Origin of the sequence: Streptomyces sp. HNM0645, from assembly GCF_030056615.1 — a bacterium.
Classification (GTDB): domain Bacteria; phylum Actinomycetota; class Actinomycetes; order Streptomycetales; family Streptomycetaceae; genus Streptomyces; species Streptomyces marianii.
In genome coordinates this window covers 1-56485 of sequence record NZ_JASHLT010000046.1, presented here as the reverse complement: position 1 = coordinate 56485, position 56485 = coordinate 1, and the positions used below count along the sequence as shown (strand labels likewise).

General features: G+C 72.3%; 51 protein-coding genes. 23 read left to right on the top strand and 28 right to left on the bottom strand.

The window, feature by feature from the left end; translation table 11 throughout:
* Window positions 1-128: 128 nt before the first annotated feature.
* Window positions 129-1118, top strand: coding sequence for a small ribosomal subunit Rsm22 family protein (locus QMZ92_RS27580; RefSeq protein WP_283300215.1), 990 nt, complete (start codon window positions 129-131; stop codon window positions 1116-1118).
* An 81-nt stretch (window positions 1119-1199) separates the two neighbouring features.
* Here the strand turns inward: QMZ92_RS27580 and ddaH are convergent, their stop codons facing one another.
* Window positions 1200-2063, bottom strand: coding sequence for a dimethylargininase (gene ddaH / locus QMZ92_RS27575; RefSeq protein WP_349307769.1), 864 nt, complete (start codon window positions 2061-2063; stop codon window positions 1200-1202).
* Window positions 2064-2175: 112 nt separating this feature from the next.
* Here ddaH and QMZ92_RS27570 point away from each other — a divergent pair, with 112 nt between their 5' ends.
* On the top strand, window positions 2176-2781 hold the full coding sequence (locus QMZ92_RS27570) for a TetR/AcrR family transcriptional regulator (RefSeq protein ID WP_283300213.1): 606 nt from the start codon (window positions 2176-2178) through the stop codon (window positions 2779-2781).
* Window positions 2782-2910: 129 nt separating this feature from the next.
* The gene (locus QMZ92_RS27565) at window positions 2911-3684 is read left to right on the top strand and encodes a bifunctional DNA primase/polymerase (protein WP_283300212.1); all 774 of its coding nucleotides are present in this window, start codon (window positions 2911-2913) and stop codon (window positions 3682-3684) included.
* A gap of 471 nt (window positions 3685-4155) precedes the next feature.
* Here QMZ92_RS27565 and QMZ92_RS27560 read toward each other — a convergent pair whose 3' ends face one another.
* From QMZ92_RS27560 to efeO, 4 genes are read right to left on the bottom strand one after another with little or no spacing between them, the layout of a single operon-like run.
* Entirely contained in the window at window positions 4156-5136 is a 981-nt protein-coding gene (locus QMZ92_RS27560) for an SCO2278 family lipoprotein (RefSeq protein ID WP_283300221.1), read from the bottom strand.
* A complete protein-coding gene (gene efeU / locus QMZ92_RS27555; RefSeq protein WP_283300211.1) occupies window positions 5024-5992 on the bottom strand; it encodes an iron uptake transporter permease EfeU in 969 nt (322 codons plus the stop codon). Before efeU ends, QMZ92_RS27560 begins: the two co-directional genes overlap by 113 nt.
* A 16-nt stretch (window positions 5993-6008) precedes the next feature.
* Window positions 6009-7406 (bottom strand): iron uptake transporter deferrochelatase/peroxidase subunit, encoded by a 1398-nt coding sequence (gene efeB, locus QMZ92_RS27550; RefSeq protein WP_283300210.1) that lies wholly within the window; start codon window positions 7404-7406, stop codon window positions 6009-6011.
* A 14-nt stretch (window positions 7407-7420) separates the two neighbouring features.
* Window positions 7421-8569 carry an iron uptake system protein EfeO gene (efeO, locus tag QMZ92_RS27545; protein WP_283300209.1) on the bottom strand — a complete coding sequence of 383 codons (1149 nt, stop codon included), beginning with the start codon at window positions 8567-8569 and terminating at the stop codon, window positions 7421-7423.
* 558 nt (window positions 8570-9127) lie between these two features.
* Between efeO and QMZ92_RS27540 the strand changes: the two genes are divergently transcribed.
* Window positions 9128-9790, top strand: a complete 663-nt coding sequence (locus QMZ92_RS27540) for a PhzF family phenazine biosynthesis protein (RefSeq protein WP_283300208.1) — start codon at window positions 9128-9130, stop codon at window positions 9788-9790.
* A 208-nt stretch (window positions 9791-9998) separates the two neighbouring features.
* Here the strand turns inward: QMZ92_RS27540 and QMZ92_RS27535 are convergent, their stop codons facing one another.
* Both QMZ92_RS27535 and map read right to left on the bottom strand, forming a co-directional pair.
* Window positions 9999-10652, bottom strand: a complete 654-nt coding sequence (locus tag QMZ92_RS27535) for a biliverdin-producing heme oxygenase (RefSeq protein WP_283300220.1) — start codon at window positions 10650-10652, stop codon at window positions 9999-10001.
* A 124-nt stretch (window positions 10653-10776) separates the two neighbouring features.
* Window positions 10777-11634, bottom strand: coding sequence for a type I methionyl aminopeptidase (gene map / locus QMZ92_RS27530; protein WP_283300207.1), 858 nt, complete (start codon window positions 11632-11634; stop codon window positions 10777-10779).
* Window positions 11635-11744: 110 nt separating this feature from the next.
* On the opposite strand from map, the gene QMZ92_RS27525 reads away from it, so the two are divergent.
* Window positions 11745-11975, top strand: a complete 231-nt coding sequence (locus QMZ92_RS27525; RefSeq protein WP_171053127.1) for a hypothetical protein — start codon at window positions 11745-11747, stop codon at window positions 11973-11975.
* Window positions 11976-12213: 238 nt separating this feature from the next.
* Here the strand turns inward: QMZ92_RS27525 and QMZ92_RS27520 are convergent, their stop codons facing one another.
* Together QMZ92_RS27520 and QMZ92_RS27515 are read right to left on the bottom strand one after the other, a co-directional pair.
* Window positions 12214-13509, bottom strand: coding sequence for an MFS transporter (locus QMZ92_RS27520; RefSeq protein WP_283300206.1), 1296 nt, complete (start codon window positions 13507-13509; stop codon window positions 12214-12216).
* A gap of 45 nt (window positions 13510-13554) precedes the next feature.
* On the bottom strand, window positions 13555-14163 hold the full coding sequence (locus tag QMZ92_RS27515) for a hypothetical protein (protein ID WP_283300205.1): 609 nt from the start codon (window positions 14161-14163) through the stop codon (window positions 13555-13557).
* Between the two features lie 102 nt (window positions 14164-14265).
* Between QMZ92_RS27515 and npdG the strand changes: the two genes are divergently transcribed.
* Window positions 14266-14976 carry an NADPH-dependent F420 reductase gene (gene npdG / locus QMZ92_RS27510; protein WP_283300204.1) on the top strand — a complete coding sequence of 237 codons (711 nt, stop codon included), beginning with the start codon at window positions 14266-14268 and terminating at the stop codon, window positions 14974-14976.
* A gap of 122 nt (window positions 14977-15098) precedes the next feature.
* A complete protein-coding gene (locus QMZ92_RS27505; RefSeq protein ID WP_283300203.1) occupies window positions 15099-15278 on the top strand; it encodes a hypothetical protein in 180 nt (59 codons plus the stop codon).
* 376 nt (window positions 15279-15654) lie between these two features.
* On the opposite strand, the gene QMZ92_RS27500 is transcribed toward QMZ92_RS27505, so the two are convergent.
* Window positions 15655-16461 (bottom strand): site-2 protease family protein, encoded by an 807-nt coding sequence (locus QMZ92_RS27500; protein WP_283300202.1) that lies wholly within the window; start codon window positions 16459-16461, stop codon window positions 15655-15657.
* Window positions 16462-16874: 413 nt separating this feature from the next.
* On the opposite strand from QMZ92_RS27500, the gene QMZ92_RS27495 reads away from it, so the two are divergent.
* Window positions 16875-17129: a hypothetical protein gene (locus tag QMZ92_RS27495; RefSeq protein WP_283300201.1), complete on the top strand. Its 255-nt coding sequence runs from the start codon at window positions 16875-16877 to the stop codon at window positions 17127-17129.
* An 18-nt stretch (window positions 17130-17147) separates the two neighbouring features.
* On the opposite strand, the gene QMZ92_RS27490 is transcribed toward QMZ92_RS27495, so the two are convergent.
* The 3 genes from QMZ92_RS27490 to QMZ92_RS27480 form a co-directional block, all read right to left on the bottom strand.
* Window positions 17148-17963, bottom strand: a complete 816-nt coding sequence (locus tag QMZ92_RS27490; protein ID WP_283300200.1) for an ABC transporter permease — start codon at window positions 17961-17963, stop codon at window positions 17148-17150.
* Window positions 17960-18955: an ATP-binding cassette domain-containing protein gene (locus tag QMZ92_RS27485; protein WP_283300199.1), complete on the bottom strand. Its 996-nt coding sequence runs from the start codon at window positions 18953-18955 to the stop codon at window positions 17960-17962. The genes QMZ92_RS27490 and QMZ92_RS27485 overlap by 4 nt, the downstream gene beginning before the upstream one ends.
* Window positions 18956-19028: 73 nt before the next feature.
* Window positions 19029-19493: a YncE family protein gene (locus QMZ92_RS27480; protein WP_283300198.1), complete on the bottom strand. Its 465-nt coding sequence runs from the start codon at window positions 19491-19493 to the stop codon at window positions 19029-19031.
* A gap of 268 nt (window positions 19494-19761) precedes the next feature.
* Here QMZ92_RS27480 and leuE point away from each other — a divergent pair, with 268 nt between their 5' ends.
* Entirely contained in the window at window positions 19762-20415 is a 654-nt protein-coding gene (leuE, locus tag QMZ92_RS27475; protein ID WP_283300197.1) for a leucine efflux protein LeuE, read from the top strand.
* 196 nt (window positions 20416-20611) lie between these two features.
* Here the strand turns inward: leuE and panB are convergent, their stop codons facing one another.
* On the bottom strand, window positions 20612-21478 hold the full coding sequence (gene panB / locus QMZ92_RS27470) for a 3-methyl-2-oxobutanoate hydroxymethyltransferase (RefSeq protein ID WP_283300196.1): 867 nt from the start codon (window positions 21476-21478) through the stop codon (window positions 20612-20614).
* Between the two features lie 184 nt (window positions 21479-21662).
* Here panB and QMZ92_RS27465 point away from each other — a divergent pair, with 184 nt between their 5' ends.
* From QMZ92_RS27465 to QMZ92_RS27455, 3 genes are all read left to right on the top strand, one after another.
* Complete coding sequence (locus QMZ92_RS27465) at window positions 21663-23279, top strand: MFS transporter (RefSeq protein WP_283300195.1); 1617 nt, start codon at window positions 21663-21665, stop codon at window positions 23277-23279.
* A gap of 110 nt (window positions 23280-23389) precedes the next feature.
* Window positions 23390-24067 carry a TetR/AcrR family transcriptional regulator gene (locus tag QMZ92_RS27460; RefSeq protein WP_283300194.1) on the top strand — a complete coding sequence of 226 codons (678 nt, stop codon included), beginning with the start codon at window positions 23390-23392 and terminating at the stop codon, window positions 24065-24067.
* A gap of 278 nt (window positions 24068-24345) precedes the next feature.
* Entirely contained in the window at window positions 24346-25368 is a 1023-nt protein-coding gene (locus tag QMZ92_RS27455; RefSeq protein WP_283300193.1) for an endonuclease/exonuclease/phosphatase family protein, read from the top strand.
* Window positions 25369-25516: 148 nt separating this feature from the next.
* Here the strand turns inward: QMZ92_RS27455 and QMZ92_RS27450 are convergent, their stop codons facing one another.
* Both QMZ92_RS27450 and QMZ92_RS27445 read right to left on the bottom strand, forming a co-directional pair.
* Complete coding sequence (locus QMZ92_RS27450) at window positions 25517-27277, bottom strand: NAD+ synthase (protein ID WP_283300192.1); 1761 nt, start codon at window positions 27275-27277, stop codon at window positions 25517-25519.
* 117 nt (window positions 27278-27394) lie between these two features.
* A complete protein-coding gene (locus QMZ92_RS27445) occupies window positions 27395-29134 on the bottom strand; it encodes a multicopper oxidase family protein (RefSeq protein WP_283300191.1) in 1740 nt (579 codons plus the stop codon).
* Window positions 29135-29227: 93 nt separating this feature from the next.
* Between QMZ92_RS27445 and QMZ92_RS27440 the strand changes: the two genes are divergently transcribed.
* Window positions 29228-29941, top strand: coding sequence for a DUF998 domain-containing protein (locus QMZ92_RS27440; RefSeq protein ID WP_283300190.1), 714 nt, complete (start codon window positions 29228-29230; stop codon window positions 29939-29941).
* The gene (locus tag QMZ92_RS27435) at window positions 29938-30783 is read left to right on the top strand and encodes an alpha/beta fold hydrolase (protein ID WP_283300189.1); all 846 of its coding nucleotides are present in this window, start codon (window positions 29938-29940) and stop codon (window positions 30781-30783) included. The genes QMZ92_RS27440 and QMZ92_RS27435 overlap by 4 nt, the downstream gene beginning before the upstream one ends.
* 226 nt (window positions 30784-31009) lie before the next feature.
* Here QMZ92_RS27435 and QMZ92_RS27430 read toward each other — a convergent pair whose 3' ends face one another.
* The 4 genes from QMZ92_RS27430 to QMZ92_RS27415 all read right to left on the bottom strand — a co-directional run bounded on the left by QMZ92_RS27430 (window position 31010) and on the right by QMZ92_RS27415 (window position 33692).
* Complete coding sequence (locus QMZ92_RS27430) at window positions 31010-31429, bottom strand: CBS domain-containing protein (protein ID WP_138055715.1); 420 nt, start codon at window positions 31427-31429, stop codon at window positions 31010-31012.
* A 376-nt stretch (window positions 31430-31805) separates the two neighbouring features.
* A complete protein-coding gene (locus QMZ92_RS27425) occupies window positions 31806-32504 on the bottom strand; it encodes a DUF305 domain-containing protein (protein WP_283300188.1) in 699 nt (232 codons plus the stop codon).
* Window positions 32501-33151 carry a thioredoxin-like domain-containing protein gene (locus QMZ92_RS27420; protein ID WP_283300187.1) on the bottom strand — a complete coding sequence of 217 codons (651 nt, stop codon included), beginning with the start codon at window positions 33149-33151 and terminating at the stop codon, window positions 32501-32503. Before QMZ92_RS27420 ends, QMZ92_RS27425 begins: the two co-directional genes overlap by 4 nt.
* A gap of 94 nt (window positions 33152-33245) precedes the next feature.
* Window positions 33246-33692 carry a hypothetical protein gene (locus tag QMZ92_RS27415; RefSeq protein WP_283300186.1) on the bottom strand — a complete coding sequence of 149 codons (447 nt, stop codon included), beginning with the start codon at window positions 33690-33692 and terminating at the stop codon, window positions 33246-33248.
* 142 nt (window positions 33693-33834) lie between these two features.
* Here QMZ92_RS27415 and glnA2 point away from each other — a divergent pair, with 142 nt between their 5' ends.
* Window positions 33835-35196 carry a gamma-glutamylpolyamine synthetase GlnA2 gene (glnA2, locus tag QMZ92_RS27410; protein WP_269730800.1) on the top strand — a complete coding sequence of 454 codons (1362 nt, stop codon included), beginning with the start codon at window positions 33835-33837 and terminating at the stop codon, window positions 35194-35196.
* A gap of 128 nt (window positions 35197-35324) precedes the next feature.
* On the opposite strand, the gene QMZ92_RS27405 is transcribed toward glnA2, so the two are convergent.
* Window positions 35325-37346 (bottom strand): DUF8729 domain-containing protein, encoded by a 2022-nt coding sequence (locus tag QMZ92_RS27405; RefSeq protein ID WP_283300184.1) that lies wholly within the window; start codon window positions 37344-37346, stop codon window positions 35325-35327.
* Between the two features lie 144 nt (window positions 37347-37490).
* Here QMZ92_RS27405 and QMZ92_RS27400 point away from each other — a divergent pair, with 144 nt between their 5' ends.
* The 3 genes from QMZ92_RS27400 (at window position 37491) to QMZ92_RS27390 (ending at window position 39604) form a co-directional block, all read left to right on the top strand.
* Entirely contained in the window at window positions 37491-38033 is a 543-nt protein-coding gene (locus tag QMZ92_RS27400; protein WP_283300183.1) for a hypothetical protein, read from the top strand.
* Window positions 38034-38082: 49 nt separating this feature from the next.
* Complete coding sequence (locus QMZ92_RS27395; protein ID WP_283300182.1) at window positions 38083-38625, top strand: hypothetical protein; 543 nt, start codon at window positions 38083-38085, stop codon at window positions 38623-38625.
* Between the two features lie 91 nt (window positions 38626-38716).
* The gene (locus QMZ92_RS27390; protein WP_283300181.1) at window positions 38717-39604 is read left to right on the top strand and encodes a peptidase; all 888 of its coding nucleotides are present in this window, start codon (window positions 38717-38719) and stop codon (window positions 39602-39604) included.
* A gap of 72 nt (window positions 39605-39676) precedes the next feature.
* On the opposite strand, the gene QMZ92_RS27385 is transcribed toward QMZ92_RS27390, so the two are convergent.
* The 4 genes from QMZ92_RS27385 to QMZ92_RS27370 all read right to left on the bottom strand — a co-directional run bounded on the left by QMZ92_RS27385 (window position 39677) and on the right by QMZ92_RS27370 (window position 43837).
* Window positions 39677-40117 carry a VOC family protein gene (locus QMZ92_RS27385; protein WP_283300180.1) on the bottom strand — a complete coding sequence of 147 codons (441 nt, stop codon included), beginning with the start codon at window positions 40115-40117 and terminating at the stop codon, window positions 39677-39679.
* A 270-nt stretch (window positions 40118-40387) separates the two neighbouring features.
* Entirely contained in the window at window positions 40388-40822 is a 435-nt protein-coding gene (locus QMZ92_RS27380; RefSeq protein WP_283300178.1) for a VOC family protein, read from the bottom strand.
* A gap of 175 nt (window positions 40823-40997) precedes the next feature.
* Window positions 40998-41123 (bottom strand): hypothetical protein, encoded by a 126-nt coding sequence (locus tag QMZ92_RS36120; protein WP_349307770.1) that lies wholly within the window; start codon window positions 41121-41123, stop codon window positions 40998-41000.
* 461 nt (window positions 41124-41584) lie between these two features.
* Window positions 41585-43837: a PIG-L family deacetylase gene (locus tag QMZ92_RS27370; protein WP_283300177.1), complete on the bottom strand. Its 2253-nt coding sequence runs from the start codon at window positions 43835-43837 to the stop codon at window positions 41585-41587.
* A 619-nt stretch (window positions 43838-44456) separates the two neighbouring features.
* Here QMZ92_RS27370 and QMZ92_RS27365 point away from each other — a divergent pair.
* Entirely contained in the window at window positions 44457-47450 is a 2994-nt protein-coding gene (locus QMZ92_RS27365) for a bifunctional [glutamine synthetase] adenylyltransferase/[glutamine synthetase]-adenylyl-L-tyrosine phosphorylase (RefSeq protein ID WP_283300176.1), read from the top strand.
* A gap of 384 nt (window positions 47451-47834) precedes the next feature.
* On the opposite strand, the gene QMZ92_RS27360 is transcribed toward QMZ92_RS27365, so the two are convergent.
* From QMZ92_RS27360 to QMZ92_RS27350, 3 genes are all read right to left on the bottom strand, one after another.
* Window positions 47835-48698 carry a phosphatase PAP2 family protein gene (locus QMZ92_RS27360; RefSeq protein ID WP_283300175.1) on the bottom strand — a complete coding sequence of 288 codons (864 nt, stop codon included), beginning with the start codon at window positions 48696-48698 and terminating at the stop codon, window positions 47835-47837.
* Between the two features lie 165 nt (window positions 48699-48863).
* Window positions 48864-49895 (bottom strand): LacI family DNA-binding transcriptional regulator, encoded by a 1032-nt coding sequence (locus tag QMZ92_RS27355; protein WP_283300174.1) that lies wholly within the window; start codon window positions 49893-49895, stop codon window positions 48864-48866.
* Between the two features lie 25 nt (window positions 49896-49920).
* Entirely contained in the window at window positions 49921-51588 is a 1668-nt protein-coding gene (locus tag QMZ92_RS27350) for a glycoside hydrolase family 13 protein (RefSeq protein WP_283300173.1), read from the bottom strand.
* Between the two features lie 391 nt (window positions 51589-51979).
* On the opposite strand from QMZ92_RS27350, the gene QMZ92_RS27345 reads away from it, so the two are divergent.
* From QMZ92_RS27345 to QMZ92_RS27330, 4 genes are all read left to right on the top strand, one after another.
* On the top strand, window positions 51980-53251 hold the full coding sequence (locus QMZ92_RS27345) for an extracellular solute-binding protein (RefSeq protein ID WP_283300172.1): 1272 nt from the start codon (window positions 51980-51982) through the stop codon (window positions 53249-53251).
* A gap of 20 nt (window positions 53252-53271) precedes the next feature.
* Window positions 53272-54285 carry a carbohydrate ABC transporter permease gene (locus QMZ92_RS27340; RefSeq protein ID WP_283300171.1) on the top strand — a complete coding sequence of 338 codons (1014 nt, stop codon included), beginning with the start codon at window positions 53272-53274 and terminating at the stop codon, window positions 54283-54285.
* Complete coding sequence (locus tag QMZ92_RS27335; RefSeq protein ID WP_283300170.1) at window positions 54282-55142, top strand: sugar ABC transporter permease; 861 nt, start codon at window positions 54282-54284, stop codon at window positions 55140-55142. Before QMZ92_RS27340 ends, QMZ92_RS27335 begins: the two co-directional genes overlap by 4 nt.
* A 49-nt stretch (window positions 55143-55191) precedes the next feature.
* On the top strand, window positions 55192-56485 hold a 1294-nt coding region (locus QMZ92_RS27330), incomplete at its 3' end, for a glycoside hydrolase family 13 protein (RefSeq protein WP_283300169.1).

Here is a 56485-nt window from a genome sequence, read left to right as displayed (position 1 = left end):
CTCGCGGGCGTTGCCGGAGTCGCCCGAGTGCTCCCGGGTGCGAGGGCGCTCGTCCGGCGCGGGGCGCCGCGCCGGACGCCGGGGGCCTCACGGGGCAGCCCTTCCGGCCGCGGTACTAGAATTCGCCGGTGAACACGACCCTCCCCGACGCCCTCGCCGGTCTCCTCGACGGACTGCCGCAGGGCCGCGCCGCCCAGGCGGTGGAGCGCCTGATCGCCAGCTACCGGGGGGACACTCCGACCGACGCGCCGGTGCTGCGCGACCGCGCTGACGTGGCCGCCTACGCCGCGTACCGGATGCCCGCGACGTTCGAGGCGGTACGGTCCGCGCTCGACGCGTTCCGGGCGGCGGCGCCCGGGTGGACGCCCGCGACCCACACCGACATCGGCGGCGGCACGGGCGCGGCGAGCTGGGCGGTCGCCGACGCCTGGCCGGAGGGGGAGCACCGGACCACTGTCCTGGACTGGGCGGAGCCCGCGCTGGAGCTCGGCCGCGAGCTGGCGGCGTCCGCGGACTCGCCGGCGCTGCGGGGCGCGCGGTGGCGGCGGGCGCGGATCGGGGAGTCGATGGGGCTGGAGCCGACGGACCTGGTCACGGTCTCGTACGTGCTGAAGGAGCTCGACGAGCGGACCCGGGCGGCGGTCGTGCGCCAGGCCGCGGCGGCGGGGCGGACCGTCCTGGTCGTGGAACCCGGCACACCGGACGGCTACGAGCGGATCATCGCGGCGCGTGACCTGCTGGTGGACGCGGGGCTGCGGGTGGCGGCGCCGTGCCCGCACAGCGGGGAGTGCCCCATCGTGCCGGGGGCGGACTGGTGCCATTTCGCGGTGCGGGTGAGCCGGTCGTCGCTCCACCGGCGGGTGAAGGGCGGCTCGCTGTCCTACGAGGACGAGAAGTTCGCCTACGTCGCCGCGACCCGGGACCCGGCGACCCCGGCGCCCTCCCGGGTGACGCGGAAGCCGCAGATCCGCAAGGGCCAGGTCCTGCTGGACCTGTGCTCCGCCGACGGCGCCCTCCACCGCGAAACGGTCGCCAAACGCCACGGCTCCCTCTACCGTGCGGCGCGCGACACGTCCTGGGGCGCAGCCTGGCCGCCGCCGGACGCCGAGGACGCCTGAGCCTGCCGGTTCGGGCCCGCGGGCGGTGGGCGGCAGACGCGGGAGTCGGTGGGGGCGGCGGACCGCCCCCGCCTTCGGTACTCAGACGCGTAGCTCCTGAGTGCAGCACTTCACGCTGCCGCCGCCCTTCAGCAGCTCGCCCGTGTCCATCCCGATCGGTTCGAAGCCCCGCGCCCGCAGCGGGTCGAAGAGGCCCAGGGCCGCCTGCGGCAGCAGGACGTGGCGGCCGTCGCTGACCGCGTTGAGACCGAAGGCCGCCGCGTCCGCCTCGCCCGCGACGAGGGCGTCGGGGAAGAGTCGGGCGAGGACCGCGCGGCTGCCCGGCGAGAAGGCGCCGGGAAAGTACATGATCTCGTCCGTCTCGTCGTCGAGGACCGACAGCGCGGTGTCCAGGTGGTAGTAGCGCGGGTCCACCAGATCGAGCCCGATCACCGGCCGTCCGAAGAACTCCTGCGCCTCGTCGTGCGACAGCGGGCTCGACCGGAAGCCCCGGCCCGCCAGCACATAGGTCGAGGTCACCGCGAAGTCGCCCTCGCCCTCGTTGATGTGCGCCGGCTCGTGGATCTCGGTGAAGCCGTGGGCGCGGAACCACTCGACATGGGCGTCCGCCTCCGCGGCCCGCTCGGGGAAGGCGAAGCGCGCGCCGAGCACCCGGCCTTCGACCACGGTGGCGCCGTTGGCGGCGAAGACCATGTCCGGCAGGTCCTCACGGGGTTCCAGCAGTTCGACGGTGTGGCCGAGGGCGCGGTAGCGGTCGCGCAGGACCTCCCACTGGGTCATCGCCAGCGACAGGTCGACGGGCTTCCCGGGGTCCATCCAGGGGTTGATGGAGTACGTCACCTCGAAGTGCGTGGGTGGGCACATGAGGTAGCGGCGGGATCTGGCGTCACGAGGCAATGCGGGCTCCTCACGGACGACTGGGCGCACGGTTGTGCGTGAGGCCATGGTGCGGTCTCCGGCGCCTTCGCGCAGTGATCCGATCGGGTGGTTCATCGGACGTACGCCTGATATGGAACAAGACGATACGTCTCGTCGCGGATATTGCTAGATTGGGTCCATGCCAGAGAGCAGGAAGCCCGACTCCTCACGCCGCAGCGAGCGCTCCCGCCGCGCCATCTACGACGCCGCCCTCGCGCTCGTCGGCGAAGTCGGCTACACCCGGACGACGATCGAGGGTATCGCCGCCCGCGCGGGCGTCGGCAAGCAGACCATCTACCGCTGGTGGCCCTCCAAGGCCGCCGTCCTTCTGGAAGCCTTCCTCGACGTCGCCGAGCAGGCCGCCCAGGGCGAGCACGAACTCCCCGACACCGGGGACCTGGAGCAGGACCTGAAGCTCGTTCTGCGCGCCACCGTCGACGAACTCAACTCGCCCGTCTACGACGCCCCCGCACGCGCCCTCGCCGCCGAGAGCGTCGTGGACCCTGCCCTCGCCGCCCAGTTCGTGGAGAAGGTTCTCGAACCGCAGCTGGGGCTGTACGTGGACAGGCTGCGCGGGGCCCAGGACGCCGGGCAGGCGAGTCCCGGCATCGACCCCCGCATCGCCCTGGAGCTGCTCGTGGGACCGCTGGCCCACCGCTGGCTGCTGCGTACCCTGCCCCTCACGCACGAGTACGCCGACAGGGTCGTCGAGTACGCCCTCCACGGCCTCGCCCCCCGCCCCTGACCGGCGATTGGCCACTCGATCGGGGGGGTGCGGCCACCCGGCGCGCCCGATGGTGGGACGATGGCGGCAGTGCCGACGCGCGGCCGTGCCCGCGCGGGCCGGGGCGAGCAGGGAGATGTGAGGGGATAGATGGGCGACGGCAACGGCCGCTACCGCGGCACGGAGAGCAGGCTTTCCTGGGACAACCGGCTGCCGCAGTGGCTGCGCCGCCGTTCCCGGGAGGACGCCGCCGGCGCCGCGTCCGACCGCGCCCGGGACCGTCTCGGCCAGCTTCTGGCGGCGGCAGCCGCGGGACTCCCGCTCGCGCCCGCCGCGCACCCCTCGGGATACAGCTGTTCCTGTGAGCGCATCGGCTGTCCGACGCCGGCCCGGCACCCCGTCTCGTTCGCCTGGCAGACCCAGTCCACGCACGACCCCGCCTCCGTCGAGCGCTGGGCGGAGGACCAGCCCGAGGCGAACTTCATCACCGCCACCGGCATGGTCCACGACGTCCTCGACGTACCGCTGGAGGCCGGACGGGCGGCGCTGGAGCGGCTGCTCTCGGACGGTACCGAGGTCGGCCCGGTCACGGAGTCCGGAGAAGGGCGGATGCTGTTCTTCACCGCGACCCGCGGTACGCCCGAGGACGAGGACGAGTGGTGGCCCTGCGAACTCGACTGCCATCCCGGGACGATGGACGAGCATCCGGGCCTGCGCTGGCACAGCCGCGGCAGTTACGTCCTCGTACCGCCCTCGCGGCTCCCCGGTGATCTCGGTGTCGCCTGGGTGCGCGGCCCCGAGCATCCGCTGCCGGACCCGCTGACCCTGCTGGAGGCGCTGGCGGACGCCTGCACCAGGTACGCCGAGAAGACCGGCCAGCACGACCCGGACCACCACACGGTGGCCTGGCCGTCCAGCCGTTGAGCCGCCGGCCGTCGCGTCGCGCCTCCGCGCGCCGCTGAGCGGCTGAGGGTTGCGCCGTCGCGTCGCGCCTCCGCGCGCCGCTGAGCTGCTGAGGGTTGCGCCGTCGCGTCGCGCCTCCGCGCCCGCCGAGCCGCTGAGTCGTCGCGTCGCCTTCCCGCGACGCCGAGTCGTTCAGGTGCTCGGTCGTCGCGCGCCGGTGACACCCGCCGAGTCACCCGCCCCTTGCGCATGCCCCGGGCGCCCGTGGTGCCCCTGAGCGCCGCCCCCGCTTCTCCGCCTTCGCCGCACTGCCGCTCCCGCACCTGGACGCCTCGCTGGAAGAACTGGCCCGCGCCCTCGACCAGTTGGGGATGGCAGGCGCCGGGCTGACGACATCGGTACTCGGCCGGAGTCTCGGCGACCCGGTCTTCCGGCCGCTCTTCGAGGAGTTGGACCACCGGCACTCGGCCGCCCCGGAGAGGCCCGCGCGGTCTACGAGCCGCGCGCCGCCGTCACACCCTGCAGCCGGCTGATGATCCGCACCGGCGGGCCGGCCGCACCCTTCGGGGCCACCGTCACCGCCTGGCTCGACACCCACTCCTTGGTGAGCGTGCTCTTCACCTCACCGCTCATGAGCGCCTTCACGTCCGGGCTCACCTTGGGCCGGTAACCCTGCGCGGCGGTCTGCCGGTCGAAGTAGCGCAGCGCGAAGAACACCAGTGCCCCGCCGTCCTCCGTGGCCAGCCCGAGGGGCGCGAAGTCCCCGGTGTCCAGTGCCTGGTCGACGTACTGCGTGCTCAGCCCCGCCCGCCGGCCGTTCTGTTCGCGCACCTGCCGCCACCCGCTCGTGTGCGCGCCGTCGGCGAAGTGCCGCGGCTTGCCGGTCCGCAGGTACGAGGCGTACTCCTCGCTGAGATCGCGCGGGGCGACGGCCGTCGCGTCGGAGTCGGGGGCCACCGGCTCCGCCCAGCCCTCCTGGTCCGCGCGGAACTTCGGCACCTCGCCCGTCGAGACGATCGCCAGATACGCGGCCTCCCACAGCTGCTTGTTGCTGTTCTTGACGAACACGATCAGCCAGCGGCTGTCCTGGTCGCCCGAGTCGGTGTCCCGGTTGCTGTCGGCGTCCGCCACGAAGAAGCGCGGCCAGCCCGCCTTCTTGGGGATGTGGTACGTCGTGTCGCTGAGCTCCAGCGGGCGGTGCCGTGGGTTGCCGCCGGGCGTGGTGATGCTGCGGGCCTTCAGGCCCGCCTGGTTGATGGCGCCGAGCGCGCCCGTGACCCGGCCCGCGTCGAGGGCCGGGTCGTAGGCCTTGTCGGCCGCGTTGTAGGCGTCGGTGAAGTCCTGGAGGGCCTGCTCGGCCTCAGCGTTCGTCGCCGACGGTACGACCTCCAGCTCGCCGTGCACCGTCACGCACCCGCTCGCCGTCAGCGACAGCACCGTCACCGCCGCGAGCCCCGTCGCCGCCCGACCCAGCCTGCTCATCGGTTGCCTTCTGTTCCTCGCCGCCCCGCACTGACCGTCCGAACCCTACCGGGGCGAGGAACAGCGTGAGTGCCGGGACCAGATACAGCGCCCACACCGTGACCTGGAGGACGGTCGGGTTCGGCTGGAAGTTGAACACGCCCTTCAGCAGGGTGCCGTACCAACTGTCCGGCGGGACGGTGGCGCTGACGTCGAACGCCTTGTCGGCGAGGCCGCCCAGGAAACGGGCCTCCTGCAGATCGTGCACCCCGTACGCCAGCACACCGGCGGCCACGACCACCAGCATCCCGCCGGTCCAGGCGAAGAACTTCGCCAGGTTGATCCGCAGGGCGCCCCGGTAGAACAGCCAGCTGAGCAGCACGGCCGTCGCGATCCCGAGCAGGACCCCGGCGAGCGGCGCGGACGAGCCGGCGGTGTCCGCGGCCGCCCGGACAGACGCCCAGACGAACAGGGCCGTCTCCAGGCCCTCCCGGCCCACCGCCAGGAACGCCGTGGCGACCAGCGCGCCGGTGCCCATCCGCAGTGCGGCGTCCAGTCTGCCGTGCAGTTCGGCCCTCAGATGCCGTGCGGTGCGCCGCATCCAGAAGACCATCCAGGTGACCAGGCAGACCGCGACGATCGACAGGGTGCCGCCCAGCAGTTCCTGGGCCTCGAACGTCAGCTCCTGGGAACCGAATTCGAGCGCCGCGCCGAAGGCGAGGGACACCCCGCAGGCGACGCCGACGCCGGCCCACACCGGCTTCAGCGCGTCCCTGCGGTCCGTCTTGACCAGATAGGCGACGAGGATGCAGACGACCAGCCCGGCCTCCAGACCCTCGCGCAGCCCGATCAGATAGTTGCCGAACACGGGAGGTCCCTTCCGCTCACGAGAACAGCGCCCGGCCCCACCAGTCGTCCTTGTCCCGGACTCCCGGCGGGATCGCGTACAGCGCCGAACCCACGTGCTGGATGTACTCGTTGAGGTCGTCGGAGGCCAGACTCCGTTGTACCGGGACGAAGCCGTGGGCGACGTCCCGCTGGTAGGCGAGGAAGAACAGGCCCGCGTCGAGCCGGCCGAGCCCGTCCGTGCCGTCGGTGAAGGAGAAGCCGCGGCGCAGCATCCTCGCCCCGCCGTTGGAGTCGGGGTGCGCGAGGCGTACGTGCGCCGTGGGCAGCATCGCGGGCAGGAACGGCTCGTCCCGTTCCCTCGCCCTGCCGACCGGGGCGCCCTCGCCCTTGTCGCGGCCGAAGATGTCCTCCTGCTCCTTCAGCGACGTCCGGTCCCAGGTCTCGATGTTCATCCGGATCCGGCGTGCCACGAGGTAGGAGCCGCCGACGAGCCAGGCCGGGCCGTCCTTCCGCGAGACCCAGACGTGCTTGCCGAGGGCGTCGGTGTCGGTGCCGGCGATGTTGCGGGTGCCGTCCTTGAAGCCCATCAGATTGCGCGGCGTCTGCGCCTCGGGCGTCGTCGAGGACGTCTTGCCGAAGCCGAGCTGCGACCAGCGGACGGCGACCTTGCCGAAGCCGATCCGGGCGAGCTGGCGGATGGCGTGCACCGCCACCTGGGGGTCGTCGGCGCATGCCTGGACGCACAGGTCGCCTCCGCTGCGCGCCGGGTCGAGGTTGTCCCCGGCGAACTTCGGCAGCTCGACCAGTGCCGCGGGGCGGCGGTCCCTCAGGCCGAAACGGGCGTCGAAGAGCGACGGGCCGAAGCCGACGGTGAGGGTGAGCCGGGACGGTTTCAGCCCGAGCGCCTCGCCGGTGTCGTCCGGCGGGGCCTCGGCGAGACCGCCGTACGCGCCCTCGCCGACCGTGTTGCCGGCGGTCATGCTCTCGGCGGCCCGGGTCCAGTCCTGCAGCAACCGGACCAGTTCGGCCCGGTCCCGGGTCCTCACGTCGAAGGACGCGAAGTGCAGCCGGTCCTGCACGGCGGTGGCGATGCCGGCCTGGTGCGTGCCGTGGAACGGCACCGCGGCGCCGCTCGCGGCCGCCTGCGATGTCCGGTCGCCGCCGGCCGTCGCGACGGCCGCGGCGCCCCCGGCCGCGGCGGCGCCGAGCGCGAGCCCGGCACCTCCCCAGCCGAGCAGCGCACGCCGCGAGGGCGCGGCCGTCGCCCCGGCGACGCCCGTGCCGGTGCCCGTGCGCTCGCCCGTCCGCTCCTGGGTGCCGGTGTGCGTGGACTCGGCGGTCCGTTCGTTCCCGCCGGTCCCCGTGCCGGTGTCCCCGCGCTCGTCCCTGCCGGGCTCCGCCGTCCCGGCCGGGGGTGTGGTCTCCTCGGACATGTCTGCCGGTCCCCCTACTCGACCACGGCCGCGGCCAGCTTCGACAGCGGCTCGGCCAGCGCGTTGACCCCGTCGGACAGCTCCTTGCGCTGGGCTCCGGAGACCTTGTCGTACGAGGTGAAGACGTAGGTGCTCGTGTCCGCACGGTACTTGTCGAGCAGCGTGTTCAGCGCGGCGAACTGCTTGTCGAGCTCGGCGACGAGCTCCGCGTCGTTCTTCGACGCGACCGGCTTCAGCAGCTCGTACGACTTCTGCGCGCCCTCGACGTTGGCCTTGAAGTCGACCAGGTCGGTGTGGGAGTAGCGCTCCTCCTCGCCGGTGACCTTGCCCGTGGCCACCTCGTCCAGGAGTTCCTTGGCGCCGTTGGCCATCGACGTCGGGGTGATCTCGGCGGTACCGACCTTCTTCACCCAGACCGCGAGGTCCTTGTCGAGGGTGTCGGCGAGCGCCTTCTCCTCGGCGCCCAGCTTCCCGTCCTGCCACAGCGCCTTCTCCAGGCGGTGCCAGCCGGTCCACTTCTCGCCCGGCTTCAGGTCGGCCACACCGTCCTCGCGGAGGTCGACCTTCGGGTCGATGTCGCCGAACGACTCGGCGACCGGCTCCGTGCGCTCCCAGCCGATCCGGGAGTCCGCGTACGCCTTCTTCGCCGCCTCTATGTCGCCGGCGCGGACGGCGTCGGTGAACACCTTCGTCTTCGGGAGCGTCTCGTCGGCCTGCTGCTGCACGTACGTGCGGTACGCGGCGACCGCCGCGTCCATCTCCGGGGAGCGCTTCGCCGCGGTGCCGCCGGTCGCCTTGACCGGGCGGCGGATGCCCTCGCCCCGCATCCCCGGCTTGCAGGCGATCTCGTAGTCGCCGGCCTTCACCTCTGCGGTCAGACTCGCCTTGGTGCCGGGGCCGATGTTCTCGCGCTCGGTGACGATGCGGTCGTCGGGGAAGAGGATGTAGACCTCGGTGACCTTGGAGCCCTTGTTCTCGATGTCCAGCCGGACATGACCGGCCGGGAACTCCTTCGCGGACACCTCGCAGGAGTCGTCCTTCGCGGTCACGGCGATGGCACCGCTGCCGTCCCCGGCATCGCTCTTCTCGGCGCAGCCCGTGACGGCGGTGAGCGCGGAGAGCGCGGCGACGGCGGTGACGACGGACAGGCGGGTGGGTTGCATACGGGCTCCACGGGACGGGTTCGGGGACGGGGTGCGGACGGTGCGGTCAGCCGGTGAGGCGGGCCTAACTTAACTGAGCCTTACCTGAGTGACACCGGTCCGTCCAGTGATTCGGATCTCATCCCCGCACATCGGAAACGGGGAGGTCACGGCACCGCCACGACCGCCCCACGAGTGGGTCAAGTGCGAGTCAAGGTTCCCGTTTCGCCACGATGGGCGGGGTGCCGGTGCGCGGGTGCGGCAGCACCCGCGCACCGGCCNGATCTCATCCCCGCACATCGGAAACGGGGAGGTCACGGCACCGCCACGACCGCCCCACGAGTGGGTCAAGTGCGAGTCAAGGTTCCCGTTTCGCCACGATGGGCGGGGTGCCGGTGGACGTCGCCGAGCAGTTCGTCGCGGAACGCCCTCGCCGGGCGCGCCCTCGACGGCGATCCGCCGCCGCGCCACCTCCCGGGGGCTGACGCCCTCCCCGGCCCCGGCAGGGTCGCGTCCGCCGCCGAGCCGGTGGACGCGACCCTGCCGGTCCGTGTCGTACGGGGATGCTTCAATGCCCGGGTGACACACGAACGACCCCGCGGCCTCGACGTCCTGCGCGTCTTCTGCTCCGGCGACGGCCGCCACGGCAACGCCCTCGGAGTCGTGCGCGACGGGCGGCCGTACCCCGACGAGACGTCCCGCCGGGCGCTCGCCGCCGAACTGGGCTTCAGCGAGACCGTGTTCGTCGACGACCCCGAACGCGGCGTCGTCGACATCCACACCCCGGGGGCACGTCTGCCGTTCGCCGGCCATCCTCTCGTCGGGGTGGCCTGGCTGCTGGACCTGGAGACGGTGAACCCCCCGGCGGGGGAGGTGTGGGTGCGCTCCGACGGCGAGTTCACCTGGATCGCCGCACCCGCCGAGTGGGCCCCGCCGCGCGCCTTGCGCCGGTACGGCTCGGCGGCCGAGGTCGAGGCGCTGGAGGTGCCGCCGCCCGGCGAATGGACGTACGCATGGGCGTGGGAGGACGAGGCCGCGGGCCGGATCCGGGCCCGCGCCTTCCCCGGCCGGGGCGACGGCGTCGACGAGGACGAGGCCACCGGCGCGGCGGCGCTGCTGCTGACCGAACAGCTCGGCCGCGCACTGAACATCACCCAGGGGCGCGGCTCCCAGCTCCTGACGGCCCCCGCACCCGGCGGACTGATCGAACTCGGCGGCCGCGTAAGGCTCGCGGGCCCCTGACGCGTCGTGGCAGAGGCGCCGACCCGGGAGGGCCGGGCCCGGGGCGCGCGATGCCGTGCCCGAGGTCGCACCGTTCGGTCGTCCGCGGTCACGGCAGTCCCGCGATGGCCAGCGGTCGCGGGACGCCTTCGCGACGCCTGCGGTCAACGCGGCGTCCGCGGGCGTGGGAAGAGCACGGGCACGGGAAACGCGCTGTCCCGCCGCCGCGTCACGCCGCGCTGAGCGGGAACTCCCGGCCCAGCTCGCGGAACACCGCGCCGTTGAAGTCGAAGGCGCGCCTGCACTCGTCGATGATGCGCTGCTTCTCGAGGTCGTCCGCGTTCACCGCGTCCAGCAGTTCCCGGTAACCCCGCTTGAACGCCGCCGGGTTGGAGATCTGCTCGAAGACGTAGAAGCGGACCCCGTCGCCCTTGCGGTCGAAGCCCCAGGTGCGCTCGGCCTTGTCGCGGATGATCTGGCCGCCGGAGAGGTCCCCGAGGTACCGGGTGTAGTGGTGGGCCACATAGCCCGCCGGCCACGTCCGGGCGCACTCCTCGACCCGGGCCGCGTACGAGGCCGTGGCGGGCAGCGGGCGCAGACCGGTACGCCAGTCCGGGCCGCGCAGATGCGCCAGGTCCCGCTCCAGCTCGGCCGCGCGGAACAGCTCCGGCCGGATGAACGGCCCCGCGACCGGGTCGGCCTCGAGGGCCCCGGCCGACTCCTCCAGCGCCCGGTACACGAACCACAACTGCTCCGTGTAGCGGGCGTACGCGTCGACCGCCAGCCGGCCGCCGAGCAGATCGCTCATGAACGTCGACGTCTCCGCCTCGGTGTGCCGTTCGTGCGACGCGACACGGATCAGGGTCGAGAAGGGCGTGTCCAGGGTGTCCAAGGCGGGCCTCCGGGGACCGATGGGGACGGGAACCAGCAGGATCCTCTTACTTAGGCTTACCTAAGTCAATTGGTTCCCGACGACCTGTCGGTAAGGACGCTACCCAGGATTCGCGTCAGGGCAACGTCAGGATGTCGGCTCCGGTCTCCGTCACCACCAGCGTGTGCTCGAACTGCGCGGTCCGCTTGCGGTCCTTCGTCACCACGGTCCAGCCGTCGTCCCACATGTCGTACTCGTGCGTCCCGAGCGTCAGCATCGGCTCGATGGTGAACGTCATGCCGGGCTGCATCACGGTCGTCGCGTGCGGGCTGTCGTAGTGCGGGATGATCAGGCCGGAGTGGAACGAGGAGTTGATGCCGTGGCCGGTGAAGTCGCGTACGACGCCGTAGCCGAACCGCTTCGCGTACGACTCGATGACTCGCCCGATGACGTTGATCTGGCGGCCGGGCCGGACCGCCTTGATCGCGCGGTTGAGTGACTCCCGCGTCCGCTCGACCAGCAGCGCGGACTGCTCGTCCACGTCGCCGCAGAGGTAGGTGGCGTTGTTGTCGCCGTGCACACCGCCGATGTACGCGGTGACGTCCAGGTTCACGATGTCGCCGTCCCGCAGCACCGTGGAGTCCGGGATGCCGTGGCAGATGACCTCGTTGACCGAGGAGCACAGCGACTTCGGGAAGCCCCGGTAGCCGAGCGTCGACGGGTACGCCCCGTGGTCGCACATGAACTCGTGCGCGACCCGGTCGAGTTCGTCCGTGGTCACCCCGGGGGCGATGAGCTTCGCGGCCTCCTCCATCGCCTGGGCGGCGATACGGCCCGCGACGCGCATCCTCTCGATCGTCTCGGTGTCCTGGATCTCCGGCCCGGTGTACGGCTTGGGCGCGGGCTTCCCGACGTACTCGGGGCGCCGGATGTTTCCGGGTACGGAACGGGTGGGAGAGAGCTTCCCTGGTACGAGCAGCGACTGGCCAGACATGCCAGCGAGTCTAACCGGGGGTTCCCGGCGCTCCGGGCGCCGGGAACGGCGTCGTCCTCGGGCGAAGGGGAAGACGTCGGGGCAGCATGGGTCAGAGGAAGGAGCCGACGATGGCCCTGTTCAAGAAGCGCACGGTGGGCAAGCCGGGCGAGTGGTACTACTGCCTGGAGCACAAGAAGGTCGAGGAGGGGCCCGAGTGCCCGGCGAAGGACCGCTTCGGTCCGTACGCCACGCGCGAGGAGGCCACGCACGCGATGGAGCTGGCGCGGGAGCGGAACCTCGAGTGGGAGAACGACCCGCGGTGGCACGACGCGCCGCGCGGCGGCGACACCGCCGACTGAGCGCGGGGCGGACCTGGGGGGCGGACCGGCGCCCGGCCGTGCGCCGCAGGGGGCGTACCCGACCGGCGCCGGCTGCGGATGCCGGACCGTCTGGCGTCCGCCGCACCCGGGCGGCGGGGATGCCGGATGGGCCTGCCGCACCCGGGCCGTGCGGGCCGGGGTGTCTGCCGCGGGGAGCCGTCCCACCGGACCGCTGCCTGGGGAAGGCGGCTCCGCACCGCGACGCGGCTCCCTCCCGTCAGCCCACCGTTCCTGCCGCCGCCGTCCCCTCCTTCTGGGCACGGCGGCGCAGGGCGTCCTCGTCCGTCGCCGCGTCGTACGTGGCGAGCTTCGGCAGCGCCGCCGTGAGCAGGCCCACCGAGGCCACGCAGAGCAGCCCGCCGCTCCAGAACGCCGCCCGGGTGCCGGTCCAGCCCGCCACCGCACCCGCGCGCACCTGGCCCAGCTGCGGTCCCACGCTGTAGGAGAGCACCTCGATGCCCGCGAGGCGGCCGCGCAGGGACTCCGGGACCGTCTGGTTCCAGATGGTGGAGCGGCCCAGTCCGCTGAGCATGTCGCCGGCGCCCGCGAAGGCGAGGCAGAGCAGCACCAGCCAGATGTTCGTGAACCAGCCGGCCGCGGCGATCGAGAGCCCCCATCCGGCGGCGCCGAACACCACGAACAGGCCGTGCCGGCGCACCCGTGAGGTCCAGCCGCTGGTCAGGCTGAGCAGCAGTGAGCCGACCGACCCCGACGCGTACATCAGTCCCAGCGACCACTCCGCGTCGAGCTCGTCGGCGAGGAACGGGAAGATCGTGTTGGGGAAGGCGAAGAACATCGCGGCCAGGTCCACCGCGTACGTGCCCAGCAGCACCGGCCGGCTCCACGCGTACCGGGCGCCCTCCGCGATGCCCCGCAGCGACGGCTTCTCCGCGTCGTGCGCGGGCGGGGCGGGGGAGAGCCGGCTGCACAGCACTACGGAGACCAGGAACCCGGCGGCCGTCGTGGTGTACGCCGTCGCGTGTCCCGCGTACGCCACGACCAGCCCGGCCAGCGCCGGCCCGGCGATGGCGCCGAGCTGCCAGCGCAGCGCGTTGAGCGCTGCCGCGGCGGTCTGCTGGTCGTGCGGCACGATCCGGGCCATCAGGGAGTCCAGCGCGGGGCGTTGCAGACCGGCGAGAGCGGAGACACCCGCCGCGACGACATAGAGCGGCCACAGCGCGGGCGTCGGCAGCAACGCGTTGACCAGCAGGATCGTGGCCATCACGGCCATGCCGCCCTCGGTGAGGACCAGTACCCCGCGCCGGTCCACCGCATCGGCGAGCGCGCCCCCGTACAGCCCGAACACCACCAGCGGCACGAGCTCCACGGCGCCCATGATCCCGACCGCGAGCGGCGAGCCCGTCAGGTCCTTGATCTGCAGCGGCAGCGCCACCATCGCCATGAAGCTGCTGAGGAACGTGATGAGCCCCTGCACCCACAGCAGGCGGAAGTCCCGTGAGGAGCGCCAGGGGGAGAGGTCGGGGAGAAGCGTGCCGCCGAGTCGTGAAGCCACGACCGGCCATGCTCGGCGGGGCGGGGCGGGCGCGGCAAACGAATTTCACCACCGCGCCGGTGGGGGCGCCGTGAGGTGGTCGGCCAGCCGGGCGAGGCGGTCGCGCAAGGGCCTGCGGCCACGCGGGCCCTGCGACGGCAGGACGTTCTCGCCGGCCGCCGCGCTCATGAGGTGCTGCACCGTGTCCAGGTCGACCTCCGCCGTCCCCGGGACCGTCAGCGCCTCGTGCGCCAGTCCGACGACCTCCGGGTCGCCGGCGTCCAGCGAGAGCACCGTCGCCCCGGAGCGCCGGGCGTCGTGGACACGCTCCAGCAGCCCTCCGTCCGGCCGCTGCGGCGCCACCACCAGTAGTGTCTCCCCGCGCCCGGCCGCCGCCACCCGGCCCAGACCGACGGCGAGGTGCGCCGGGTCCCCCGGCCGCACCCGGTGGCGTACGAGGGTGGGCGCCAGCTCGGGCTGCCCCGACCAGGCCGCCTCGTCCACGAGGTGCGCGGCGAGGTGCCACGGCTCGTACTGGGCCGTTCCCACCAGCAGCAGTCCGCCGCCCTGGGGGACGACCGAGGAGCGCAGGGTGCCCGCGAACCTGCGGGCCGCCGCGGGCCACTCGGTCCCGGCGAGGACTTCCCTGAAGAGCGCGACGCGTACGGCATCCATGGGCGGGCATCCTGCCCCACGGGCCCGCCCGCCGCCCGCGGTTCCGCTGCGGTCCATCCGTACGGGGCGGGCCGCCCTGCTACCTGCGAGTAAGGTCGGGTCATGACTTCTCAAGACAACGCCAGCGCACCGAAGCCCGCCGCCAGGGACCCGTGGGACCTCCCCGACGTCTCGGGTCTCGTCGTCGGCGTCCTCGGCGGCACGGGGGACCAGGGCCGCGGCCTCGCCTACCGGCTCGCCCGCGCCGGGCAGAAGGTGATCATCGGTTCCCGGGCCGCCGAGCGTGCCGAGACCGCGGCCCGCGAGCTGGGCCTCGGCATCGAGGGCGCGGAGAACGCCGAGTGCGCCCGGCGGAGCGATGTCGTGATCGTGGCCGTGCCGTGGGACGGGCACGCCAAGACCCTGGAGGCGCTGCGTTCCGAGCTCGCCGGGAAGCTGGTCGTCGACTGCGTGAACCCGCTCGGCTTCGACAAGAAGGGTGCCTACGCGCTCAAGCCGGCCGAGGGCAGCGCCGCCGAGCAGGCCGCGGCCCTGCTGCCGGAGTCCCGGGTGACCGCCGCGTTCCACCACCTCTCCGCGGTGCTCCTCCAGGACGAGTCGATCGAGGAGATCGACACGGACGTGATGGTGCTGGGCGAGGACCGCGCCGACACGGACCTGGTGCAGGCCCTCGCGGGCCGTATCCCCGGTATGCGCGGTGTCTTCTCCGGCCGGCTGCGCAACGCCCACCAGGTCGAGTCGCTGGTCGCCAACCTGATCTCCGTGAACCGGCGCTACAAGGCGCACGCGGGTCTGCGCGTGACCGACGTCTGAGAACGCGTGACCGACGTCCGAGAAGTGGTACCGGCCCCGGACGTGGTGCCGCGTCACCGGCGCCGTGGGGGTATGGGGGACACTGGTCCGGAACACCCGTGACCGGACAGGAGCCGACCCCCATGCCCCGCCTCGCCCTCTATGCCCTCATCATCTGCGTTCTCGCCGTCGCCGCGGCGGTCGTCTCGTTCGTCGAGGGCAGCTGGCTGGGGATCGTGTGGGTGCTGCTGGCCGGTGTGTCGTCGAACATGGCGATCTACTACATCCGCCGCGGCAGGGCGCGGACGACGCCGACCTCCTGACCCGCCCGCAGCCGGCGTACGGGGAACTGCACCACGGGCACCTGCCCGGGTGATGCTCCTGACCCGCCCGCAGCCGGCGTACGGCATCCCGCGGCAGACCGTGTGCCCGCCTGCAGCGGGCGACGGCGAGCCGCTGCCGGCCGGTCGCGACGGGGCAGATCCTGCCCGATGCGGCACCCCGGCGTGTTGCGAGGAGTCCCTCCTGGCCCGCGACGTCCGGCACGCACTCCCCCGTGGCCCATCGGGCACGGGAGGTGCCCCACGCCCCGTTGCCGGAGTCGTCCGAGTACGTCCGGTACGAGGGACGACCCTCCGCCTTGCGATCGCACGCACCGGACGCCGCGCGCCGGTCCCCCGGGGAATGCTGAACGGCCCTTCAGCGGCCGAGCAGCGCCGTGCACTCCGGGTACTGCTCGGTCCAGAAGCGGTACAGGTCCTGGCCGCAGGCGACCTCCGCCCGTGACACCCCGAGCCCGTCCATCAGGGCGAAGATCGCGTCGAAGAACGCGTGGTTCACCTCGGGGATGAAGAGGACGGCGAACACCGCCAGCAGCCCGAACGGCGCGAAGGGCTCCACCTGACGGCGGAAGCCGTACGACAGCCAGGGCTCGATCACCCCGTACCCGTCCAGACCCGGAACCGGCAGGAAGTTCAGGATCGCGGCGGTGACCTGCAGCAGCGCCAGGAAGGCCAGGGCGAAACGGAAGCCGAGGGGCACGCCTTCGAGCGCACCGAGCCAGAACGGGGCCGTGCAGACGACCGCGAACAGGACGTTCGTCAGCGGGCCCGCAGCGGAGATGAGGCTGTGCTTCCAGCGCCCCTTGATCCGGTGCCGCTCGATGAAGACCGCACCGCCGGGCAGGCCGATACCGCCCATGATCACGAAGAGGACGGGCAGCACGATGCTCAGCACCGCGTGCGTGTACTTCAGCGGGTTGAGCGTCAGATAGCCCTTGGCGCCGACCGTGAGGTCCCCGCCGTGCAGGGCCGTGCGGGCGTGCGCGTACTCGTGCAGACAGAGCGACACGATCCACGCGGCCGTCACGAACAGGAACACCGCGACGCCCGGGCTGTCCGCGAAGTCCGTCCAGACCGCCCAGCCCGTCACCGCCGTGATCGCGGCGATGCCGAGGAAGACGGGCGAGACCGTCCGGTCGCTGGAGCGGGTGGTGGCCGAGGTCATCGAGGGTGCTCCCGGGGCGTGATCGGCGGGTACGTGCACGGCTGGTTCCTGGTCGGCCGTGATCGGCGGATCCGCAGGCCGAATGCCGACCGTACAGGCGGCACGGCCAGAACGTCCCGGGCGGGGCGGGAGTTCCGCCGCGCTGCCGGAACCCGGCGGGGAGCGGCGCGGGTGTCGCGGAGAACGGGCGGGTGGGCTCCGGCGACGGTGGCGCCGTGCATGTCCGCGGTCCGACTGCTCACCGCGGCCGAGGCACGGGCGGGACCCGGTCCGGAGCAGGTGCGGGGACGCCGCACCGCCGACGGTGGCGCCGTGCATGTCCGCGGTCCGACTGCTCACCGCGGCCGAGGCACGGGCGGGACCCGGTCCGGAGCAGGTGCGGGGACGCCGCACCGCCGACGGTGGCGCCGTGCATGTCCGCGGTCCGACTGCTCACCGCGGCCGAGGCACGGGCGGGACCCGGTCCGGAGCAGGTGCGGGGACGCCGCACCGCTGCCCGGCGGGTAGAGCAGGTGAAGCCGGCCGGACGTGCCGTGGTCAGCGCCCTGGAGCGGGAGAGCCACGACCGTACGGAGCGGACCGTCCGCGCCCTGCTCGGCGACGCGGAGTTCACGGCCCGGCGCGCCGAGGGCGGCGTCCTCACCCGGGAGGAGGCCGCCGCCCCGTGAACGGTCGGAGCCGGGAGTTCAGGACTTCGTCCGGAACTTCCTGATCGCCACCGGGGCCATCACCGCGGTGATCACCGCCGACCAGATCAGCGTCACCCACACGTCCTGGGCCACCGGGCCGCCGTTCATCAGCCCGCGGGCCGCGTCGGCCAGCGACGACAGCGGGTTGTGGTCGGTGAAGGCCCGCAGCCAGCCGGGCATGGAGTCGGTCGGGGCGAAGATCGAGGAACCGAACTGCAGCGGCATCAGCACCAGGAACCCCATTCCCTGGATGGTCTGGGCGTTCTTCATGGTCACGCCCATGGTGAGGAAGATCCACATGATCGAGGAGCCGAAGACCAGCGACAGTCCGACCGCCGCCAGGAGACCCGGGACGTCGTCCACGGACAGACCGAGCAGGAAGCCGACCGTCAACAGGATCGCGGTGGCGACCAGCATCCGGCCGATCTCGACGACGATCTTGGCGATCAGCACGGAGGAGCGGGCGATCGGCAGGGACCGGAAGCGGTCCATCACACCGCTTCGGAAGTCCTGGTTGAAGCCGGTGCCGACACCCATCGCGATGTTCATGCCCATCATCGCCATCAGTCCGGGGACGACGTAGTCGACGTAGGCGTCGTGGTTGCCCTTGCCGGCGATCGCGCCGCCGAAGACGAACACGAACAGCAGGGTGAGGACGATCGGCATCAGCACCGCGTCCATCATGGACTCCGGGTCCTGCCGGATCCACAGCAGATTGCGGCGGACCAGCGCACCGATGTGCCGGAGACTCCCGCGCAGACCGATCCGCCCGTCGTCGGCGGCTGCGGGAACGGTTGCCATGGCGACGCTCATGCCGCGACCTCCTGGGGGAGCGTGTCGGTGACGGAGGCGGTCCGCCGGCCGGTGATGGCCAGGAAGACCTCGTCCAGGCTGGGCAGTTCGGTCCCGATGTCGGAGACGGCGAAGCCCTGGGCGCCCAGCAGGCCCACGACGGCGGTCAGTTGCTCGTCGCTGAGGATCGGGATGTGGAGCACGCCCTCGTCCGGGACGGCCTGGACGCCGGCGACACCGTCGAGGCCCGCCTCGCGCACGGCCGACGCCATCGCGGCCAGCTGCGCCGCGTCGGCCGGCCGGATCCGCAGGGTGCGTCCGCCGACCTTCGCCTTCAGCTCGGCGACCCCGCCCTCGGCGATGACCCGGCCCCGGTCGACGACCGTCAGCGCGTGCGCCAGCTGCTCGGCCTCCTCCATGTACTGGGTGGTGAGCAGGACGGTGACGCCCTCGGCGACCATCCGCTGCACCTCGTCCCACACCTCGTTGCGGGTCCGCGGGTCCAGCCCCGTCGTGGGCTCGTCCAGGAACAGCACGGCGGGCCGGCCGATCATCGAGGCGGCCAGGTCGAGCCGGCGGCGCATACCGCCGGAGTAGGTGGCGGCCGGGCGCTTCGCGGCGTCCGTGAGCGAGAACCGTTCCAGCAGTTCGTCCGACCGGCGCCGGGCGTCCTTGCGGGACAGATCGAGCAGCCGCCCGATCAGGTACAGGTTCTCACGGCCGGACAGCTTCTCGTCCACGGAGGCGTACTGGCCGGTCAGGCCGATCGTGCGGCGGAGCTGCCGGGGCCGGCGCACCACGTCGTGGCCGGCGACCGTGGCGCGTCCGGCGTCGGGGGTGATCAGAGTGGAGAGGCAGCGGACCAGCGTGGTCTTGCCGGCGCCGTTGGGCCCGAGGACACCGAGGACGGTGCCCTCCCGGACATCGAGGTCCACCCCGTCCAGCGCCTTCGTCGCGCCATAGTGTTTGACGAGGCCCCGTACCTCGACGGCGTTGTTGTCGGTTCGCGTCATGAGGCCATCGTCCCGACCGCCGCCGACGGACCGCCGACATATCGCCGACGGGCCGCCGACACACGGCCGGAAGTCAGGACCGGCGGCCCTCGTCGTGGCCGAAGAGCCATGAACGTCGCGGCTTGCAGTGCTTCGCGCGAACCCTGACCCCGCCGTCGGTGAGGCCGTGCGGTTCGTTGCCGATGCCGTCGGTGATGACGGTGCGGACCCTGTCGCTCCTCGTGCTGATCACCGACAGGCTGTTGCTCCCGGCGTTGGCGAGGTACACCTGGCGGCCGTCGGCGGTGAAGGTGATGTTCTCGGGGTCCGGGCCGACGCCCTCGGTGACGACGTCGGTGACCTTCTGCCGCTTGGTGTCGACCACCGCGACGCTGCCCGGCTGGTCGGGGTCGTCCGCGTCCAGGCTGACGTAGAGGCGCTTGCCGTACGGGCTGAGGGCCAGGTCGTCCCGGGCGCCCGAGCCGTCCGCCGAGTGCCCACCGCCGTGTGCTCCGGGAGAACGAGCTCCGCACCGCGTCATCGCCGGGAAACGGCACATGCCGGGAGGGGTGGAGCTCCCCCTGGCCCGGTTCTCGCGGCTTAATCCGTTGCCGAACGGTCCGGCATGGGGTCTGCTGGTCGACCACGAGCGGCTGGACTTCTTCAACAGCAGCTCAGAGGCCGACAGCCGTCCGGCGGCTCCCGGGATCACCGTGACACGGGAGCACCGGCGGGAGGTGTTCGCCGGCTTCGGTGGTCGGGACGGACAGCCGTCTCCCGGGGCCAGGCCGGCCGCCGGGCCGCGGCGGACGAGGAGAAGGTGCGAAATGCCGGGAGTGGAGAATCCGCTGACCTACGCCCTGGGCGCGCTGCTGATCATTCTGCTGCCGGGGCCGAGCTCGCTGTTCACGCTGTCGGCCGCCGCACGGCTGGGGGTGAGGGCCGGCTACCGCGCCGCGGCGGGAGTGTTCCTCGGCGAGACCCTGCTCATGGTGGCGACGGCCGCCGGGCTCGCTTCGCTGCTCCAGGCCAACCAGCTTCTGTTCGCCGTCGTGAAGTACGCCGGCGCCGGCTACCTGACGTGGATCGCGGTGGGCATGATCCGGGCGGCATGGGCACTGTGGCGCCGCCGTGACGAGAAGACGGAGGACGCCGAGGGCGCCCCGGACCCGTCGGCGGGCGGAAGGCTGTTCCGGCGCTCGTTGGTGATCACCGTCCTGAACCCGAAGGCGATCTTGTTCTTCATCTCGTTCTTCGTGCAGTTCGTCGATCCCCGGTACGCGCACCCGGGGCTGTCCTTCGCCCTGCTCGCACTCGTCTACCAGGTCATCAGTGTCGCGTACGTGACCGCGTTGATCCTCGGCGGTACGTACCTCGCCACGCAGTTCCGCCGCCGCCGGAAGCTGTCGGCGGGCCTCACGACGGGGGCGGGGGCGCTGTTCCTCGGTTTCGCGGCGAAGCTGGCCACCACGAGCGGCTGAGCATCGCCCGGCGTCCGCCGGGGCTCGTGGCGGATCTCTTCGAGCTGTCGTTGCTCTCGGCAGACCGCCCGGGCCGGCCCCGGCCGCATCAGGAAAGGAGGCAGCCCGCCGACGGGGGAAGATCGGCGGGCTGCCGTGGTGCCGCAGTGGATCGTGAGGCACGGGTGGTGCCGGTACGGGCGCCGGCGCCCGGCGGTCAGTGGAAGGTGTGCTCCTCGGCAGGGAACGCACCGCCGACGACGTCCTCGGCGAACGCCTTCGCCGCGTCGCCCAGCGTCTGCCGCAGATTCGCGTACTGCCTGGTGAAGCGCGGCACCTTGCCGCCCGTCAGCCCGGCCATGTCCGTCCAGACGAGGACCTGCGCGTCCGTGTCCGGGCCGGCGCCGATACCGATGGTCGGGATGTGCAGCGAACGGGTGACCTCGGCCGCGAGCTCCGCGGGTACGAGTTCGAGGACGACGGCGAACGCTCCCGCGTCCTGGGCCGCCTTGGCGTCGCTCAGCAGCCGGTGGGCCGCCTCGTCCCCGCGGCCCTGCACCCGGTAGCCCATCGTGTTGACCGACTGCGGGGTCAGACCCAGGTGGGACATGACCGGGATGCCAGCCTGCACCAGCATCTCGGTCTGCGGCAGGGAGCGCTCCCCGCCCTCCAGCTTGACGGCGCCGACCCCGGCCTCCTTGACCAGCCGGGTAGCCGAGCGCAGCGCCTGGACGGGGCCCTCCTGGTACGAGCCGAAGGGGAGGTCGCCGACGATCAGGGCTCGCCTGGTACCCCGTACGACGGCCGCGGACAGCAGCGTCATCTCGTCCATCGTGACGGGCACGGTGGAGTCGTAGCCGAGGTGGCAGTTGCCCATCGAGTCGCCGACCAGCATCACCGGGATGCCGGCCTCGTCGAAGACGGACGCCGTCATGGCGTCGTAGGCGGTGAGCATGGGCCACTTCTCGCCGCGCTCCTTGGCGGCGGCGATGTCGTGAACGGAGATGCGGCGAGTGCCCTTGCCGCCGTACAGCGCCTTGCCGCTGCTGTCGGCGGGCTGCGTCTGGGCAGCCTGAAGCGTCATGGTGAACGGCTCCTTCGTCATCTCGAGGCGCCCTGACGGCGTCCCCGGACCGCGTCCATGGTGGCATCCCCGCGCCCGCCGCGTGAAGTGGCCCCGTTCACACTGCCGCAAAGTTGGCCGGTCCCGACACCAACGGCGCAGCATTTCTATACGAGACGGTGCCGTATAGAAATACGCTGCGGTCATGTCCACACCGCCGGGCGCACCCCCCGCCCCACCCCGGGTTCCGGAAGCCGTTCACCGACGCCGCTGGCTCATTCTGGCCGTCCTGATGTTCACCGTGCTCATCATGGTGCTGGACCACTCGGTCCTCAACGTGGCGGTCAAGACCATCGCCTCCCCGGCGCCCGTGGGTATCGGCGCCACACAGGGGGAGCTGGAATGGGCCATCAACTCCTACACCCTCGTCTTCGCCGCCCTGCTGTTCACGGCCGGTCTGATCGGCGACCGCGCGGGCCGCAGGAGGACCCTGCTGTTCGGCATGGCCGTGTTCGGCGTCGGCTCGGCGCTGGCCGCGTTCTCCGGCTCGTCCGGCGAGCTCATCGCGTACCGCGCGGTGATGGGCCTCGGTGCCGCGTTCGTGATGCCGGCGACCCTCGCCGTTCTCATGAACGTCTTCGAACGGGACGAGCAGCCCAAGGCCATCGGCATCTGGGCGGGCGGAGTGGGTATCGCCATCGCCCTCGGTCCGCTCACGGGCGGCCTGCTGCTCGAACACTTCTGGTGGGGTTCGATCTTCCTGGTGAACGTGCCGGTGGTGGTCGTCGGCTTCGCCGCGATGGCCCTGCTCGTCCCCGACTCCCGGGACCCCGAACCCGGCCGGATCGACCCCGTCGGCGTGCTGCTGTCCATCGTCGGGCTCGTCCTGCTCGTCTACGGGATCATCCACGGCGGTGAGCTCGCCTCGCTCTCCGACCGGTCCGTGCTGCTGCCCCTGGTCGGCGGGCTCGCCGTGCTGGCGGTATTCGTGGTGTACGAGCACCGCATCGACCACCCGGCGCTGGACTTCTCGCACTTCAGGAATCCCGCGTTCTCCGCCGCGATCACCGCGACCGCCCTCGCCTTCCTCTCGATGATGGGCGTCGCGTTCTTCTCGGTGTTCTACCTCCAGAGCGTGCTCGGCCACAGCCCGCTGCAGGCCGGTCTGCTGGTGCTGCCCCTCGCGGTGGCGCAGTCGCTGTTCGCGCCGCGTGCCCGGCTGGCCGTCGCCCGGTTCGGTGCCAAGGCGACCTGCACGGCCGGAATGATGATGATCGCGACCGGGCTCGCCTGCTTCGCCTTCTTCGACGCCTCGACCCCGCTGTGGGCGCTGGAGCTGGCCTTCTTCGTGCAGGGCGCCGGCATGGGCCACGTCATGTCGCCCGTCACCGTCACGGTCATGCAGGCGCTGCCGAGGGAGAAGGCGGGCGTGGCCTCCGCGATCAACAACACCTTCCGGCAGATCGGCGGGGCGCTGGGCGTGGCCGTTCTCGGCTCGCTGCTGTCGGCCGCGTACCGGGGCGGGATCGAGAGCACCCTGGAGCGCGCCCCCGGCGTCCCGGACGAGGCGAAGCACGCGGCGGGCGAGTCTCTGGAGGCGACACTGGCCGTGGCCGAACGGCTCGGCCCGGCCGGACAGCTCCTGATCGCGCCCGCGCACCAGGCGTTCCTCGTCGCCATGCACCTGGCGGCACTGTGCGCGGCGACGGTGACGCTCATCGGCGCGGTCGTCGTGGCCATGTATCTCCCCGGCCGACGGAAGCCCACGGACGCACCGGCCCTGCCGGACGAGCGCCCGGCGGCGGGGGTGGCGCGGGGATGACCGGGGTCCGCGAGAATCGAGGGACCCGCCGAGGGGCGGACCGGGAGTCGCGACGAGGCGCACATCACGGAAGGGCGCCACGGGGAGGGCGGGGCGGAGTGGAGGCGGCTGTGGCGAGCGGGACCGGAGCGACACGGGGCACGGGTACGGGAACGGGCGGGCCCCCGGGTGCCGCGAGCGCCGCCGGGGCGGGCGCGAGCGCTCCGCGGCGCGGCCGGCCCCGCAGTGAGGCGGCGGAGCGCTCGATCCGCGAGGCGGTGGTGACCCTGCTGGAGGAGGGGCTGCCGCTGGGCGACATCTCCATCGAGCGCATCGCCCGTACCGCCGGGGTCGGCAAGGCCACCATCTACCGGCGCTGGGCCGACAAGGAGGAGTTGTTCGTCGACGTCCTGCGGGACATCGAGCCGCCGGATCCCGAGATGCCCGGCACCTCCGCCCGTGACGACCTCGTCGTCATGCTGGAGTCGGTCCGCCTCCGCGGCCTCGCCCAGCGCTCGTCCGCGCTGCTGCACAACGTGCGCGCCCAGATGAAGAGCCACCCCAGGTTGTGGGACGCGTATGTCGCGACCGTCATCGACCCGCGCCGGGCGACCGTGCTGGAGATCCTGCGCCGCGGCGTCGCCCGCGGCGAGATCCGCGACGACCTGGACATCGACCTGCTCAACGACCTCCTGGTCGGCCCGATGCTCGTGCGCGCCGTGATGCGCCCCGACGCCCCGCTGCCCGGTGACCTCGCGGAACGCATGGTCACGGCGGTGCTGGAGGGCCTCGGGCCGTCGTCGTCCTGACCGTCCGGCAGGAGGGGGCCGCGACCGTGCGGCGGTGGCCGTAGCTCGTCCGGACCGTCGCGCCGCCATCCCGGCCGTTCCGCCTTCGCCGGGCCTGTCCGGCCTCCCCGCCGCACGGCCAATATGCGCGTTCTGTCACAGCCGCGCGGTCGCGAACCTTGATCGGAACCCGTCGCGGCGCCCGGCCGTCCTCGAACCCGTACGGCAGAAACACACCCGGTATCGCCTAGGGTCGTGGCGGGCGAGGTGTGCAGGGCAAGGCAGTGAGGACTATGCACATGCGGCAGGCATACATGACGGAATCGGGACACGGCAGCGCGGAGGACCCCCGCCCCGGTTCCCGGATCCGGGCCCTGCTCGACCGTCTGCGGAGCGATCGGGGGATCTGGCGGCGCGGTGTCGTCCTCGCGATCGTCGCGGTGGCCACCGGCCTGCTGATGGTCCTCCACGCGCAGATCCCCAACAAGATCGGCAACGTGGGCAGTCTCACCGAGACGTTCCTGCCCTGGCTGGGGCTCCTGGTGCCGGTGCTGCTGGTCCTCGCGTTCCTGCGGCGGTCGGCGACGGCGCTGGTCGCGCTGCTCGTCCCGGCGATCGTGTGGCTGAACCTCTTCGGCGGACTGCTCACGGACAAGTCGGGCGGCGGGGAGGTCCTCACCGTCGCCACCCACAACGTGAACGCCGAGAACACCGACCCGGAGGGCACCGCCCGCGAGGTCGCCGCCTCGGGCGCCGACGTCGTGGCTCTGGAGGAACTGACGGGCGACGCGGTCCCGGCGTACGAGAAGGCGCTGGCGTCCCGGTACCGCTACCACTCCGTCCAGGGCACGGTCGGGCTGTGGAGCAAGTACCCGATGAACGACACCCGGCCCGTCGACATCCAGCTGGGCTGGGTCCGCGCGATGCGCTCCACCGTGGCCACCCCGTCCGGCGACCTCTCGGTGTACGTGGCACACCTGCCGTCGGTGCGGGTCAAGATGAACGCCGGTTTCACCGCCAGCCAGCGGGACACCAGTGCCGACGCGCTCGGCGAGGCGATAGCACATGACCCGGTGGGCAGGGTCGTCCTCCTGGGAGACCTCAACGGCACGATGAACGACCGCGCCCTGAACGCGGTCACCTCGCAGATGCGCTCCACACAGGGCGCCGCGGGCGACGGTTTCGGCTTCAGCTGGCCGGCGTCGTTCCCGATGGCCCGGATCGACCAGATCATGGTGAAGGGCGTCGAGCCGGTCTCGTCCTGGACGCTGCCCCGCACGGCCAGCGACCATCTGCCCATAGCGGCCGGTATCCGTTTCTGACCCGGTTCGCCCCGTCTTCCCGGCTCCCGTCTTCCCGGGTCTCGCCTTCCCGGCGATCGCGCGGTGACCGCCGGGCTGCTCGACCGTACGGCGAAGGGGGCTTCCCCGACGACGCGGGAAGCCCCCTTCGTCACGGACGGGCCGCGCGTCAGCGCGCCGTCGTCTCGCGCCAGCGATTCGTGATCGGCAGCCGGCGGTCCTTGCCGAAGCCCTTCGCGGAGATCTTCGTGCCCGGCGGGTACTGCCGCCGCTTGTACTCGGCGGTGTCGACGAGCCGCAGCACCCTCGTCACCAGCTCCTCGTCGTAGCCCGCCGCCACGATCGCGTCCTTGCCCTGGTCGCGGTCGACGTACAGCTCCAGGATCCCGTCGAGCACGTCGTAGTCGGGAAGCGAGTCGGTGTCGACCTGCCCCGGCCGCAGTTCGGCGCTCGGCGGCTTGACGATCGAGTTCTCGGGGATCGGCGCGGTCCTGCCGCGCTCCTCGGCCGCCCGGTTGCGCCACTTCGCCAGCCTGAAGACGGAGGACTTGTACACGTCCTTGATCGGCCCGTACGCGCCGACCGAGTCGCCGTACAGCGTCGAGTAGCCCACCGCCAGCTCGGACTTGTTGCCCGGTGCGAGCACGATGTGGCCCTCCTGGTTGGAGACGGCCATCAGCGTCGTCCCGCGCAGCCGTGACTGGAGGTTCTCCTCCGCCAGACCGGTCAGCGAGAGCGAGCCCATGAAGGCGTCGAACATCGGCTCGATCGACACGGTGCGGAAGTTCAGCCCCGTGCGCCGGGCGAGTTCGGCCGCGTCGTCCCGGGAGTGGTCCGAGGAGTACTTGGACGGCATGGAGAGGCCGTAGACGTTCTCCGCCCCCAACGCGTCGCAGGCGATCGCGGCGACCAGTGCGGAATCGATGCCTCCGGAGAGGCCGACGACGACCGAGCGGAAGCCGTTCTTGGCGACGTACGCGCGCAGTCCGACGACCAGGGCCGAGTACACCTCCTCCTCGTCGTCGAGCCGCTGCGCGTAGCCGCCCGTCAGCTCCGGCTCCCACGACGGGAGCGGGTCCTCGGAGAGGACGATCCGGTCGACGGTCAGCCCGTCGTCCACCAGGCCCGTAGGGGCGTCGGCGTCCGCGGCCGGGAGGTCGAGGTCCAGGATCACACTGCCCTCGGCGAACTGCGGTGCGCGTGCGATCACCTCCCCGTCCCGGTCGACGACGATCGAGTCGCCGTCGAAGACGAGCTCGTCCTGGCCGCCGATCATCGCGAGGTACGCGGTGGTGCAGCCGGCCTCCTGGGCGCGCTTGCGGACCAGTTCCAGTCGGGTGTCGTCCTTGTTCCGCTCGTACGGCGAGGCGTTGATCGAGACCAGCAGCCCGGCCCCGGCGGACCGGGCGGCGGGGACCCGGCCGCCGTCCTGCCAGAGGTCCTCGCAGATGGCGAGCGCGACGTCGACGCCGTGGACGCGGACGACGGGCATGGTGTCGCCCGGCACGAAGTACCGGAACTCGTCGAAGACGCCGTAGTTGGGCAGGTGGTGCTTGGCGAACGTCAGCGCCACCCGGCCGCCGTGCAGTACGGCCGCGGCGTTCCGCGGGGCGCCGGCTGGCTGGCCGTACCGCGGCTGGGCCTTCTCGGAGCGGTCGAGATAGCCGACGATCACGGGGATCTCCCCGAAGCCCTCGTCGGCGAGACGCACGGCGAGCGCGCGCAGGGCGGCCCGTGACGCCTCGACGAAGGACGACCGGAGGGCCAGGTCCTCGACGGGATAGCCGGTCAGCGCCATCTCGGGGAACGCGATGAGATGCGCCCCCTGCGCGGCGGCGTGCCGGGTCCAGTGCACGATCGACTCGGTGTTGCCGGCGAGGTCGCCGACGGTCGAGTCGATCTGATTCAGGGCGAGGCGAAGTTGAGGCACGGGCCCAGTGTAATCGTCTTTCTGACGCGATGTCCCGGCGGTGTGGTGCGCGCCACCCCGGGGCGCCCGGGGCGCGGGTCCCGGTGGAGGGAGGCGTCCTCCGCCGGGGCGTGGTGATCAGTCCTCGTACGCCAGCGTCGTCATCATCCCGGACTCCGAGTGGTAGATGTTGTGGCAGTGGAACATCCACAGCCCCGGATTGTCGGCGTCGAAGTCCGCCACCAGTTTGCGGTGCGGCAACAGGATCGCCGTGTCCTTGCGGGCGCCCAGTGCGTCGATGCCGGCCAGGGCGAAGGTGTGGCCGTGCAGGTGCATGGGGTGCCACATGTCCGTGGCGTTGATGACCACCAGCCGCACCCGCTCGCCGTACTCGATCCTGTGGAGCACCTCAGGGTCGTACGGCTGCCGGTCGAAGGCCCAGTCGTACCGCTTCATGCCGCCGGTCAGCGTGAACCGGATGAGACGGTCGGGGCGGCGCCGGTCCAGTGCCACCGACTCCTCGGGCCGCAGGTGCGCGGACGACTGCAGCACCCTGCGGTCCAGCTCCGACGGGCGGGTGGACGGCTTGGGCGTGTCCCCGCGGCCCGTCCGCAGCACGGCCATCGCCGAGCCCCTCTTGCCCTCCGCCAGCGCCGTGAACGGGAACACCCCGTCCTTCGCGGTGACCATCACGTCGTACCGCTCGGCCATGCCCAGCAGCACCGCGTCTGTCTTGTACGGGTGGACGGGGAAGCCGTCCGAGTGGACGACGGTCATCTCGTGTCCGCCGAGCGCCACCCGGAAGGCCGTCTCGCCGCCCGCGTTGATGATCCGCAGCCGGATCCGGTCGCCCGGCTTCGCCTTGAACTCGGTCGGGTCGTCCGCCGTGCGCCCGTTGATCAGGTAGTACGGGTATGCGACATCGCCGGCGTGGCCGCCGAGCAGCTTGCTCACGGCGTCGCTCATCAGCCGGCGCGGGCCCCTGCCGCCGGCCGGCCCGGGCGCATCGCGTCCGGCGTCCGGGTCCTCGGCCCGGGCCGGCCCGTACCCGGCGTCGACCCCGCCGGTCGGCCGGGACCGCGGACGCCCGTCGCGCTCCTCGTCGGCTCCGTCCTCGCGGTCCCGGCCGCGCCGGTCGTCCCCGTCGCCGTCGTGGCCGCCGTCGTGCGCGTTGCCGTGGCCCATGGCGGGCTTGCCCTTGCGGAGCTGCGACAGCACGTCGTCCGGTGTGGACCCGCCCACGCCGTCGATCCAGTCGTCCAGGACGATGACCCACTCGTGGTCGTAGGAGAGCGGCTCCTTCGGGTCTTCCACGATCAGGGGCGCGTACATGCCGCTGTCGATCTGCACGCCGTAGTGGGGGTGGAACCAGTACGTGCCGGCGTGCGGCACGGTGAAGCGGTACGCGAAGGTCCCGCCCGGCTTGACCGCCGGCTGCGTCACGTCCGGCACGCCGTCCATCTTGTTCTCGAGGGCGATGCCGTGCCAGTGCACGGTGGTGGGCACCGGCAGGTGGTTGGCCAGGGTGAGCTCGAGCGTGTCCCCGGCGTTGATCCGCACCTCCTTGCCCGGCAGCCGGTCGTTGTACGTCCACGTCCTGAACGCGCGTCCGCGGCCGATGTCGACCGTGCTGGGCGTGGCCGTGAACGTACGTGTGCGGAGCGGGCCCACGCTGCGCACCGCCGCCGGGCCGCCGACCTTCTTTCCGTCGGCAGGTAGGGACCCCTCGGCCGGGGCACCCGCCGCGCCACGGCCGCCGTCGTCCGACCCGCCGCCGGAGCAGGCGGCGAGCAGCCCCGATCCGGCGGCGGCGATCCCTGCACCGAGTACGGCGCGACGGGTGCGAGAGGTCTGACGAGTGTGCTCCTGACTGGACATGGCCCTCCGGTCGGTCGAACATGCGCGCACCACCCCCGCAGGGGGACGGGCCCCGGGCGGGGCTGAACGCGGCACGACCTAGCATGGGGCACGATGCCCGAAACATCCGGTACATCCAGAACTGTCGCGCTGCTTATCGCACTCGGCGCCCTGCTCTACACGGCATGGGTGCTCGAACTGCTCCTGGCCACCGGCCTCGACCCGGTCCGGGCGTACGTCAGCGAACTCTCGGCGGCGGACCAGCCCTTCGGCGGCCTGTTCCGCGCCACGGACCTCGCCGCCGGGCTGCTCGTCCTCGCCGGGGCGGCCGTCGCCCTGCCGACGCGTCCGAGACGGCCGTGGTCCGTCGCGGGCTGGACCGCCCTCGCCGTGTTCGGCCTGGCGACCGCCCTCGACTCACGGCTGCCGCTCAGCTGCGCGCCCACCGACGACCCGGAGTGCGCCGCCCTGGAGACGGCGGGCCTCGTTCCGGCCACGCACACCGCGCACGCCGTCAGTTCCGGTCTCGCCATGACGGGCGCGCTCACCGGCATGGTCGCGCTCACGATCGCGGCCCGCCGCTACCACCGGTGGCCCGCGCTGGGCCGGTTCGGGCCGGGTCTCGTGGCCGTCGAACTCGGCGCCACCGCCTGGACGCTGACCGCCGTCGCCGCCTTCGAGGCGGGCCGCGGCATCTGGTGGCTCGGCGCCGGGCAGCGACTCCAGGTGCTGGTCGTGGCAGGGTGGCTGGCGGTACTCGCGCTGTCCATGGCGCGGGACGGCAGCAGCCGGCCGGGTGCGCGGCCGGGGGCGAGGGGGACGGCGTGACGTTCGTGCGGATCGGAGGAGTGCCCCACCACGTGGTGGTCGAGGGCAGCGGACCCGTCTGCGTCCTCAGTGCGGGCCTCGCCATGAGCTGGTTCGACTGGGACCCCGTCGTGCCCCTGCTTGCCCCGTACCGCACGGTCGTCCGCTTCGACCGGCCGGGGCACGGGCTGAGCGGCGCCGCCGTGGTGCCTCCGTCCGCCGCCGGGGAGGCCCACCGCATCGCCGGGATCCTCGACGCCCTCGGGCTCGGCGGACCGCCCGCCACCGTCGTCGGACATTCCATCGCCGGCTTTCACGTGGAGGCCTTCGCCCGGCTCCACCCCTCCCGTACGGCCGGACTCGTCCTGGTCGACGCCAGCATCGAGGAGGACGCCGGAGCACCCCGCGCGCCCGCCGTCCGTACGGCCGCGGCACACGGCCTCGGCACGGCGCTGACGGCGGTCGGAGCGCCCGCCGCGGTCGGCCCGGCCCTCCGCCGGGCCGTGGTCCGGCTGTTCCGCGAAGGCGGGGGTGACCCGGCTCCCGCCACGCTCGTGCGCCGCTGCTACGGCACCTCGCGCGTGCTCCAGGGCGCGTTGCTGGAGAACACCCACTACCGCGCGGTCGCCGCCGAACTGCTCGCCCTGCGCACCCGGTTCCCGCTTCCGCACGGTGTGCCCGTGACCGTGCTGGCCGCGTCGGACGGCCGCGGCCGCCGCTCGACGGGGCGCTGGCTGGCACGGCAGCGCGCACTCGCCGCGGAACTCGGCGACGCGCACTTCGAGGCCGTCGAGCCCTCAGGGCACATGGTCATGCTGGACCGCCCGGACGCGGTGGCCCGGGCGGTCCTGAAGCCGGGGTGAGGGGCAACGTCAGGCCGCCCGGTACCGGTCACCGGCCCGTCGGCGAGCCGGCGGTGGCCGCCGACGTGGCGGCGGCGGTGTGGCCCGCTGGGTCTGCCGCGTACCCGCGTACCCCTGAACCAGGGGGGAGGGGCCGCGGCGGTGCGGCCCGCTGGGTTTCCGCTGGTCCGCCCCGTACCCGTGCACCAGGGTGGCGCCCCTGCGGCGTACGCCGACCGACGCCGGATCAGGCCCGTGCGTACACCTGCTCGACCCACTGGGCGAGTTGGTCCTCCGACAGGTGCTGCGCCAGGTCCGCCTCGCTGATCATGCCGACGAGGCGCTTGTTCTCGATCACGGGGAGCCGGCGGATCTGGTGCTCCTGCATCTCGTGGAGTACGTCGCCGACGTCCGCGCCCGAGTCGATCCAGCGCGGGGTGCCGCGGGCCATGTCGCCCGCCGTGATCTTCGACGGGTCGTGGCCCATGGCCACGCAGCCGACCACGATGTCGCGGTCGGTCAGGATGCCGCACAGCCGCTCGTCGGCGTCGGCGATGGGCAGCGCGCCCACGTTCAGCTCGCGCATCAACTGCGCGGCACGGTCGAGAGTTTCGTGCGCCGGGATCCACTGGGCCCCGGGATGCATGATGTCCTTGGCGGTCGTCATGGGGTTCGTACCTCCTGGGCGCGGCCCACGCCCGTCGTCCACCCGATGTCTCACCCGTTCGTCCCACGCGGGTGGAGAGCAGTCGTCTGACGACAACCCTGCCGACGTCGCGCGCCACGGGCCGGGCCTCCCCGGCCGGGACTGCGGGGACTTCTTCGACGTGCACGCCGGCACCCGGGGCGGCGGGTAGCCGGGCGAATGGTCCCGGCGGACGCCGAGGAAGCCGTCTTCGACCTTACCGCCGACGCCGTGGCGGCGCCCGACGGGACGACCGGCCTCCGCGGCCCCCTGGCGCCGGGGCCCGCGAGGGGTGCGCTTCGGGAGTGCGCGCCCGCCTGGGCGGGGTGTCCGCCCGGCCCACGCGGGCGCGCCGGTCTCAGGAGCGGGGCGCCGCGCCCCGCTTCTCCAGGAGATCCGCCATCAGGTCCATCTCGGACTGCTGGGCGTCGACCATCCCCTGGGCCAGGGCCTTCTCCTGAGGCACGGTGCACAGGTCCGCGCAGCCCTCCGCCATCGCGACACCGCCCTTGTGGTGGTCGGTCATCAGCTGCAGGAAGAGGACCTCGGCCTGTTTGCCGCTCGCCTTGGCCAGCTGGTCCAGCTCGGCCTGCGTGGCCATCCCCGGCATCACCGCCCCGGCGCCGGCCCGCTGCCCGCCGTGGCCGCTTCCGTGCCCGTCCTCGCCGTGGGCCTGCTCCATCCAGGCCATCGGTTCGGTCCCGGACTCCACCTTCGGCAGCTTCCACAGATCCAGCCAGCCCAGCAGCATGCCGCGCTGGTTCGCCTGGGTGTTGGCGATGTCGTAGGCGAGCCGCCGTACCTCCTCGTCCTGCGTACGGTCCCGGACGATGAAGGACATCTCCACCGCCTGCTGGTGGTGGACGGCCATGTCGCGGGCGAAACCCGCGTCGGCCGAGCCCGCCGCGGGGGCGGCCGAGGCCCCCGCGCCGTCCCCGCGCCCGCCGGGGTGCCCGTCGCCGCCCGCGGACGCGACCGCGGCCGCGCCCGCGAACAGCAGCGCCAGCACCACCGCGGCGATCGAGACCCAGTGCGTACGCGTCAGGGTGAGGGTCACGCGCTCAGTCCGCCCGTGCACGCGGCGCCCGGCTCGGGCGTCTGCGGACCCTGCACGTACTTGGTGAAGAACTGGTCCACGCGCGGGTCGTCCGCGCCCTCGACCGTCACCTGCTTGCCCCAGGCGCTGAGCATGATGGCCCCGGCCTGGTCCTTCACCGGGCTCATCATCGAGTACGAGGTCCTGCCGACCTTGTCCTTGAGCTTCTGCACCTCCGCGGCCGGGGCCTTGTCGCTGTACGTGACCCACACGGCGCCGTGCTCCAGCGAGTGGACGGCGTTCACCTCGGGGATCGGCTTGTCGTAGACGTTGCGGTCGCAGTTCATCCACGCCTGGTGGTGGTCACCGCCGACCGGCGGCTTCATCGGGTACTTCACGGCCGTGGTGACGTGGTTGCGCCCGAGCTTCTTGGCGTCCCAGGACTTCTCGTCCTTGATCGGCGCCTTGGCGGCGGCCTCGGCCTGCTCCTTCTTCTCGGACTCCTTGTTCAGCACGTACGCGCCGAAGCCGACGAGCCCCGCCACCAGGACCGCGCTGAGCGAGATCGTGATGACGCGGTTGCGGCGCTCACGGGCCTGTTCGGCGCGGCGCATCTCCTCTATGCGGGCCCGGCGGTCGTTCGTCTTGTTGTTCGTCCTGCTCGACACTCTGCTTCGTCCTTCTGCGTCGGGGGGTGGGGTGTGCGCGTGATCGCACGGCCGCGGGCCGTGGCCTGCGCGGACTGGCGGTGGAACGGTCCTGCTAGGTCCGCAGCACCTGAAGGACGTGGAGATCCGGGGCGCGGGGGAGCGCACCGGTGCGCGGTGGGCCGCCCGCGACGCGGTCGGGCACGGCGCCGGGCGGAAGCCCGGCCGGTGCCGGCGGCGCGTCCTGGGGCGGGGCGGTGAGGACACCGGGCGCCAGGTGCGGGAAGAGCCCGCAGTCGCCGCGGTCGTACGGACAGGTGTACGCGGCGGCGGAGCCGGCCCGGGCGTCGCCCGGCACGGCACGGGTGATCCCGCCGGCCGGACCGGCGGCCCGGGTCTCCCCGGTCTCCCGGTGGGTGCCGTGCTCGCGTGCCGCCCCGGCGCTGCCCGTGTCGGCCTGTCCCAGGCAGAGGAAGAGCGCGGCGAGGAGCGTCGCCACGGCACTCCCCAGCGCCATGGGACGCGCGGTGTGCGCGGTGCGGGCGTTCCGTATGCCCCCCATGGGCGCAGATGGTAACGGCGGGTACGTGCTCCACGTCATACGGGGTGCGTAATCTGGGCGAAACCCCGGGTCGTGATACTGAAGCTCCTCCTCTACGCCCTGGCGGTGGTGCACAGGCCGTCTGAACTGCAAGGATGTGGCTATGGACAAGCAGCAGGAATTCGTGCTCCGCACGCTCGAGGAGCGCGACATCCGGTTCGTACGCCTGTGGTTCACCGATGTGCTCGGCTTCCTGAAGTCGGTCGCGGTGGCCCCCGCCGAGCTCGAGCAGGCCTTCGACGAGGGGATCGGCTTCGACGGCTCCGCGATCGAGGGCTTCGCCCGCGTGTACGAGTCGGACATGATCGCCAAGCCGGACCCGGGCACCTTCCAGATCCTGCCGTGGCGCGCGGAGGCCCCCGGTACGGCGCGCATGTTCTGCGACATCCTCATGCCCGACGGCTCGCCGTCCTTCGCCGACCCCCGCTTCGTCCTGAAGCGGATCCTGGCGAAGACCTCGGACCTGGGCTTCACGTTCTACACACACCCCGAGATCGAGTTCTTCCTGCTGAAGGACCGGCCGCTGGACGGCTCGCGCCCCACCCCCGCGGACAACTCCGGATACTTCGACCACACCCCGCAGAACGTCGGCATGGACTTCCGCCGCCAGGCCATCACCATGCTGGAGTCCATGGGCATCTCGGTGGAGTTCAGCCACCACGAGGGCGCGCCGGGCCAGCAGGAGATCGACCTCCGGTACGCGGACGCGCTCTCCACCGCGGACAACATCATGACGTTCCGGCTGGTCATGAAGCAGGTCGCGCTGGAGCAGGGGGTCCAGGCGACCTTCATGCCGAAGCCGTTCTCCGAGCACCCCGGCTCCGGCATGCACACGCACCTGTCCCTCTTCGAGGGCGACCGCAACGCGTTCTACGAGTCGGGTGCCGAGTACCAGCTCTCCAAGGTGGGACGTTCCTTCATCGCCGGCCTGCTCAGGCACGCAGCGGAGATCTCGGCCGTCACCAACCAGTGGGTCAACTCCTACAAGCGCATCTGGGGCGGTTCGGCCCGCACCGCCGGCTCCGGCGGCGAGGCCCCCTCGTACATCTGCTGGGGCCACAACAACCGCTCGGCCCTGATCCGCGTCCCGATGTACAAGCCGGGCAAGACCGGCTCCGCGCGCATCGAGGTCCGCTCACTCGACGCCGGCGCCAACCCCTATCTCGCCTACGCGGTCCTGCTCGCCGCGGGCCTCAAGGGCATCGAGGAGGGCTACGAGCTCCCGGCCGGCGCCGACGACGACGTCTGGGCGCTCTCGGACTCCGAGCGCCGCGCCATGGGCATCGAGCCGCTCCCGCAGAACCTCGGTGAGGCGATCATGCTGATGGAGCGCAGCGAACTGGTCGCGGAGACGCTCGGCGAGCACGTGTTCGACTTCTTCCTCCGCAACAAGAAGCAGGAGTGGGAGGAGTACCGCTCCGAGGTGACCGCCTTCGAGCTGCGGAAGAACCTGCCGGTGCTGTAGGGGCAGGGCAAGGCGGTTTCCCGGTGATTCGGCGAGCGGGGCCGACGGTCCGTGGCCGTCGGCCCCGCGTCGTCATGGCCGTCCCCGGGTCGTCGGTGAGGCTTGCACGGCGCCGCCTCGTCGCCGAGTCAGCTCGTGACCCCTCCGGTGACGACCAGTGCGAAGTCCGCGTCGGTCGCGGAGGTCTCGACGTGTCCGTCCGCGTTGACCTGGTCGGCGACGACCTCGATCGTCCAGGTGCCGGCGGCGGGGGTTTGGACGAACACGTTCTCTACGGTGTCGATCGTGTTCGCCGAGCCGCCCGGAGTCGACCAGTTGTCCGCCGCGAGTCCGTTGTTCCCCCAGTACACGGTGCCGTTCGGGGCGGTGAGCTTCAGAGTCAGATCGTTGACGCGCGCCTGGGCCGCCGACGGTGAGCCCATCGGATCGGTGTAGGCCATCGTCGCCTTCAGCGGCCGGCTGCCGTCGGTGGTCAGCGTGTACGTCGCGGTCTGGCCCACCGTGAGCACGTCCGTCTCGTCGACCAGGATCGGCAGCCGCCAGCCGTTGTCCTGCGCCTGCTGGTACAGGTTGCCGACGCCGGCCGTACCCCAGCCCTGCTTCATGCGGGCCAGGTCGTGGGACGCGCCCGTGAAGGGGTACTGGTCGGCCGAGTTGATCAGCAGTGCCTTCGCGGTGGCGGCGTGCGGCCGGGACGCGAAGACGTCGCGGTCCAGACCGGGGCCGCCGTCGAAGACCCCGTCCGCCCACATCTGGAAGACGAGACCCGCATAGCCGCAGGTGATCGGGGTGGAGGCGCTGGTGCCGCTGAACGTGCCGGTGTACGCGGCGTCGCCGCCGCCCGCGGTGGTGTGGACCGCGTCGTAGTAGTTCGACAGGTCGGGTTTGATCCGCCCGTCCGCGGCCGGGCCGATGCTTGCGCCGCCGTTCCACGCGTCGTCGGTGCGGGAGGCGGTGTCGTAGTGGAAGGCGCCGCCGACGGACAGCACGTTCTTCGCCCACGCCTGTGGCCGGGCGGAGCGGTTGCCGGTGTTGCCCTGGGACTGGCAGATCAGGATGTCGTGGTCGAAGACGATGTCGTCCATCGCCGCCGACGTGGAGTTGTAGCCGAACGTCAGCGCGCTGCCCCAGCTGTTGGACTGGAACACTGCCCGGTACGGGCCCGCCGGGTCGACGAGTTGCGCGGTGTGGGCCCACCGGTCGGACACCAGGCTGTGGGCGGCGAAGATCGGCTGCGCCTGGGGGAGCAGGCCGCGGGCGGTGGCGTTGACGCCCGAGGCGAAGACCTGCCCGTACGTCGAGGTGCCGTGGTTCGTGCTGGCGGTGTTGGCGGTGTGCAGGATCGGCGGGAACGCCGCGAACTCCTGGTGCGTGGTGCGCAGTCCGGTGTCCATCACCTCACCGCGCACGCCTTGGCCGAGATACCCGGACGCGCTCTCGACCGCGTCGGCGCCGCCCGCGGCGCGGGCGTTGTCCATGTCCACTTCGGGCGCCGTCCAGACGTCGAGCGCGAGCACCGCGTCCAGGTGTGCCACGGCAAGCGCCTGCGCCGGCTTGAGGGTTGCCTCGATCAGCTGCAGGCCCGCCGATGCGCCGTCGACCCTCCCGCCGATCGCGGTGATCCGCTGGGCCACCGCCCGCTGGTCGGCGGCGTCCGGTTCCACGAGCGTGACGACATAGCGGCGGCTGCCCGGCCGCACGGCGCCGCCTTCCAGTTTGTCGCCGGCGTCGTACGGTCCCACCCACCGCACGTACGGCAGCGCGGCGACCCGCCCTCGGGCCGCCTTGTCCATCCGCACCACGTACGTAGCGTCGGGAATGTAGGCGCCGATCCGGGCACCGAGGGCCGCCAGTTCGGCGCGATGGCCGTCGAGCGGTGTAGTCGTGAACTGGACCAGGTACGTTCGGCCGTCCTTCGTCCGCAGGTTCCCCCGCGGCCGGCTGCGCTCTCCCTCCGGCGTCGTCGGATCGAAGGTGCGTGTGCGCAGCCGGACGTGCGTGGGCTGCCGGTCCAGGCGGTCGTGGGCGGCGGCGGGACGGGTGGGTCCGGCGCGGTCGGGGTCCGCCGGGACGGACAGGGCGGGGCTGGCGGATGCGGCCAGGGCCAGGGCGAGGACGGTGTAGGCCGCTGTGCGTGCGGGGTTACGCATGGGGGCTCCTGGACGGAAATCCACCGCGTGGGTGCGGGCGGGCGAAACCGATCGAGGAACGCTAACCGGTCACATACGGTCAGAAACCCACTGAACGGGTGATGGCGGCTCAAAGAATCCCGCAGTTGGCCCTATAGTCGCGGCGTGCAAATGCTGTGGACCCTCGTGGGAGTCGGGTCGGCGGTCGTGGCGGCGGTGTTGCCCGGCGCGGCAGCGCCGGTGGCGAGCCAGGACGCGGGGCGCGTCGCGCGCCAGCCCGGCACCCTGTCGATCACCGTGCCGGCCGCGGTGAACTTCGGCTCGACCTTTCCTGGTTCCTCGATCAGCCGGCAGCTCGGTGACGTCCGGGTGTCGGACAGGCGCGCCGGTCAGAACACCGTTTGGACCGCGACGGTGTCCGCGACCGACTTCACCACGCCGGGCGGCGGTACCGCCCGGCAGATCTCCAGGAGCCAGTTCTCCTACTGGTCGGGCCAGGCCACCGCGACCACCGGCAGCGGCACCCGCGTACCGGGGCAGGCCACGAGCGGGCAGGCGCAGGGCCTGGGCGCCCCGCGTACGACATTCAGAAAGGCGTCGGGCAACGGGGCCAACACCACCCGCTGGCGTCCGACGCTGATCGTCGCGGTGCCGGAGACCGCCGTGAGCGGCACCTATACCGGGACGATCACTCATTCAGTGGCATGATCCACCGCGAATGCCCTGCCTTCTTCGCATACCGACCTATGGTGGCCCTGTGCGCAGAAGACTCTTGATCCCGTGTGTCGCCCTCGCCTTGGCGGGTGTGTCCTCCCTGCCCGCGTCCGCCCAGCCCTCGGGGGACACGACCGTGACGTTCAGCGTGTCGACGTCGAACCTCACGATCGAGGTGCCCGCCTCACGCAACCTCGGGTCCGGGTTCCCGGGGCAGACCATCAGCGGTCAGCTCGGCACCGTGACGGTGAACGACGGGCGGGCCGCGGCGAGCGCCACGTGGACGGCGTCGGTGGTCTCGACGCAGTTCGACACCGGAATCGACGACCCCGCCGAGATCATCCTGCCCAACCTGGTGCAGTACTGGTCCGGCCCGGCGACCGACACCACCGGCACCGGCACCTTCGTGCCCGGCCAGCCCACGAGGAGCGACCGGGTCACGATGGACCAGCCCCGTACCGCGTTCTCCAAGACCTCGGGCAGCGGGAACAACACCGCGAGCTGGAACCCCACCCTGGAGATCACCATTCCGCCGGACGCCGTCGGCGGGCTCTACAGCGGGACGGTGACCCATTCGGTGGCATGACCCCGTAGGCGGACTTCTCCTCGCGGTGTCACTGCTCGTCGCATCGGTCGCGCCCGCGACCGCGGAAACGCCACGACGGTCCTCCGACGACGTGAGCGTCGGCATCCGGCTCGTCGACGCGCCCGTCAGCCGCCGCGACGACGAGCGAGCCCACCGGTACGTCATCGACCACGTCGGACCGGGCGAGAGGATCCGCAGGCGGATCGCGGTCACCAACCTGTCGGACCGTCGGTACCGCGTGCTGCTCTACCCCGCGGCCGCCGCCGTCCACCGAAAGGACGGCTTCGTCTTCGCCCCCGGCCGTACCGGCAACGAGCTCACCGACTGGGTGACGCTCGAGCCCGGCGAACTCGTCCTCGCGCCCGAGGAGACGGCGAAGGTGTGGACCGAGATCACCGTGGCGGACGACGCGACCCGCGGCGAGCACTACGGCGTCGTCTGGGCGGAGATCAGTCCCGAGCACGAACCCGCGGAGCAGGTACGCAACGTGGTCCGCGCGGGGGTGCGCATGTACCTGTCCGTCGGGCCGGACGGGGAACCGCGATCGGACTTCCGTGTCGACGACCTCACCGGGGCCCGCACCGCGGCCGGCGTCCCCGTGGTCACGGCCCGGGTGAGGAACACCGGTGGGCGGGCCCTCGATCTCACGGGGAAGCTCACCCTGTCGGACGGGCCGGGCGGGCTGTCTGCAGGCCCGTTCAACGTCAGGGCGGGCACCGTCGGCCCGGGCCACTCGACGACGGCGAAGGCCACACTCGACCGGCGGCTGCCGGACGGTGCGTGGACCGCACGACTGACCCTCGTGAGCGGCCGTGTCGAACGGGAGACCACCGGCCGTATCACCATCGGCACGAAGCCGGCCACCCAGCGCGGCGGGGACACCGCGATGTCCGTGCTCACGGTCGGCAGCCTGGTTTCGGTCGCCGCGACGGCGCTGCTCGCCGCCTACGCGTACCACCGCCGCAACCGCGTCCGCTGACCCGGAGGCACGAAGACGGGCCGACAGACCGTGCGTCAGCCGTTCGACGTCGACGACCGTCGTTGACAAGGGTCAGACGGTGTGCCGCTGCGACAGCGGGGCCGGGGCCTCCTGGACGATCCAGCCGTTGCCGTCCGGGTCCTGGAAGAACATGAAGGAGTTCCAGGGTTCGCCCTTGCCCGGTGCCCAGCCCGACGGGGCGACGTGCTGCACCGCGCTGACCTCGACGCCGCGGGCGAGCAGTTCGTCGTGGGCCGACCCGATGTCGGGGACGCAGAGCTGGAGGCCCTGGATCACTCCGGGAGCCATCGTCGTCTGGCCCGGTGCCGGTGGCATGCCCTCGCCGATGACGATCGAGCAGGTGGAGCCCGGTGGGGTCAGCTGGAGGATGCGGACGCCGTCCGAGATGTGTGTGTCGTGGTCGACGGTGAAGCCGCACCTGTCGGCGTAGAAGGCCCTCGCCCGCTCCACGTCGGAGACGGGGACGACGACCACTTCCAGGGTCCATTCCATGGGCACCGCCCCGGGTGGCTCGTGCGGACCGCGCGGGGGTGGTTCCCCCAGAACAGTGTGCGCCGGGACGGAGGGCGCCCGCGACGCGGCGGTGCGGCTGCACGTGGGGCGGCCTCCCGGCCCGGTGGTGTCCGGACCTCGGGCCGCCGGCGCGGCGTGGGCCCTCCTGATGCCGCCGGCGACGAGCCGGGTTCGGTGCACGTCGCCGGTCGGCGGACACGTCCGGCCCGGGGCAGGCCGGTGAGCCGTGACGCGGTCAGCGGCCAGTGGTCAGCGGTCCGCCAGCGGGGCCGGGGCCTCCTGGACGATCCAGCCGTTGCCGTCCGGGTCCTGGAAGAACATGAACGAGTTCCAGGGCTCCTCGCCCCTGCCGTCCGCCCAGCCCGACGGTCCCACGTGGCGCACCGGACCGACCACGACACCGCGGTTCACGAGCTCCTTCCGGGCAGCCTCGATGTCGGTGACGCAGATCTGCAGGCCCTGCAGTGAACCCGGTGCCATCCGGGGCTGTCCCGGGGACTCCGGCATCCCGGACTCCAGGACGATCGAGCAGCGTGAACCGGGCGGGGTGATCTGCACGAGCCGGGCGCCCTCGAACGGCGACATGTCGAGATCGGCGGTGAACCCGCACCGGTCCACGTAGAAGTCCTTGGCCCGGTCGACGTCGGTGACCGGGATGGCGACCACTTCGAGGGTCCATTCCATGGGGTGGCCTCTCTCCTCTTCCATGACGGGCCGGGGCTTGCGTGACGGGTTGGGCCGGCCGCGGTGAGGGTCTCGTCAGCGGGTCGTTCCGTCGGGTCGGGCCGGCTCGGTGCTCCCGACGTCCGTCCGGCGGACGGCCCGGCCGGTGTCCGGTGGGCGACCGGGCGCGGGTGGCTCAGCGGGTGCAGCGCCGGCGGGTCCGGCTGTACGTCTCGGGGTTTCGGCCGAAGCCGAAGGTCGTGACGGGTGCCACCTCGAAGACCAGGGCGCGGTCGCCCCCGCCCTTGTGCCGGAAGACCATGTCCCGGACCTCGAAGTGCCACTCCGGACCGTACTTCTCCCGCCGGGCCGGGGCCAGCCGGGCGAGCCCGAGGGCTGTGCGCCGTCCGGCCGGACCGCGAGCAGCGGTGTGACGTGCGGGCGGCCCTCGGGGCGCACGGTCGACAGCCGGAAGGTCTCGGACTTCGCAGGCTGGGCCACCGCCTTCGGCCAGGAGGCCGGGGTGGCGCCGGGGGAGCTGTGGCGCGGGTCCAGATCGGTGCTCGGTTCCGTGACCGGCCCCGGGGCGGCTCCCGTCCCGTTGGTCCTGCCGGCATGCGCGGGTCCTTCCGTCTCGGTCCGTGGACATCGTCCCTTCGACGTGGTGACCCCGCGGGCCGGCGGAACTCGTCGCCGGAGCGGCGGACGCCTCTGCCAGGGGTGCCGCTCCCGTGGAAGCCCTCCCTCGGCGAGGTCCCCTGCGGGATCTTGCCGCCGAGGCCTCTACGGGAGCACAGCCGTCCGCGGACGGCTCGACGGCGTCCAGTGCAGCGTGCCGTCCAGGCCCATCGCGGCGATGCCGCCGGGGAGTCCGGCGGGCGCCCCGGCAAGGAGGAAGCCGCCTTCGGTCCAGCCGGCCCCGGCCCCGGCCCCGGCCCCGGCCGCGGGTCCGGTCACCGTTGCCGGGCGGGGCAGCGTCTCCGTGCGCGTCGTCGCCAGTACGCCGGTGCGGGACCGGACGCCCAGCAGATCACCGCCCGAGCCGACCGGGCCGAAGCCCGCCACACCGGTCGAGGCCACGAACGAGACGACGGGGACCAACATCCCCGCCGCGCCCGTGGCCGTCGCCGGGCCCGCTGCCGTACCCGAGCCCGCTGCCGTACCCGTCGCCGCGCCCGTGTCCGGGACGCCCTTCGCCTTCCCCGCGGTGCCCGCTCGCCGGGCGCCGGCCGCTCCCGTGGCGATCGCTCCGCCCCTGTCACCGGTGCCGGGCACACCGGAGTCTCCGCCGAAGCGGGCCGCGCGGAGCTGGCCCGTGACCGGGACGCGGTACCAGAGCCGGATGCCGTCGCCCCGGGTGTCGGCCGTCGCGTTCAGCGCCAGCGTCGTCGCCGGAAGGCCGGTCCGCATCGGGCCGGTCAGCGGCCCGCCGGGCCCGGACTGCGTCCAGGCCAGCACCGACGACGGAGTGGGGACGAGGACGGTGTGCCGGCCGGACGCTGCCGTGACGGCCACCGGATCGCCTCGCAGACCCGTGCCCCCCAGCGGCGCCCAGGGCTCCCAGCCGCCTCCCGGCAGCCCGGTCCGGCCGCTCAGCCGGTGGGCGGAGTCCCGGACGAACACCCTGAGCCGGCCCGTCGGGTCCACGACCGCCGCCGGAGCGCTGATGGCCGACGTACCGCTCTCGTCGTCGCGTTCCGGCGTGCCGAGCGAGGTCCACGGCCCGAAGTCGCCGCCCCGGGCGCGCTGCACGCCGACCACCACGTCCCGGCGGTAGTCGGCGGCGTGTACGCCGAGGGTCGTACGGGTGCCGAGCACGGCGATCCGGCCGTCGGGCAGGCGCACCGAGGTCACCCCGGCGTCGATGCCGCCGCCGCCGGTCAGCCGGGGGCCGGTCCAGCGCGCCGTGGGTCCCGCGCGGTGCCAGACGGCGAGCCTCCCGTCGAGCACGGAGAACGCCCACGCGGTCCCGTCCGGACCGGGCTGCGCCCAGGTCGTCGACTCGCCGCGCGTGTGGCGGACCGTCTGCGCCCAGCCGTGTCCGGCGGGCCGTGCCGCCACCTTGCGGTCTCCGCAGCCGGCCGGGTCGCCGCAGCGGTCGGCGCCGTCCGTCCACGCGTACGTCTTGAGGGTGCGCAGCTTCGCCGCGGCGTCCGCGGGGCCGAGGGTGCGGGGCAGCCGACCGGTGGCGTAGCCGAGGTAGGTCTGGACGCCGAAGGCGGGGTGCCCGGGCAGGGCCGCGTACCGGGCGAGCGCCGCCTGCGCGAACCGCGCCCCGTACAGATGGTCCTGGTGGTCGGCGTAGGCGCCCTTCGCGGTGCGTCCCGGGGTCGGGTCCTGAATGCGGACGTGGGTCGGGCGGAACCGCTCCAGCAGCCCGGCGACGGTCTCCACGACCTGCCCCTTCGTGTACGCGAAGTCCTCCCGTACCGGCGTCCCGGAGGACAGTTGGGACGCGACGGAGTCCACCCGGCCGTCCCACAGCCCGTGGAGGCTGTGGGGTCGGTCGCCGTTGATGCTGCCGGCCTCGCGGAGCTGGACCCAGACGAGACTGATCCAGGGCTTGGCACGGAGGGTGTCGAACTCGGCCGTCCCGCCGCCCGCGGTGCGTACGGCCGAGCGCGACCAGGGGCTGGTCCGGTCTCCGGTGGCCATCTCGGCGTAGGCGGCGCGTATGCCGTTCTGGCGGGCCTCGGCGTACGCGGCCTTGTCGGGGGCCGGAGGATCCGGGTCGTCCCGCCGGGCGTTGACGCCGTCGGCTTCGCCCGCCGTCAGGTACACCGACGTCAGACTGCGGCCCGTGGCCAGGGACTGGGCGGTGTCCGGGTTCATGAAGAACAGGTCGTCGTCGGGATGGGCCACGATCTGCACCACCCGCTCGCCCGCGGTGGTGCGGACCGGCAGCACGGCCGGCCCCGCCGGGGGAACGGCCCGCGTGCCCCGGCGGTCCGCAGTCGCGTCGGGCACGGCCACCAGCGTGCCCAGGACGCCCAGCAGCAGCGCGGCGGCCAGCCCTCGCCGGGCGGGGCCGGCCATGGGACCGGAGCGGGCCGCGAGGCCGGTACCGTCCGGTGATCCGGAACCGCCCGGAGCCCCGGGGCCGCCCGCCGAACCGGGACCGGGAGGGGTGCCGGGGCGGGCCGCTGAGGGGCGGGCGTGCGAAGAACCGGAGCCGGGACGGGCCGCGGCGGCGCGACGGAACGCGGAGCCGAAGCGGGGCGCGGAAGCGCGGGGCGCCGCCGAAGGGCGGCTGCTGCGGCGGGGCCGGCTGGGCATGGTGGTCGGTGCTTTCGTGATCGGCGGGTGCCGGTGACCGCCCGGGCGCACGTGCCCGCGGGGGCACCGGTTGTCCCGCGGGCGAACGCGCGCCCGCCGGTCACCGGGCGGCCGGCGGGCGATTCGGAGCCCGACCGCGCACCGGCGACCCGCGGGCGCGGGTGGTCCTCGGCGAACGTGTTCGTGCGTGTCCGGGCACGCGGTGCCCGGACACGACGGAAGACGGAGTTTCCAGGAATACGGGTTGTTCCGCATGAACCACGAAGAACATGGCGAACATCACGGAACCGCACCGCCGGCGACGCCCTCCGTGGCGCGGCTCCCGCGCCCCTGCGACTACGCTCGGAGCCGGATCCGGACCTTGATCGGAGGCGGCGGGATGACATCGGTGCCGGGGCGCAGAAGCAGTACCTTCACCCGTCTGCTGCGACACGGCTTCACCCACCCCGCCGCGGCCGAGCGGCTGCTGGACCTGCCCGAGATGGCGCCCGTGCGCACCGACTCCGTCCTCCTCGACGCCCTCGGCGCCACCGCCGACCCCGACCTGGCCCTGCGCGGACTCGTACGCCTGGTCGAGGCGCAGCAGCCGGACGAGCGGCAGGTACTGCTGGACACGCTGCTCTCCGCGAAGCCGCTGCGCGACCGGCTGCTCGGGGTACTGGGCGCGTCGGAGGCGCTCGGCGACCATCTGGCCCGGCACCCGCACGACTGGCAGGCGCTGGTGATGTACGAGGCGTCCGATCTGCATCCCGGGGTGGACGACTTCGAGCGGGGCCTCGCCGAGGCGACCGACCCGGTGGCGCTGCGCGTCGCCTACCGCCGCTGCCTGCTGTCGATCGCCGCCCGCGACGTGTGCGGCACCACCGACGTGGCGCAGACCGCGGCGGAGCTGGCCGACCTCGCGACGGCGACGCTGCGCGCGGCTCTCGCCATCGCCCGCACCGACGCCCCCGAGGACTCCGCCGCCTGCCGGCTCGCGGTGATCGCCATGGGAAAGTGCGGCGGCCACGAGCTCAACTACGTCTCCGACGTGGACGTGATCTTCGTCGGGGAGCAGGTCTCCGAGTCCGTGGACGAGTCCACGGCGGTGAAGGCCGCGACCCGGCTCGCCTCGCACCTGATGCGGATCTGCTCGGAGACCACGGTCGAGGGCGCGATCTGGCCCGTCGACGCCAATCTGCGGCCGGAGGGCCGCAACGGCCCGCTGGTGCGCACCCTCTCCAGTCATCTCGCCTACTACCAGCGCTGGGCGAAGACGTGGGAGTTCCAGGCGCTGCTCAAGGCGCGGCCGGTGGCGGGGGACCCGGAGCTCGGAGCCGAGTACGTCGAGGCCGTCTCGCCGCTGGTCTGGCAGGCCGCAGAGCGCGAGAACTTCGTGCCCGACGTGCAGAAGATGCGCCGCCGCGTCGTCGACAACATCCCCGCCGCGCACATAGACCGCGAGCTGAAGCTGGGCCCGGGCGGGCTGCGGGACGTCGAGTTCGCCGTGCAGCTGCTGCAGCTCGTCCACGGGCGAACCGACCCCACGCTGCGCAGCGGCTCCACCCTGGAGGCGCTGCGGGCGCTCGCGGCGGGTGGGTACGTGGGCCGGGCGGACGCGGCACAGCTCGGCGAGGCGTACCGCTTCCTGCGCTCCATGGAGCACCGGATCCAGCTGTACCGGTTGCGCCGTACGCACCTGGTCCCGGAGGGCGAGGAGGACCTGCGGCGCCTCGGGCGGTCCCTGGGGCTGCGCGCCGACCCGGTGGCCGAGCTCGACAAGGAGTGGCGGCGGCACGGCTCCGTCGTCCGCAGGCTGCACGAGAAGCTCTTCTACCGGCCCCTGCTGGACGCGGTCGCCCAGCTCGCGCCCGGTGAGACCCGGCTCAGCACCCAGGCGGCGCGGCAACGACTGGAGGCGCTCGGCTACGCCGATCCGGCTGCGGCCCTGCGGCACCTGGAGGCCCTGTCGTCCGGGGTCTCGCGCAAGGCGGCGATCCAGCGGACGCTGCTGCCGGTACTGCTCGGCTGGTTCGCGGACTCCGCCGATCCGGACGCGGGCCTGCTGGGCTTCCGCCAGGTGTCGGACGCGCTGGGCAAGACGCCCTGGTACCTGCGGCTGCTGCGCGACGAGGGCGCGGCCGCGGAGAACCTCGCCCGGGTGCTGTCCGCCGGCCGGCTCGCCCCCGATCTGCTGCTGCGCGCCCCGGAGGCCGTGGCGCTGCTCGGCGATCCCGAGGGGCTGAAGCCGCGGGGCCGCGACCATCTGGAGCAGGAGGTGCTCGCGGCGGTCGGGCGCGCGGACGGCGCGGAGGCGGCGGTCGCCTCCGCCCGCGCGGTGCGGCGGCGGGAGCTGTTCCGTACCGCCGCGGCGGACCTGATCGGCTCGTACGGTACCGAGGAGAACCCGGCCGGGCACGACCCGCGCACGCTCGTCGACCGCGTGGGCAACGCCGTCACCGACCTCAACGCGGCCACGATCGCCGGCGCGCTGCGCGCCGTCGTCCGCGAGCGGTGGGGGGACGAGCTCCCCACCCGGTTCGCGGTGATCGGCATGGGCCGCTTCGGCGGACACGAACTGTCGTACGGTTCTGACGCGGATGTGCTGTTCGTCCACGAGCCGCGGGACGGCGGCGACGAGCACGAGGCCGCCCAGGCCGCCGCGACGGTCGTGGCGGAGATGCGGCGGCTGCTCCAACTGCCCAGCTCCGACCCGCCGTTGCTGATCGACGCCGATCTGCGCCCGGAGGGCCGCAACGGCCCGCTGGTGCGCACGCTCGCGTCGTACGCGGCCTACTACCGTCGCTGGTCGCTGGTCTGGGAGAGCCAGGCCCTGCTGCGTGCCGAGCCGATGGCGGGAGACGCGGAGCTGGGGGCCCGCTTCATCGAACTGGTCGACCCGCTCCGCTACCCGGCGGACGGCCTGGGGGAGGAGGAGGTCCGGGAGATCCGCCGGCTCAAGGCCCGGATGGAGACGGAACGGCTGCCGCGCGGCGCCGACCCGACCCTCCACGCCAAGCTGGGCCGCGGCGGCCTGAGCGACGTGGAGTGGACGGTGCAGTTGCTGCAGATGCGTCACGGCTGCTCCGAACCGGGTCTGCGCACGACGCGCACCCGTACCGCCCTCGCCGCCGCCCGGGACGCGGGGCTCCTGTCCCCGGACGACGCGGAGATCCTCGACGACGCGTGGGTGCTGGCGACCCGGGTCCGCAACGGCGTCATGCTGGTCAGGGGCCGTGCGGGGGACACCTTCCCCTCGGAAGCGAAGGAACTGGCGGCGGTGGGCCGCTACCTGGGGCACGGCCAGGGGCATGTGGGGGAGATGGTCGACGAGTACCGCCGTGCGACGCGGCGGGCGCGTGCGGTGGTGGAGCGGCTGTTCTACGGGGCGTAGCCGGAGGTGCCCGAGCGCGGCGGCACCCGCGAGTGCGCCGGGCGCCGCGCAGGCCGCCTCCGCGGCCCGTCCTCCGGGCCGCGGGTGCCGGGTGAGCCGCGTTCTCGATCCCCGGTTTCCGGGGGGACGGCGCCGCGTTGCGGACGCGGCCTTCCGGGCGTGCTCCGTGCGTGACGGGTGTCCGGCCCGGCTGCGGGTACCCGGAGCTCGGGGTGGTGGGCGGGTGTCCCGCCCACCACGGATCGTGAGGGCCGACAACGGCTCGCGGCCCGGGCGTCGGCCCGGCGACGCCCGGCGGTCAGTCACGGGGTGCGAACGGCGCAGTGCGAACCGCGCCGCGGGACGTGCGGTCGCTCCGGGCGTCCCGCCGCTCCGGGTGTTCGGCTATGCCGTGAGTACGGCGCCGCCGGGCGCCGGGGCCGGCACATGGCGGGGCAGCCGGTGTGGGAGGGAGCCGTACCAGGCGTAGGACAGGCCGTAGCCGAAGCCGAGGCAGAGCAGTCCGCCGACGGCGTCCAGCCAGAAGTGGTTGGCGGTCGCCACGATCACTATGAGGGTCAGCGTCGGGTAGAGCAGACCCAGGATCCTTCCCCAGGGCGCCTTCGCCAGCGCGAAGATGGTCAGTCCGCACCACAGCGACCAGCCGATGTGCATCGACGGCATGGCCGCGTACTGGTTGGACATGGTCTTCAGATTGCCGGAGGCCATGGAGCCCCAGGTGTGGTGCACCAGCACCGTGTCGATGAAGTTCTGGCCGCTCATCAGCCGCGGCGGGGCCAGCGGGTAGAGGTAGTAGCCGACGAGGGCGACACCGGTGGTGGCGAAGAGGACGAGGCGGGTGGGGGCGTAGCGGCCGGGGTGCCGGCGGTAGAGCCACACCAGGACGCCGATCGTCACGACGAAGTGCAGGGTGGCGTAGTAGTAGTTCATCGTCACGATCAGCCATGTCACCGAGTTGGCTGCGTGGTTGACCGCCTGCTCGACGGCGATGCCGAGGCTTTTCTCGGCCTCCCAGATCCAGTCGGCGTTCCGCAGGGCCTGGGCCTTCTGCTCGGGAACGGCGTTCCGGATGAGGGAGTACGTCCAGTAGCTGACCGCGATGAGCAGGATCTCGAACCAGATGCGGGGCCGTCTGACCGACCGCAGCCTGCGCAGTCTGCTCTGCTCCGGGGCCGGGCCGTCCTCGGTCACCATGGGTGACGGGGACGCGGTCCGGCCTTCCAAGGTCTTCACGGTCGCTTCACCCATGGGACGAGAGTCTGCCAGATGGGTGCGCCCGCTCCGATCATCCTTCGGTCGGGTTCGGGAGGGCCCCCGGTACCTCCTGAGGACTAGTCGGATCCCCCGTGTTCCCCTGGTATGTCGCGGAATTCGGGAGTCCGGCCGAGAGGCCCGCCGACCGGGTGGGGCGGATCAGGGCGAACCGTGCAAAGGGCCCGCCGCGGTCGAGCCGCGTACCACCAGTTCCGGCATGAAGACGAACTCGCTGTGGGGTGCGGGCGTTCCGCCGATCTCCTCCAGCAGCGTGCGGACCGCCGCCTGCCCCATGGCGGGGACGGGCTTGCGGACCGTCGTCAGCGGCGGATCGGTGAAGGCGATGAGCGGGGAGTCGTCGAAGCCGACCACCGAGATGTCGTCGGGCACCTCGAGCCCGCGCTGCCGCGCTGCCCGGATCGCGCCGAGCGCCATCATGTCGCTCGCGCACACCACGGCCGTGCAGCCGCGGTCCATCAGTGCGGACGCCGCGGCCTGGCCGCCCTCCAGGGTGTAGAGGGAGTGCTGGATCAGCTCCGACTCGATCTGCTGCTCGCTCAGGCCGAGCTGGTCGTGGACCGCCTTGACGAAGCCCTCTATCTTCCGCAGGACCGGCACGAAGCGGCGTGGTCCGAGGGCCAGTCCGATACGGGTGTGGCCGAGGGAGACGAGATGGGTCACGGCCAGCTGCATCGCGGCACGGTCGTCCGGTGAGATGAAGGGGGCCCGCACCTGCGGGGAGAAGCCGTCGACGAGGACGAAGGGGACGCCCTGAGCGCGCAGCTTCTCGTAGCGCTGCATGTCGGCCGTGGTGTCGGCGTGCAGCCCGGACACGAAGATGATGCCCGATACGCCCCGGTCCACCAGCATTTCGGTGAGTTCGTCCTCGGTGGAGCCGCCGGGGGTCTGGGTGGCCAGCACGGGGGTGTAGCCCTGGCGGGTCAGCGCCTGTCCGATGACCTGGGCCAGGGCCGGGAATATGGGGTTCTCCAACTCGGGCGTGATGAGCCCGACGAGCCCGGCGCTGCGGCGGCGCAGCTTCACCGGGCGCTCGTAGCCGAGGACGTCGAGTGCGGCGAGCACTGATTCGCGGGTGGTCGAGGCAACGCCTGGCTTGCCGTTCAGCACCCGGCTGACCGTCGCCTCGCTGACCCCCGCCTGGGCTGCGATGTCGGCAAGCCGTGCGGTCATGGGATTGGACTGTACCGGTCGCATGTCAGATTGCCCACCAGACGGTCGAGTCGGCGGGAAGCCGGACCGTCCCGCCGCTGAACTCGGGGGTCGCGGAGGCCAGCAGCGGACTCCCCGGGGCGGGGAGCCCCACGTCCGTGCCGCGGGTGTTCGTCGTGCAGACGAACCCGTCACGGGCGAAGGCCAGCACTCCGTCGGGTGCGTCGAGCCAGGTCACCGCTTCGCCCGCGCCGAGGCCCGGGTGCTCGCGGCGCACCGCGAGGGCCGCCCGGTACAGCTCCAGGGTGGAGCCGGGCACCCCGGTCTGCGCCTCCACGCTCAGCTCGGCCCAGTCGGCCGGCTGCGGGAGCCAGCTCCCGCCGCTGCCGAAGCCGTACGAGGAGCCCTCGCGGGTCCAGGGGATCGGCACCCGGCAGCCGTCCCGGAAGCCGTCCTGGCCCTCCGCCCGGAAGAACGACGGGTCCTGGCGCACCTCGTCCGGCAGGTCCGTGACGTCCGGCAGGCCCAGCTCCTCGCCCTGGTAGACGTAGACGGACCCCGGCAGGGCCAGCATCAGCAGCGTGGCCGCGCGGGCCCGGCGCAGGCCCACCGGGCCCCCGCCGTAGCGCGTGGTGTGCCGGGTGACGTCGTGGTTGGACAGCACCCAGGTCGTGGGTGCGCCGACGGACGCGGTCGCCGCCAGCGAGGCCTCGACGACCTCCCGCATCCGCTCCGGGTCCCAGGGGCAGCGCAGGAACTGGAAGTTGAACGCCTGGTGCATCTCGTCGGGGCGTACGTAGAGAGCGAGCCGCTCCGGGCTCGGCGCCCAGGCCTCGGCCACGCCGATGCGCTCGCCGCCGTAGCCGTCCAGCAGCCGCCGCCAGGAGCGGTGGATCTCGTGGACGCCGTCCTGGTCGAAGAAGGGCAGCACCTGCGCGCCGATCATCTTGGCCTGCTCCCGGGCCCCGATGTCGGGCAGCCCTGCCGCCTTGACCATCCCGTGGGCGACGTCGATCCGGAAGCCGTCGACGCCCAGGTCCAGCCAGAAGCGCAGCACCGCGTCGAACTCCTCGCGCACCTCGGGGTGCTCCCAGTTCAGATCGGGCTGCTCGGGGGCGAAGAGGTGCAGGTACCACTCTCCCCCGGTCTCCGGCCGGGAGCTGCCCCCGGGGCCGTCCGGGTCCGCCGTCCGGGTCCAGGCCGGGCCGCCGAAGACCGACTCCCAGTCGTTGGGCGGCAGTTCGCCGTGCGCGCCCCTGCCGGGCCGGAAGTGGTAGTACGCGCGCTCCGGGCCGCCCGACAGCGCGGAGCGGAACCACGGGTGCTGGTCCGAGGTGTGGTTCGGGACGATGTCGACGATCACCCGCAGCCCCAGCCGGTGGGCCTCCCGGACCAGGTCGTCCGCGTCGTCGAGGGCGCCGAAGAGCGGATCGACGGCGCGGTAGTCGGAGACGTCGTAGCCGCCGTCCGCCTGGGGCGAGGCGTAGAAGGGGGTCAGCCAGACCGCGTCCACGCCGAGTCCCGCGAGGTGGGGGAGCCGGTCGCGGATGCCGCGCAGGTCGCCGACGCCGTCGCCGTCGCTGTCGGCGAAGGAGCGGACGTACACCTGGTAGATCACGGCGTCCCGCCACCAGTCACCGGCCCGGCCGGGACGCCTGGTCGGGGCGACCGTGCTGACCTGCGGCGTGATGGTGGTGTCGAGCTCCTGCGTCATGGGCGCTCCTTCGGATACCTGTCTCTTGATTTTCCGGGCGTTCCGGGTGTTGCAGATGTTCCGGGTGTTTCGGATGCTCTGGATCCGCTCGATCCTTCGGATGTTTCGGATCTACTGGATCTTCCGGACCTTCCGGCTCAACGCCGACCTATGTCGAAGGTAACAGCGCTGCAATCTCTTGCGGAAGCGATTACGCGGGCGCACGGAAGCGCGGGGGCGGGGTTAGTGGCAGTTGGCAAGGTGCACAACGGCAACCGTGAGGACACGCGGGTGTAACGATCGCAGCCGCTTGCGGAAATATCTCGCAAGGTCTTTCGGTCTTCTTTCAACCTTGTTACGTTCCTGACCGAATCGGCGCCGTGATGGAGCGGCCCAGGTTGAAGGAGTTCACATGCGACGTGGCATAGCGGCCACCGCTCTGGTCGCGAGCCTGGCGCTCACGGCGACCGCGTGCGGCGGGGACGACGCCGAGAGCGGCAAGAGCGCCTCCGGCAAGCTGTCGGGCACGGTCACCTGGTGGGACACGTCGACCGTCGGCAGTGAGGACAAGGTCTTCAAGAAGCTCGCCGAGGGCTTCACCAAGCTGCACCCCGATGTCAAGATCAACTATGTGAACGTGCCCTTCGGCGAGGCGCAGAACAAGTTCAAGAACGCCGCCCAGTCCGGCTCCGGCGCCCCCGACGTGATCCGCTCCGAGGTGGCCTGGACCCCCGAGTTCGCCGACCTCGGCTACCTCGCCCCGCTGGACGGCACCTCCGCCCTCAAGGAGGACAAGGACTTCCTGCCCCAGGCCGCAGCCTCCACGAAGTACAACGACAAGACCTACGCCGTGCCGCAGGTCATCGACTCCATGGGCATCTTCTACAACAAGAAGATCTTCCAGGAGGCCGGCGTCCAGCCGCCGTCCTCGATCGCCGAGCTGAAGACCGTCTCCAAGAAGATCAAGGACAAGACCGGCAAGACCGGCCTCTACCTGCGCGGCGACGACGCGTACTGGTTCCTGTCCTTCCTCTACGGCGAGGGCGGCAACCTCGTCGACGCCGAGAAGAAGCAGATCACCGTCGACAACCCGGCCGGCGTCAAGGCCATGAAGGTGGTCAAGGACCTCGTCGACTCCGGCGCCGCGAAGACCGACGCCACTGACGGCTGGAACAACATGCAGACCGCCTTCAAGGAAGGCAAGGTCGCCATGATGATCAACGGCCCGTGGGCGGTCACCGACACGTACGGCGGCAAGGAGTTCAAGGACAAGGCCAACCTCGGCATCGTCCCGGTCCCGGCGGGCTCCGACGGCCAGGGTGCCCCGCAGGGCGGCCACAACCTCGCCGTCTACGCCGGTTCCAAGAACCTCGAGGCCTCCTACGCCTTCGTCGAGTACATGACCTCGGTCGAGTCCCAGACCACGGTCGCCAAGGAGCTCAGCCTCCTGCCGACCCGCACCTCGGTCTACGACAAGCCCACCGTCTCCGGCAACGAGATGGTCGCCTTCTTCAAGCCGGTCGTCGACAAGGCCGTCGAGCGCCCCTGGATCCCCGAGGGCGGCAGCCTCTTCGCCCCGCTCGTGACCGAGTACACCAAGGTCCTCACCGGCCAGACCACCCCGGAGAAGGGAGCCAAGGCGACGGGCGACGCCTACCGCAAGCTCCTGAAGGACTGGAAGTAAGGGAAGAGGAAGACCGACTGATGGCTGTCCACACCAGCGGCCAGTCGGTGGCGCAGGCCGCGGAGCCCGGGAGGGCCCGCGGCCGTCGCCGCGACACCGCAGGCGCGCCCGGCAAGCTCCGCCGCGCCCTCTCCACGCACTGGTACGCCTGGACCATGGTCGCCCCCGTGGTGATCGTGATCGGGGTGATCATCGGCTATCCGCTCGTCCGCGGCGTCTACCTGTCGCTGACGAACGCCGACGAGCGGAACGTCGAGCGGTCGATCGGGGTGAACCACCTCCCCGCGACGTACGAATTCGTGGGACTCGACAACTACACCGACGCGCTCACCGGGAGCCAGTTCCTGGACACCCTCGGGTGGACGCTGGTGTGGACGGTCTCCTGCGTGGCCGTCACCTTCGGACTGGGCCTCGCCCTCGCCAACATCCTCAACCGCAGGATCGCCGGCCGGTCGTTCTACCGGATGATGCTGATCCTGCCGTGGGCCGTGCCCGGCTTCGTCTCCGTCTTCGCCTGGCGATTCCTCTACAACGAGGACAACGGCCTGCTCAACAAGCTCCTCGCGGGCGGCGGCATCGACGCCGTGCCGTGGCTGAACGACCCGACCTGGGCCAAGTTCTCGGTGATCGCCGTGAACGTCTGGCTCGGTGTCCCGTTCATGATGGTCGCCCTGCTCGGCGGACTGCAGTCCATCCCCGGCGAGCTGTACGAGGCCGCCGAGATGGACGGCGCCAACGCCTGGCAGCGGTTCCGCAACATCACCATGCCCGGGCTGCGGTCGGTGTCCACCACCGTCGTCCTGCTGAGCACCATCTGGACCTTCAACATGTTCCCGGTGATCTTCCTGCTCACCCGGGGCGGTCCCGGAGAGGCCACGCAGATCCTGGTCACCCAGGCGTACAAGTTCTCGTTCGAGATCAGTCCCCGCGACTTCGCCCAGTCCTCCACCTGGGGCGTGCTGATCCTCGTCCTCCTGATGGTCTTCGCCGCTGTCTACCAGCGCGTCCTCCGAAAGCAGGGAGAAACCTGGTGACCACGACCAACGTCCCGGCGAATGCCCCGGTGCGCGGCCGCCGCACGCCGTCGGCCTCGGCCGCGCTGCACCTCACGCTGCTCGTCGCCTCCGTGATCGCCGTCTTCCCGGTGCTGTGGGTACTGCTGACCTCGCTGAAGCCGGCGAGCTACGCGACCACCACGGACTTCGTCAAGGAGACGACGCTCGAGAACTACACGAATCTGCTGGCGGACACCGAGTTCCTGACCTGGTTCGGCAACTCGCTCCTCGTCGCCGGCCTCACCACGGTCCTCGGCGTCTTCGTGGCCGCCACCACCGGTTACGCCGTCAGCCGCTTCCGCTTCCCCGGCAAGCGGGGCCTGATGTGGACGCTGCTGATCACCCAGATGTTCCCGGTCGCGGTCCTGATCGTGCCGATCTACAACATCATGTCGGGCCTGGGCCTGCTCAACGAGCCGGCCGGTCTCGTCATCACCTACCTCACGATCGCGGTGCCCTTCTGCGCCTGGATGATGAAGGGCTTCTTCGACACCATCCCGCGCGAGATCGACGAGTCGGGCCAGGTCGACGGACTCACCCCGTTCGGCACCTTCTGGCGGCTGATCCTGCCGCTGGCCCGCCCCGGCATCGCGGTGACGGCCTTCTACTCGTTCATCACCGCCTGGGGCGAGGTGGCCTACGCCTCCGCCTTCATGGTCGGGGACGAGAACCTGACCCTCGCCGGGGGCCTGCAGAAGTTCGTCAACCAGTACGGCGCCCAGTGGGGTCCGATGACCGCGGCCTCCGTACTCATCGCCATCCCGGCCGCGATCGTCTTCCTCTTCGCACAGCGTCATCTGGTCACGGGCGTTTCGGCGGGCGCCGTCAAGGGCTGACCCGCACGTGCCGTACGTTCCCCCCAACCACCACCATCCCAGGGATGAAATGACCCAGCACCTCGCTGCCCCCGCCACCGCGACGACGTCCGGCCACCGTGCCGAGCCAGCGCCATGGTGGCGGGACGCGGTGATCTACCAGGTCTATCCGCGCAGCTTCGCCGACGGCAACGGCGACGGCATGGGCGATCTCGCCGGGATACGCAGTCGGCTCCCGTACCTCAAGGAGCTCGGCGTCGACGCGGTCTGGCTCAGCCCGTTCTACGCCTCCCCACAGGCCGACGCGGGCTACGACGTCGCCGACTACCGTGCCATCGACCCGATGTTCGGCACGCTCCACGACGCCGACGCGCTGATCCGCAGCGCCCACGCCCTGGATCTGCGGATCATCGTCGACCTCGTGCCCAACCACTGCTCCGACCAGCACGACTGGTTCCGGCAGGCGCTGCGCGAGGGCCCCCGGTCCCGGCTGCGCGAGCGCTTCCACTTCCGGCCGGGCAAGGGCCAGGACGGCGAACTGCCGCCCAACGACTGGGAGTCGATCTTCGGCGGGCCGGCCTGGACGCGGACGGTGAACCCGGACGGCTCGCCGGGCGAGTGGTACCTGCACCTCTTCGCCCCCGAGCAGCCGGACTTCAACTGGGAGCACCCGGCCGTCCAGGACGAGTTCCGCTCCATCCTCCGCTTCTGGCTGGACCTGGGTGCCGACGGCTTCCGCGTCGACGTCGCCCACGGCCTGGTCAAGGCACCCGGCCTGCCCGACATCGGCTCCGGAGAGCAGCTGAAGCTGCTCGGAAACGATGTCATGCCGTTCTTCGACCAGGACGGCGTGCACGAGATCTACCGCTCCTGGCGGCGGATCCTCGACGAGTACGAGGGCGAGCGCGTCCTCGTCGCCGAGGCGTGGACCCCGACCGTGGAGCGCACCGCGCTGTACGTACGCCCCGACGAGATGCACCAGGCCTTCAACTTCCAGTACCTCACCACCAACTGGGACGCGAAGGAGCTGCGCGAGGTCATCGACGGCTCGCTCGCCGCGATGCGGCCGGTCGGCGCACCCACGACCTGGGTGCTGTCCAACCACGACGTCACCCGGCACGCCACCCGCTTCGGCAACCCGCCGGGCCTCGGCACCCAGCTGCGCGAGCAGGGCGACCGCGAGCTCGGCCTGCGCCGGGCCCGCGCGGCCACGCTGCTGATGCTGGCCCTGCCGGGGTCCGTCTACGTCTACCAGGGCGAGGAGCTGGGCCTGCCGGACGTCACGGACCTGCCGGACGAGGTGCGCCAGGACCCGTCGTTCTTCCGGGCGGAGGGCCAGGACGGCTTCCGGGACGGCTGCCGGG

Coding starts and splice junctions, on each gene's coding strand:
- ddaH (WP_349307769.1), bottom strand. CDS start 2,063: ATGGCCTCACGCACAACCGTGCGCCCAGTCGTCCGTGAGGAGCCCGCA.
- QMZ92_RS27570 (WP_283300213.1), top strand. CDS start 2,176: ATGCCAGAGAGCAGGAAGCCCGACTCCTCACGCCGCAGCGAGCGCTCC.
- QMZ92_RS27565 (WP_283300212.1), top strand. CDS start 2,911: ATGGGCGACGGCAACGGCCGCTACCGCGGCACGGAGAGCAGGCTTTCC.
- efeB (WP_283300210.1), bottom strand. CDS start 7,406: ATGTCCGAGGAGACCACACCCCCGGCCGGGACGGCGGAGCCCGGCAGG.
- efeO (WP_283300209.1), bottom strand. CDS start 8,569: ATGCAACCCACCCGCCTGTCCGTCGTCACCGCCGTCGCCGCGCTCTCC.
- map (WP_283300207.1), bottom strand. CDS start 11,634: ATGTCTGGCCAGTCGCTGCTCGTACCAGGGAAGCTCTCTCCCACCCGT.
- QMZ92_RS27525 (WP_171053127.1), top strand. CDS start 11,745: ATGGCCCTGTTCAAGAAGCGCACGGTGGGCAAGCCGGGCGAGTGGTAC.
- QMZ92_RS27515 (WP_283300205.1), bottom strand. CDS start 14,163: ATGGATGCCGTACGCGTCGCGCTCTTCAGGGAAGTCCTCGCCGGGACC.
- npdG (WP_283300204.1), top strand. CDS start 14,266: ATGACTTCTCAAGACAACGCCAGCGCACCGAAGCCCGCCGCCAGGGAC.
- QMZ92_RS27505 (WP_283300203.1), top strand. CDS start 15,099: ATGCCCCGCCTCGCCCTCTATGCCCTCATCATCTGCGTTCTCGCCGTC.
- QMZ92_RS27500 (WP_283300202.1), bottom strand. CDS start 16,461: ATGACCTCGGCCACCACCCGCTCCAGCGACCGGACGGTCTCGCCCGTC.
- QMZ92_RS27495 (WP_283300201.1), top strand. CDS start 16,875: ATGTCCGCGGTCCGACTGCTCACCGCGGCCGAGGCACGGGCGGGACCC.
- QMZ92_RS27490 (WP_283300200.1), bottom strand. CDS start 17,963: ATGAGCGTCGCCATGGCAACCGTTCCCGCAGCCGCCGACGACGGGCGG.
- QMZ92_RS27485 (WP_283300199.1), bottom strand. CDS start 18,955: ATGACGCGAACCGACAACAACGCCGTCGAGGTACGGGGCCTCGTCAAA.
- QMZ92_RS27480 (WP_283300198.1), bottom strand. CDS start 19,493: ATGTGCCGTTTCCCGGCGATGACGCGGTGCGGAGCTCGTTCTCCCGGA.
- leuE (WP_283300197.1), top strand. CDS start 19,762: ATGCCGGGAGTGGAGAATCCGCTGACCTACGCCCTGGGCGCGCTGCTG.
- panB (WP_283300196.1), bottom strand. CDS start 21,478: ATGACGCTTCAGGCTGCCCAGACGCAGCCCGCCGACAGCAGCGGCAAG.
- QMZ92_RS27465 (WP_283300195.1), top strand. CDS start 21,663: ATGTCCACACCGCCGGGCGCACCCCCCGCCCCACCCCGGGTTCCGGAA.
- QMZ92_RS27455 (WP_283300193.1), top strand. CDS start 24,346: ATGCGGCAGGCATACATGACGGAATCGGGACACGGCAGCGCGGAGGAC.
- QMZ92_RS27445 (WP_283300191.1), bottom strand. CDS start 29,134: ATGTCCAGTCAGGAGCACACTCGTCAGACCTCTCGCACCCGTCGCGCC.
- QMZ92_RS27440 (WP_283300190.1), top strand. CDS start 29,228: ATGCCCGAAACATCCGGTACATCCAGAACTGTCGCGCTGCTTATCGCA.
- QMZ92_RS27430 (WP_138055715.1), bottom strand. CDS start 31,429: ATGACGACCGCCAAGGACATCATGCATCCCGGGGCCCAGTGGATCCCG.
- QMZ92_RS27415 (WP_283300186.1), bottom strand. CDS start 33,692: ATGGGGGGCATACGGAACGCCCGCACCGCGCACACCGCGCGTCCCATG.
- glnA2 (WP_269730800.1), top strand. CDS start 33,835: ATGGACAAGCAGCAGGAATTCGTGCTCCGCACGCTCGAGGAGCGCGAC.
- QMZ92_RS27405 (WP_283300184.1), bottom strand. CDS start 37,346: ATGCGTAACCCCGCACGCACAGCGGCCTACACCGTCCTCGCCCTGGCC.
- QMZ92_RS27385 (WP_283300180.1), bottom strand. CDS start 40,117: ATGGAATGGACCCTGGAAGTGGTCGTCGTCCCCGTCTCCGACGTGGAG.
- QMZ92_RS27380 (WP_283300178.1), bottom strand. CDS start 40,822: ATGGAATGGACCCTCGAAGTGGTCGCCATCCCGGTCACCGACGTCGAC.
- QMZ92_RS36120 (WP_349307770.1), bottom strand. CDS start 41,123: ATGGTCTTCCGGCACAAGGGCGGGGGCGACCGCGCCCTGGTCTTCGAG.
- QMZ92_RS27370 (WP_283300177.1), bottom strand. CDS start 43,837: ATGGCCGGCCCCGCCCGGCGAGGGCTGGCCGCCGCGCTGCTGCTGGGC.
- QMZ92_RS27365 (WP_283300176.1), top strand. CDS start 44,457: ATGACATCGGTGCCGGGGCGCAGAAGCAGTACCTTCACCCGTCTGCTG.
- QMZ92_RS27360 (WP_283300175.1), bottom strand. CDS start 48,698: ATGGGTGAAGCGACCGTGAAGACCTTGGAAGGCCGGACCGCGTCCCCG.
- QMZ92_RS27355 (WP_283300174.1), bottom strand. CDS start 49,895: ATGACCGCACGGCTTGCCGACATCGCAGCCCAGGCGGGGGTCAGCGAG.
- QMZ92_RS27350 (WP_283300173.1), bottom strand. CDS start 51,588: ATGACGCAGGAGCTCGACACCACCATCACGCCGCAGGTCAGCACGGTC.
- QMZ92_RS27345 (WP_283300172.1), top strand. CDS start 51,980: ATGCGACGTGGCATAGCGGCCACCGCTCTGGTCGCGAGCCTGGCGCTC.
- QMZ92_RS27340 (WP_283300171.1), top strand. CDS start 53,272: ATGGCTGTCCACACCAGCGGCCAGTCGGTGGCGCAGGCCGCGGAGCCC.